The organism is Paenibacillus sp. CF095 (assembly GCF_900101225.1).
GTDB lineage: Bacteria > Bacillota > Bacilli > Paenibacillales > Paenibacillaceae > Paenibacillus.
This window is the reverse complement of record NZ_FMZN01000001.1, coordinates 576,716-634,386: the sequence shown is the minus strand read 5'-3', so window position 1 is coordinate 634,386 and position 57,671 is coordinate 576,716. Positions and strand designations below refer to the sequence as shown.

The 57,671-nt window shown below is 46.0% G+C and carries 50 protein-coding genes and 1 other RNA gene (1 of these 51 cut by a window edge); 6 read left to right on the top strand and 45 right to left on the bottom strand.

The window, feature by feature from the left end; translation table 11 throughout:
• Positions 1–22: 22 nt before the first annotated feature.
• From ftsA to BLS69_RS02630, 24 genes are all read right to left on the bottom strand, one after another.
• Entirely contained in the window at positions 23–1,309 is a 1,287-nt protein-coding gene (ftsA, locus tag BLS69_RS02745; RefSeq protein WP_074095848.1) for a cell division protein FtsA, read from the bottom strand.
• 293 nt (positions 1,310–1,602) lie between these two features.
• Complete coding sequence (locus BLS69_RS02740) at positions 1,603–2,370, bottom strand: cell division protein FtsQ/DivIB (protein WP_091028483.1); 768 nt, start codon at positions 2,368–2,370, stop codon at positions 1,603–1,605.
• A 58-nt stretch (positions 2,371–2,428) separates the two neighbouring features.
• Entirely contained in the window at positions 2,429–3,712 is a 1,284-nt protein-coding gene (gene murA, locus BLS69_RS02735; protein ID WP_036614867.1) for a UDP-N-acetylglucosamine 1-carboxyvinyltransferase, read from the bottom strand.
• Between the two features lie 17 nt (positions 3,713–3,729).
• Positions 3,730–4,635 (bottom strand): UDP-N-acetylmuramate dehydrogenase, encoded by a 906-nt coding sequence (gene murB / locus BLS69_RS02730; RefSeq protein WP_091028481.1) that lies wholly within the window; start codon positions 4,633–4,635, stop codon positions 3,730–3,732.
• Between the two features lie 149 nt (positions 4,636–4,784).
• Entirely contained in the window at positions 4,785–5,894 is a 1,110-nt protein-coding gene (murG, locus tag BLS69_RS02725) for an undecaprenyldiphospho-muramoylpentapeptide beta-N-acetylglucosaminyltransferase (RefSeq protein WP_091028479.1), read from the bottom strand.
• 7 nt (positions 5,895–5,901) lie between these two features.
• Positions 5,902–6,999, bottom strand: a complete 1,098-nt coding sequence (gene spoVE / locus BLS69_RS02720) for a stage V sporulation protein E (RefSeq protein WP_091028478.1) — start codon at positions 6,997–6,999, stop codon at positions 5,902–5,904.
• A gap of 48 nt (positions 7,000–7,047) precedes the next feature.
• Positions 7,048–8,469, bottom strand: coding sequence for a UDP-N-acetylmuramoyl-L-alanine--D-glutamate ligase (gene murD, locus BLS69_RS02715; protein ID WP_091028476.1), 1,422 nt, complete (start codon positions 8,467–8,469; stop codon positions 7,048–7,050).
• 3 nt (positions 8,470–8,472) lie between these two features.
• Positions 8,473–9,441 (bottom strand): phospho-N-acetylmuramoyl-pentapeptide-transferase, encoded by a 969-nt coding sequence (mraY, locus tag BLS69_RS02710; RefSeq protein WP_047843751.1) that lies wholly within the window; start codon positions 9,439–9,441, stop codon positions 8,473–8,475.
• Between the two features lie 12 nt (positions 9,442–9,453).
• Positions 9,454–10,866, bottom strand: coding sequence for a UDP-N-acetylmuramoyl-tripeptide--D-alanyl-D-alanine ligase (gene murF / locus BLS69_RS02705; protein ID WP_091034804.1), 1,413 nt, complete (start codon positions 10,864–10,866; stop codon positions 9,454–9,456).
• Entirely contained in the window at positions 10,866–12,353 is a 1,488-nt protein-coding gene (locus tag BLS69_RS02700; RefSeq protein WP_091034802.1) for a UDP-N-acetylmuramoyl-L-alanyl-D-glutamate--2,6-diaminopimelate ligase, read from the bottom strand. The genes murF and BLS69_RS02700 overlap by 1 nt, the downstream gene beginning before the upstream one ends.
• A 140-nt stretch (positions 12,354–12,493) precedes the next feature.
• The gene (locus BLS69_RS02695; RefSeq protein ID WP_076211545.1) at positions 12,494–14,446 is read right to left on the bottom strand and encodes a stage V sporulation protein D; all 1,953 of its coding nucleotides are present in this window, start codon (positions 14,444–14,446) and stop codon (positions 12,494–12,496) included.
• A 94-nt stretch (positions 14,447–14,540) separates the two neighbouring features.
• Positions 14,541–16,910 carry a penicillin-binding transpeptidase domain-containing protein gene (locus BLS69_RS02690; protein ID WP_091028475.1) on the bottom strand — a complete coding sequence of 790 codons (2,370 nt, stop codon included), beginning with the start codon at positions 16,908–16,910 and terminating at the stop codon, positions 14,541–14,543.
• Between the two features lie 12 nt (positions 16,911–16,922).
• A complete protein-coding gene (locus BLS69_RS02685; RefSeq protein ID WP_076211549.1) occupies positions 16,923–17,351 on the bottom strand; it encodes a hypothetical protein in 429 nt (142 codons plus the stop codon).
• A 27-nt stretch (positions 17,352–17,378) separates the two neighbouring features.
• Positions 17,379–18,329 carry a 16S rRNA (cytosine(1402)-N(4))-methyltransferase RsmH gene (gene rsmH / locus BLS69_RS02680; RefSeq protein WP_091028473.1) on the bottom strand — a complete coding sequence of 317 codons (951 nt, stop codon included), beginning with the start codon at positions 18,327–18,329 and terminating at the stop codon, positions 17,379–17,381.
• Positions 18,330–18,347: 18 nt separating this feature from the next.
• Positions 18,348–18,785 carry a division/cell wall cluster transcriptional repressor MraZ gene (mraZ, locus tag BLS69_RS02675; RefSeq protein WP_017687291.1) on the bottom strand — a complete coding sequence of 146 codons (438 nt, stop codon included), beginning with the start codon at positions 18,783–18,785 and terminating at the stop codon, positions 18,348–18,350.
• Between the two features lie 273 nt (positions 18,786–19,058).
• Positions 19,059–20,324, bottom strand: a complete 1,266-nt coding sequence (locus BLS69_RS02670) for an adenosylhomocysteinase (RefSeq protein WP_047843755.1) — start codon at positions 20,322–20,324, stop codon at positions 19,059–19,061.
• A 45-nt stretch (positions 20,325–20,369) separates the two neighbouring features.
• The gene (bshC, locus tag BLS69_RS02665) at positions 20,370–22,001 is read right to left on the bottom strand and encodes a bacillithiol biosynthesis cysteine-adding enzyme BshC (RefSeq protein ID WP_091028471.1); all 1,632 of its coding nucleotides are present in this window, start codon (positions 21,999–22,001) and stop codon (positions 20,370–20,372) included.
• Between the two features lie 156 nt (positions 22,002–22,157).
• Complete coding sequence (locus tag BLS69_RS32840) at positions 22,158–23,927, bottom strand: ABC transporter ATP-binding protein (RefSeq protein ID WP_091028470.1); 1,770 nt, start codon at positions 23,925–23,927, stop codon at positions 22,158–22,160.
• Positions 23,928–23,944: 17 nt separating this feature from the next.
• Entirely contained in the window at positions 23,945–24,826 is an 882-nt protein-coding gene (locus tag BLS69_RS02655; RefSeq protein ID WP_371129057.1) for an ABC transporter permease, read from the bottom strand.
• 47 nt (positions 24,827–24,873) lie between these two features.
• Positions 24,874–25,806: an ABC transporter permease gene (locus tag BLS69_RS02650; protein ID WP_091028468.1), complete on the bottom strand. Its 933-nt coding sequence runs from the start codon at positions 25,804–25,806 to the stop codon at positions 24,874–24,876.
• 189 nt (positions 25,807–25,995) lie between these two features.
• On the bottom strand, positions 25,996–27,693 hold the full coding sequence (locus BLS69_RS02645) for a peptide ABC transporter substrate-binding protein (RefSeq protein WP_091028467.1): 1,698 nt from the start codon (positions 27,691–27,693) through the stop codon (positions 25,996–25,998).
• Between the two features lie 153 nt (positions 27,694–27,846).
• Entirely contained in the window at positions 27,847–28,221 is a 375-nt protein-coding gene (locus BLS69_RS02640) for a DUF3397 domain-containing protein (RefSeq protein WP_091028465.1), read from the bottom strand.
• Positions 28,221–29,180 (bottom strand): ketopantoate reductase family protein, encoded by a 960-nt coding sequence (locus tag BLS69_RS02635; protein ID WP_091028464.1) that lies wholly within the window; start codon positions 29,178–29,180, stop codon positions 28,221–28,223. The genes BLS69_RS02640 and BLS69_RS02635 overlap by 1 nt, the downstream gene beginning before the upstream one ends.
• A 150-nt stretch (positions 29,181–29,330) precedes the next feature.
• The gene (locus tag BLS69_RS02630; protein ID WP_076211575.1) at positions 29,331–29,981 is read right to left on the bottom strand and encodes an RsfA family transcriptional regulator; all 651 of its coding nucleotides are present in this window, start codon (positions 29,979–29,981) and stop codon (positions 29,331–29,333) included.
• Positions 29,982–30,295: 314 nt separating this feature from the next.
• Here BLS69_RS02630 and BLS69_RS02625 point away from each other — a divergent pair, with 314 nt between their 5' ends.
• Together BLS69_RS02625 and BLS69_RS02620 are read left to right on the top strand one after the other, a co-directional pair.
• Complete coding sequence (locus BLS69_RS02625) at positions 30,296–30,532, top strand: DUF2626 domain-containing protein (RefSeq protein WP_017687281.1); 237 nt, start codon at positions 30,296–30,298, stop codon at positions 30,530–30,532.
• Between the two features lie 184 nt (positions 30,533–30,716).
• Positions 30,717–31,796, top strand: coding sequence for a coiled-coil domain-containing protein (locus tag BLS69_RS02620; RefSeq protein ID WP_091028462.1), 1,080 nt, complete (start codon positions 30,717–30,719; stop codon positions 31,794–31,796).
• Between the two features lie 2 nt (positions 31,797–31,798).
• On the opposite strand, the gene BLS69_RS02615 is transcribed toward BLS69_RS02620, so the two are convergent.
• Complete coding sequence (locus tag BLS69_RS02615; RefSeq protein WP_091028460.1) at positions 31,799–33,070, bottom strand: ABC transporter substrate-binding protein; 1,272 nt, start codon at positions 33,068–33,070, stop codon at positions 31,799–31,801.
• A gap of 221 nt (positions 33,071–33,291) precedes the next feature.
• Positions 33,292–34,626 carry a PhoH family protein gene (locus BLS69_RS02610; RefSeq protein ID WP_024628438.1) on the bottom strand — a complete coding sequence of 445 codons (1,335 nt, stop codon included), beginning with the start codon at positions 34,624–34,626 and terminating at the stop codon, positions 33,292–33,294.
• A 152-nt stretch (positions 34,627–34,778) separates the two neighbouring features.
• On the opposite strand from BLS69_RS02610, the gene BLS69_RS02605 reads away from it, so the two are divergent.
• Positions 34,779–35,474: a YhcN/YlaJ family sporulation lipoprotein gene (locus BLS69_RS02605; protein ID WP_091028458.1), complete on the top strand. Its 696-nt coding sequence runs from the start codon at positions 34,779–34,781 to the stop codon at positions 35,472–35,474.
• A gap of 7 nt (positions 35,475–35,481) precedes the next feature.
• Here BLS69_RS02605 and BLS69_RS02600 read toward each other — a convergent pair whose 3' ends face one another.
• The 6 genes from BLS69_RS02600 to BLS69_RS02575 form a co-directional block, all read right to left on the bottom strand.
• Positions 35,482–35,934, bottom strand: a complete 453-nt coding sequence (locus BLS69_RS02600; protein ID WP_091028455.1) for a pyridoxamine 5'-phosphate oxidase family protein — start codon at positions 35,932–35,934, stop codon at positions 35,482–35,484.
• A gap of 98 nt (positions 35,935–36,032) precedes the next feature.
• Positions 36,033–37,094 (bottom strand): LCP family protein, encoded by a 1,062-nt coding sequence (locus BLS69_RS02595; protein ID WP_091028452.1) that lies wholly within the window; start codon positions 37,092–37,094, stop codon positions 36,033–36,035.
• Between the two features lie 90 nt (positions 37,095–37,184).
• A complete protein-coding gene (locus BLS69_RS02590; protein WP_036614990.1) occupies positions 37,185–37,481 on the bottom strand; it encodes a YlaH-like family protein in 297 nt (98 codons plus the stop codon).
• Between the two features lie 299 nt (positions 37,482–37,780).
• Positions 37,781–39,625, bottom strand: a complete 1,845-nt coding sequence (gene typA / locus BLS69_RS02585; RefSeq protein ID WP_091028450.1) for a translational GTPase TypA — start codon at positions 39,623–39,625, stop codon at positions 37,781–37,783.
• A 176-nt stretch (positions 39,626–39,801) separates the two neighbouring features.
• Positions 39,802–40,296 carry a hypothetical protein gene (locus tag BLS69_RS02580; protein ID WP_091028448.1) on the bottom strand — a complete coding sequence of 165 codons (495 nt, stop codon included), beginning with the start codon at positions 40,294–40,296 and terminating at the stop codon, positions 39,802–39,804.
• A gap of 296 nt (positions 40,297–40,592) precedes the next feature.
• Positions 40,593–41,252 (bottom strand): TerC family protein, encoded by a 660-nt coding sequence (locus tag BLS69_RS02575; protein ID WP_091028445.1) that lies wholly within the window; start codon positions 41,250–41,252, stop codon positions 40,593–40,595.
• An 87-nt stretch (positions 41,253–41,339) separates the two neighbouring features.
• On the opposite strand from BLS69_RS02575, the gene BLS69_RS02570 reads away from it, so the two are divergent.
• Positions 41,340–42,050: a TerC family protein gene (locus BLS69_RS02570; protein WP_047843768.1), complete on the top strand. Its 711-nt coding sequence runs from the start codon at positions 41,340–41,342 to the stop codon at positions 42,048–42,050.
• A gap of 124 nt (positions 42,051–42,174) precedes the next feature.
• Here the strand turns inward: BLS69_RS02570 and thiI are convergent, their stop codons facing one another.
• The 6 genes from thiI to BLS69_RS02540 all read right to left on the bottom strand — a co-directional run bounded on the left by thiI (position 42,175) and on the right by BLS69_RS02540 (position 47,024).
• Positions 42,175–43,416 (bottom strand): tRNA uracil 4-sulfurtransferase ThiI, encoded by a 1,242-nt coding sequence (thiI, locus tag BLS69_RS02565; RefSeq protein ID WP_091034800.1) that lies wholly within the window; start codon positions 43,414–43,416, stop codon positions 42,175–42,177.
• Between the two features lie 5 nt (positions 43,417–43,421).
• Positions 43,422–44,570 (bottom strand): cysteine desulfurase family protein, encoded by a 1,149-nt coding sequence (locus BLS69_RS02560; RefSeq protein ID WP_091028441.1) that lies wholly within the window; start codon positions 44,568–44,570, stop codon positions 43,422–43,424.
• Between the two features lie 171 nt (positions 44,571–44,741).
• On the bottom strand, positions 44,742–45,494 hold the full coding sequence (locus BLS69_RS02555; protein ID WP_091028436.1) for a lytic transglycosylase domain-containing protein: 753 nt from the start codon (positions 45,492–45,494) through the stop codon (positions 44,742–44,744).
• A 190-nt stretch (positions 45,495–45,684) separates the two neighbouring features.
• The gene (locus BLS69_RS02550) at positions 45,685–46,098 is read right to left on the bottom strand and encodes an MFS transporter (protein WP_091028434.1); all 414 of its coding nucleotides are present in this window, start codon (positions 46,096–46,098) and stop codon (positions 45,685–45,687) included.
• Positions 46,099–46,133: 35 nt separating this feature from the next.
• Positions 46,134–46,352, bottom strand: a complete 219-nt coding sequence (locus BLS69_RS02545; protein ID WP_074095869.1) for a DUF1540 domain-containing protein — start codon at positions 46,350–46,352, stop codon at positions 46,134–46,136.
• A 165-nt stretch (positions 46,353–46,517) separates the two neighbouring features.
• The gene (locus BLS69_RS02540; protein ID WP_062835484.1) at positions 46,518–47,024 is read right to left on the bottom strand and encodes a YpuI family protein; all 507 of its coding nucleotides are present in this window, start codon (positions 47,022–47,024) and stop codon (positions 46,518–46,520) included.
• A 283-nt stretch (positions 47,025–47,307) separates the two neighbouring features.
• On the opposite strand from BLS69_RS02540, the gene BLS69_RS02535 reads away from it, so the two are divergent.
• Positions 47,308–49,182: a S8 family peptidase gene (locus BLS69_RS02535; protein WP_091028431.1), complete on the top strand. Its 1,875-nt coding sequence runs from the start codon at positions 47,308–47,310 to the stop codon at positions 49,180–49,182.
• Positions 49,183–49,283: 101 nt separating this feature from the next.
• On the opposite strand, the gene BLS69_RS02530 is transcribed toward BLS69_RS02535, so the two are convergent.
• Positions 49,284–49,541 carry a hypothetical protein gene (locus BLS69_RS02530; protein WP_076211601.1) on the bottom strand — a complete coding sequence of 86 codons (258 nt, stop codon included), beginning with the start codon at positions 49,539–49,541 and terminating at the stop codon, positions 49,284–49,286.
• A gap of 86 nt (positions 49,542–49,627) precedes the next feature.
• Positions 49,628–51,148, bottom strand: a complete 1,521-nt coding sequence (locus BLS69_RS02525) for a MocR-like pyridoxine biosynthesis transcription factor PdxR (RefSeq protein ID WP_091028428.1) — start codon at positions 51,146–51,148, stop codon at positions 49,628–49,630.
• A gap of 107 nt (positions 51,149–51,255) precedes the next feature.
• On the opposite strand from BLS69_RS02525, the gene BLS69_RS02520 reads away from it, so the two are divergent.
• On the top strand, positions 51,256–52,485 hold the full coding sequence (locus tag BLS69_RS02520; RefSeq protein ID WP_091028426.1) for an aminotransferase-like domain-containing protein: 1,230 nt from the start codon (positions 51,256–51,258) through the stop codon (positions 52,483–52,485).
• 258 nt (positions 52,486–52,743) lie between these two features.
• Here BLS69_RS02520 and rnpB read toward each other — a convergent pair.
• The 5 genes from rnpB to dnaG form a co-directional block, all read right to left on the bottom strand.
• An RNA gene (gene rnpB, locus BLS69_RS02515) (RNase P RNA component class A) lies at positions 52,744–53,152 on the bottom strand.
• An 82-nt stretch (positions 53,153–53,234) separates the two neighbouring features.
• Positions 53,235–54,350: a Nif3-like dinuclear metal center hexameric protein gene (locus BLS69_RS02510; RefSeq protein ID WP_036674810.1), complete on the bottom strand. Its 1,116-nt coding sequence runs from the start codon at positions 54,348–54,350 to the stop codon at positions 53,235–53,237.
• Complete coding sequence (locus BLS69_RS02505; protein ID WP_091028424.1) at positions 54,326–55,084, bottom strand: tRNA (adenine(22)-N(1))-methyltransferase; 759 nt, start codon at positions 55,082–55,084, stop codon at positions 54,326–54,328. Before BLS69_RS02505 ends, BLS69_RS02510 begins: the two co-directional genes overlap by 25 nt.
• Before the next feature lie 184 nt (positions 55,085–55,268).
• Positions 55,269–56,408 (bottom strand): RNA polymerase sigma factor RpoD, encoded by a 1,140-nt coding sequence (gene rpoD / locus BLS69_RS02500; protein WP_062835490.1) that lies wholly within the window; start codon positions 56,406–56,408, stop codon positions 55,269–55,271.
• A gap of 43 nt (positions 56,409–56,451) precedes the next feature.
• Positions 56,452–57,671 carry the 3' portion of a DNA primase gene (gene dnaG / locus BLS69_RS02495; protein ID WP_091028421.1) on the bottom strand. 601 nt of this gene lie beyond the right edge of the window, so only the last 1,220 of its 1,821 coding nucleotides appear in the window; its start codon lies off the right edge, out of view; it ends in the stop codon at positions 56,452–56,454.

The window sequence follows — 57,671 nt, the reverse complement described above, 5'->3', positions numbered from 1 at the left end:
TGTATGAAATGGATCCAACCTGTTATATAAATTCGCTGAACATATTCTTCAGCCGTTCGAACAGACCGGGTTTTTGCTCCGATTCCTGTGCCGTATTTGGCTTCGGACGGTTGGTCGGTTTCTTGTTGTTATTATTGTTGTTGTTGTTATTTCCACCGCCGTTATTGATCGAGGGACGAATGCGCAAACTGCGAATTACACTGTGCAATATGCCGACTCCGCTTGTAAACCCAGGGTCACGCACACCAATATAATCCGGAACTGCAACTCGTACCGAAGCAGCAAGCTCATGCTGAGCGACCTGCAGAACCCCCGGCATAGAGACCGTACCTCCCGTTAGTATATAACCTCCAGGAAGCTCGTTGTAACCAAGACGCTTCACTTCTTGGGATATCATCTGGAATATTTCCTGAACCCTAGGTTCAATAATAGCCGCCAGATCCTCTTGTGAAAACTCCTTGTCTACATTACTGCCAATTCGGGTGACTTTGAACATCACATCCGCAGCAGCATCATCCAACCAGGCACAACCATATTTCAGTTTCACCTTCTCCGCCTGATCCGTTAACGTGCGTAAGCCATAGGCGATATCATTTGTTACGAATTCCCCACCTATAGGCAACGTTGATGTTGCAACAAGACTGTCTTCTTCAAAAATGGCGATGGTGGTTGCACCTGCTCCAATATCAACAAGCACTGAACCCATCGTTTTTTCATCTTTGGACAAAGCCAGTTGACCCGCTCCAAGCGACATGAGAACCAGATCGCTTACTTTCAGACCCGCTTTTTCCACGCAGCGCAAAAGATTATGTATCGCGGTTTTTGCACCCGTTATGATCGTTGCTTCAACTTCCAAACGAACACCAATCATACCACGGGGGTCCTGTATGCCCTCCAAGCCATCTACAACATATTGCTTGGCGACAACATCAATAATTTCCCGTTCCGGCGGAACTGCAATGACTTCGGCTGCTTTCAACACCCGTTCCATGTCTTCTTCTCCGATTTCACGATCCTCGTTAGACACAGCCACGACGCCGTGACTGCTCATCAGTCCGATATGATTTCCCGAGATTCCAACATACACTTCGGATATTTGAATACCTACCATACGTTCTGCATGATCCACTGCGTTGCGAATCGACTGCACCGTCTGATCGATATCTACGATTACACCTTTGCGAATTCCCTCCGAGTCGGCAGATCCAACTCCTATAATATTAAAGGTTCCATTATTCATTTCCCCAATAATAGCGCGAATTTTGGATGTACCGATGTCCAAACTAACAATGATGTCATTGTTGCTCAAGTCTGTGGCACCTCCTGACTCCAATAGTAAATTAAGTTCGAATTTAAACACTCTTAAAACATATTCAACACACTTCAGGCTTTCCCTCTTTTTTCTACAATGTTTTTGGGTGTCAAAATCTGGTTGCCAGACATAAAACATTGAAGAAAAAAGAAGGAGGCAACTCATGTGCCATAAGTTCAAGTGTATCATTTTTTCTTCATCTCAGAAAGAACAAGTTTCATTGCTCTGACGGGGCCAAACCCCGACCTGCCTAGGCTTTCATATTCAGTCCAGCCTCATAATGGCAAAGATCAGGGGGTTCCTCCTAGTTCAGCATCATCTTCCGGGTCATCCGGGATGAAAGGGACATAGGTATCTGCCTCAAGCATGGTGATTTTCCCAGGCCGTTCGGTCTCAATCACCTGATTCAGATACTCCACTTTATCCGATAAAAGAGAGACGGTTGTAATCACTTCAAACTGTGATTTGGTATACATCCGAATCTGATCCGGAAATGAAGGTGTTGGATTCGGAATAATTTCCGAAATATCCGTCGTCAATTCATTCGGAATTTTAGCCAGTGTCTGGCTCAGTTTGGCTTTGAGTGGATCATCAGCCTTCCATTGGGTCAATATGGGCTTCTCCACAGCAACACCAATTGTTGCCGGAACCGTCAAGCTTGTCCCACTGGCTAATATCGCTTTTAACGTACCGTCAGAACCAAGCTCATAAGCAACCGTGGCATATTCCTGAACCTTGATATGGATAATACCCGGAAATTGCTTGTCCACGGTAACGGTGGAAATCGCCTTGATGGTCTTGAGACGCTCAATAACCTCGGCAGTACTTGTCCCAAAAAATTGTTCGCCTTCTTTCAGCCCGCTTTTCTCCAGCAGTTCTGAAGTTGCTGTATATACATTACCCGTAATTTCAATTGCCGAAATCCGACTCATGGAAGAACGAAAGAATAATACAGCGAGCAATACAATAAATAATAATAAGAGAATAATTACAATTTTGCGGCTTGTGTTTCCTTTTGGCCGATTCTTCTTCAGAACCGGAATTTGACTTTTAGGCATAAGTAGCGCTCCACAAAGCCTCAGGTCCCCTCCCTTCAAGAAGGGGACGCCAAGGACGTTAATTGGCAAAATCCAACTGTTTCGAAACGGGCGACTGTCGCTCAACCGATGCTCCAAGACTTTGGAATAACTTCTCGATCTGATCGTAGCCCCGGTCAATATGATGCACTTGCTCCACAACCGTTTTGCCTTGAGCAGCCAGACCAGCAATTACCAGAGCTGCACCTGCACGAAGATCGGTTGCTTCTACTGTAGCCCCGTACAGACGGGGAACACCACGGATAAATGCTGCGTTCAGATCGACTGAAATATCAGCCCCCATCACATTCAGTTCATCCACATGTTTGAACCGGCCCTCGAATACCGTTTCCTTCATCACACTGAATCCGTCTGCCAAACTGAGCAGCACCATGATTTGCGATTGCAAATCTGTCGGAAACGAAGGATACGGAGAAGTCACAATACGGTCTACTGATTTGGGACGGCTCATACAGCTCACCGTCATTATATCATTGCAGACTGTGATTTGAACACCAGTGCGCTTCAATACATGTATAAGTGAAGTAAGATGAGCAGGATTGCAGTGTGTAAGCGTAACATTGCCTCGTGTTGCTGCTGCTGCAATCATTACGGTTCCGGCAACGATTCGATCCGGTATAATCTCATAGGAACAAGGCTTCAGTTTCTCAACGCCATTGATCGTGATTGTATCCGTTCCTGCACCAATAATACTTGCACCCATAGCATTCAAAAAGTGTTGCAGGTCCTGTATTTCAGGTTCTCTTGCCGCGTTGCAAATGGTTGTTGTGCCTTTAGCCATAACGGCTGCCATCATGATATTCTCGGTGGCTCCCACACTCGGGAAATCCAAATGAATATCTGTACCCACCAGATTGTGCCCATGACATATAATCTGTTGGTCCTGCTCTTCAATCAAAGCTCCGAGCGCTTCCAGGCCCCGGAGGTGAAGATCAATTTTGCGTTCTCCAATGGCACAACCGCCTGGCTGATACACTGACACTTGCCCAAACTTAGCCAGCAATGGTCCCATCAAAAAAATGGAAGAGCGCATCTGCTTCATTAGATCTTCTGGCACATCATATGACCGGATAGACGAGGTATTAATCGTCACTGTTCCCTGTTCATGCCGACACGTGCATCCAAGCCGTTCCAGGATATACAGCATCACTTCAATGTCCAGCAAGTGTGGAACGTTATGCAGTGTAACTTCTCCATCTGCCAACAAACTTGCGGCCATAATCGGTAAAGCGGCATTTTTTGCTCCATGGATGCGTATGGATCCTGAGAGGGGTTTCCCGCCTTCAATCACCAATTTGTCCAATGTATCACCTCCGGGGTTTACCGCTCACCCACTACGAAGACTTCCGGTACCAGGTTAATACCGTTTTGAGATGATATAGTGCTCTGTATCTGCTGCATTAGGGTGATAACGTCCTCTGCTGTTGCTTGGCCTGTATTAACAATGAAATTGGCATGCATGGTGGATACCTGTGCGCCTCCCTGGGTCATTCCTTTCAGCCCTGCTGCTTCAATCAGGCGGGCTGCATGATCACCCGGTGGATTTCGAAATACACTACCTGCACATGCCATCTGCAGTGGCTGTGTGCAACGCCGGCGATCTTTGTAAGCCGCCATGGTTTCCGAAATGACTTTGCGTTCTCCATGCTGTAGTTCAAATGTAGCTTCCAGCACGATGCCTCTCCGATCATGTAGAACAGAGTGGCGGTAGGCAAAATCCATGTCCTCCTTGCTGTAACGTACCAATTCCCCTGTCTCCAGTACAATCTCAGCGAATTTGAATATCCGTGACACATCCGATCCATGAGCACCTGCATTCATGTATACGGCTCCACCGACAGTGCCGGGGATACCGCTGCCGAATTCCAGACCGGTCCATTCCTTTTTGGCAGCAACCACACTGAGTTTAACAAAAGAATGCGCTGCTCCGGCGGTTACACCACCTTCGTGAAATTCGGCATAATCAAAACCATCGCCTGGTTTCACCACAACACCACGTATTCCTTTGTCTGACACCAGCATGTTTGAGCCCCGTCCAAGTTGCATCCACGGAATCTGAACCTTGTGAAGCAATTGAACGAGATTCATCATCTGCTCTTTATTCTCGGGAATGACCAGTGCATCCGCAGGACCGCCGATCTTCCATGTGGTGTATTTGGCTAGCGGTTCGTTTTCAAGAACTCTGCCAACATTATTCTGGGATAGTAACGATATCCACTGATGCATGTTTGCTTCCTCCTTTGCTTCAAGACCGATGAGCACGGTATGTTCTGTTGATACAGACCGTGTTCTGGCGCCATGGAACGATGGTCACGATTTATACGGTATCTTATGTCAGCCATGTCTTGTGTGTGACAATCGCCCACAATCACACTTTATCGGCGTGCAGCAAGACGCTGAATTTCATGAACAAGCACTTCAGCTGCATCGGGTTTCCCCAGTTTCCGGGAGGCTTCAGCCATTCGTTTGCGTCCCGATTCATCATTCATAATCTTGGCGATGGCTTCATACATGACTTTGCCTGTAAGATCCTTCTCCAGCATCGTGAGTGACGCACCTCCACCTTCAAGCGTGCGTGCATTGGCTTCCTGATGATTATTAGTCACGTTAGGTGAAGGAATCAGGATCGAAGGAATACCCAGTGATGTGATCTCCGCAAGGAATGATGCACCTGCGCGGTTTACAATCAAGGATGTGCAGGCAAGCACCTCAGGCATATTGTGCACGTAAGGCAGGACATGCAGGTGGTTTGGCATCGTACCCAATGAGCTGCGAATGGCTTCACGCGTTTCATCAAAATAGGTATCCCCTGTCACGTAAACTACGTGTACATCGTCCAGTTGTTCCAGCAATGGAGCCATGTCCACCATGGCCTGATTGATTGCTTTTGCCCCGCGACTGCCACCAACCACAAGAACAACACGGCTGTTCATCGGTACACCTAACGTGGCAAAACCACGATCACGGCTAGCCTGTGCTACCGTAGTCGCTCGCGGATTACCAGTGTAGATCACCTTTTTTGCGCCGGAAAACGATTTTTCAGAACCTTCAAAGCTAACGGCAACCGTGTCCACATAACGCATCAAAAATTTGTTCGTCAGACCAGGAATGGCGTTCTGTTCATGAATTATACTCGGAATTCCCAGTTTTGTTGCTGCATATACCACAGGTCCACACACATATCCACCTGTACCAATCACAACATCCGGTTTGAATTCCTTCAGCATTTTTTTGGACTTGCGTACACCTTGAATGAAACGCATGACCGTTTTCAGGTTGTCGATGGACAATTTCCGCCGAAAGCCCGTAATATCAATGGATTTAAAAGGAATATTTTCTTGGGGTACCAGCTTGCTTTCCAGCCCTCTGGTTCCTCCGATGTATAGAAATGTCGAGTCCGGGTTCTCCGCCTCGCATTGTCTTGCTATGGCAACGGCCGGATAGATATGTCCACCCGTACCGCCACCGCTTAGAACGACTCGCATCGCATAGTCACCTCGCATAACGGGATAAATTCACTAAAATGCCCAGTGCTGTGAGCATGAGGGTCAATGATGATCCACCGTAACTGATCAGAGGCAATGTAATGCCCGTAACAGGCATCATGCCAATGACAACACCAATGTTAATAATGACCTGTACGGCGACCATACCTACGATACCAACACCAAGCAGACTGCCAAAGGCATCCGGAACGGTCATGGCTACACGCATCCCTCTCCACACCAGCACAAGAAACAACAATAATACAATCATTCCACCTATAAAGCCGAGTTCTTCGGCCAAAATACTAAAAATAAAGTCCGTTTGCGGTTCAGGTACATAACTGTACTTCTGCCGGCTCATACCCAGTCCCAATCCCGCCAGTCCACCAGGACCAATCGCGTATAAGGATTGAATGATCTGATATCCGGCACCCAGCGGATCGGACCACGGGTCCAAAAACGCTGTGATACGCTGCAACCGATAGGGAGCTGCTGCAATCAAAGCTGCAAACCCCGCTACGCCGCCAAGAGCAAGCAGGCTTAGATGTTTCATTCGCGCTCCGGCTGTAAAAATAATAAGCATCGATGCGCCCATCATCACGGTGCCAGTCCCCAAATCAGGTTGCAGCATAATAATCCCAAAAGCCAAACCGATCAATCCCAGCGGTGGAAGAAGCCCCTTTGTGAAGGTTTTGATTTTGCCCGGTTCCTTGCTCAGCCAGTGAGCGAGAAACAGAATCATGCCCAGCTTCATAAATTCTGAGGGCTGAATACCGAACGAACCAATGCCCAGCCAACTTCGTGCACCACCGCGAACCACACCGATTCCAGGAATGAGCACCGCAATGAGCATAATAAAACAGGCAATCAATATAGGCTTGGCATATTTCCTCCACACCCGGTAGTCTACGTTAGCAGTTACGAACATGGCCACAAGCCCAAGCACCGCAAACAGGGCCTGTCTTTTTACAAAATAAAATGAATCGCCATAGTCATGAAAGGCAAGCACCGAGCCCGCACTATATACCATAATAATGCCGATGGCAAGCAATGCCAAAATACAAATCAGCAACCAGATATCTGGTGCCGGTCGCGTCTGTTTCATCAGGAGGCCACCCCTTGCATGGAAGTAGGGGCTTTTCCACCCCCCTACTTACAAGTTATGCGCCGCCTCTTTAAAAATGCGTCCCCGCTCTTCATAGGAAGCAAACATGTCCCAACTTGCACATGCCGGGGATAACAAAACGACATCACCGGCACTGGCAAGCTTCGATGCTTCCTGCACAGCAACGGTTAACGTCCGGGCAGCGTCCTCCTCATTATCGACGACCTTAATTTGCTTTAATCCGGCAAGTTCCGCGACCTTGGCAATTTTTGTCCGTGTCTCTCCAATTGCAACGACAGCTTTTACCCGTTCCTGGAACAAGGGTAACAACTCCATCATGTCTGACCCACGATCCAACCCTCCAGCAATTAATACGACCGGTTCCTTGAACGAATTCAGGGCCATAACCGTAGCTTTCGAATTGGTCGCTTTGGAGTTGTTGTAGTACGCAGAGCCATTATGCTCTAGAACGTATTCAAGTCGGTGTTCAACCGCCTTGAAATCTGCAAGCGGAGCAGCCAGCACTGCTGGATCAGCTCCTGCCGCTACGGCAATGGCCACAGCGGCCATTGCATTTTCCACATTGAATCGTCCAGCGATGCCAATGTTCTCGATGTCAATAATGGTGTGGTGATTTCCCTTTTCATCCGCGTAGATCATCTGACGCTTCACATCATCCTCTTCTCCATCCACATAAGGAGGATCTGCATATACACCTACGTCCAACTTCTCAATCATTGAGAAGGGAAGCAATCTGCCTTTGATGTAAGGAACTAGACCACGACATACCGCATCATCCCAATTCAGAATGGCCACGTCGTCAGGTTGCTGATTTGCGAACAGTTTGGCTTTGGAAGCCACATAATCATCCAGATCCCCGTGATAGTCTAGATGCGTCTCTGCAACGTTAAGCAAGCTGGCAATCCGGGGACGGAAATCAACCGTTCCTTTGAGTTGGAAACTGCTAAGCTCAACAACCATCCAGTTATCTGGAGAAGCTTGTTCTGCCGCTTCACAGAGAGGTGTTCCGATATTACCGGCAACGATCGGGTTGAGGCCGGCATGTTCCAACATTTCCCCCACCCAAGTGGTGGTTGTTGTTTTACCGTTGGAGCCCGTAATCCCGATCATGGGTGCAGCACATAGATGATAAGCAACCTCTACTTCGGTCACCACTTCAATGCCCAATGCCAGAGCTTGCTGCACAGGAGCTGCATGGTATGGGATACCCGGGTTTTTGACAACCAGCTTCACACCGCTGTGAATCAGATCATCCGGATGTCCTCCGCATACAACAGAAATTCCCAAAGCCTCCAATTCGGAAGCTTCGGGACATTGATCTCTCTCTTTTTTATCATTTACTGTAACCTTCGCTCCGGCGCGATCCAGCACTTTGGCGACCTGTACGCCGCTTTTGGCCAATCCGAGCACGACTACTTGTTGTCCGCGATATGATTCAGGATGATTCATGATCTACAACCCCTTGTTGAGATAAAGTCCAAGAGCGGCCAGAATTGCGCCTACCGCCCAAAAGGTAATAACAACCCGCCATTCTGACCAACCACTTAATTCAAAGTGATGGTGAATGGGGCTCATTTTGAATACACGCTTGCCGCGAGTCTTGAAAGATACCACTTGAATGATGACAGACAAGATCTCGATAACAAAAATACCACCAATGATGACAAAAAGAAGCTCTGTTTTGGTTACAATGGCTACCGCACCAATCGCACCGCCAATACCCAGAGAACCGGTGTCTCCCATAAACACTTTGGCCGGATGTGCATTGTATACCAGAAAACCGAGTACGGCTCCGATCATCGCTGCTGCACACACGGCTGCCGGCATCGACGTGGCTTGCATCGCCACAATGGCAAACGCGCCAAAGGCAATAGCACTTACCCCTGACAGCAAACCATCCAGACCGTCGGTAAAGTTAACCGCATTGGTAATGGCAAGCATCATGAATACAACAAACGGATAATAGAACCATCCGGTCCAGTCAAACGAGAATGACGTACCCGGAATAGAGATGGCTGTGCTGTGTCCATTCTGGATCAGCAAGAAACACATCACTGCACTGAAGAACAATTGGCCCAGCATTTTTTGTCTGGCCGTCAGTCCCAGCGAACGTTTGAACACAATTTTGATGTAATCATCAAGGAAACCTATAAGCCCGAATCCCAGCGTAGCCACAAGCAAGACATAAAAGTCTGTATTTTTGACTGCCGAAAATTTCAAAAAGGCCAATGTGAACGCAACTAAAATGACGACTCCACCCATTGTAGGTGTTCCGCTTTTTTTCAAATGGCTCTGAGGCCCATCTTCCCTAACCTGCTGTCCGAATTTCATTCGACGTAACAGCGGAATCAGGAGCGGTGCGGCAATCACCGCCAGAATAAATGAAACACCGATTGTTAACAGTAATACCTGAAAATCCATGGGTTCACCCCTCTAGTCTACTCGATTCTGTAATGGTGCTATCTGTAATGCTTCGACCACGTCCTCCAGCTTCATGCCTCTTGAGGCTTTGAACAAGATAACGTCTCTGGGATGTAGTTTCTCCAGTAGATAACGGGTCATTTCTTCTTTATCTATAAAAGCATGCACAGCCTCTGCCGGCATATGCTTTCTTGCTCCTTCAGCAATATGTGCTGATAGCGGGCCATATACGAGCACCATGTCCATTTTGGCAGATGTAATATACTCACCAATTCCAAGATGCAGATCCTGCTCCTGAGGACCGAGTTCAAGCATATCACCAAGCACAGCCACTTTCATGCGATATCCTTTCAGACCTTCTAGTACATCGATTGCGGCCTTCATGGAGGTTGGACTTGCATTGTATGCATCATTCAGCAGGGTTAGACCACTAACGCCTTGAGTAACCTCAATACGCATGCCTGTCAGTTTCAAGCGAGACAATCCCGCGGCAATCTGCTCAGTCGTCACTTTGAAATGACGGGCTACAGCCAAAGCAGCCAGACAGTTAACAACATTATGCGTTCCCAGCAGAGGTAGCGTAAATGCATGTTCTCCAAACTGTTTGGTGGTGAAAACTACGCCGTTCTGCGCATTCATAAGTCCAGTAGGATAGTCATCATTATCGGTTTGCAGACCAAATGTAAACCGCTGCAATCCATCGGGTTGTTTCGTTGCGGGCTCTTCAAGGACTTGTGCAATTAAAGGCTCGTCTCCGTTGTAGATCAGTAACCCGCCAGGCTTCAATCCCGCGGCAATCTCGGCTTTGGCTCTGGCAATCTCCAATCTGGACCCCAGCTGAAGCAGATGAGATTCACCAATATTGGTTATAATCGCTACATCTGGCTGAGCAATAACTGACAAATCGTTAATTTCCCCGCGACCACTCATACCCATCTCCAAAATGATAATCTCGGTATCCGGGTCCATGCTTAGTACAGTCAGCGGTAAACCAATGTGATTATTGAAGTTGCCTTGCGTCTTATGCACTTTAAAAGTCGTTGAGAGAATGGCATCAACGATGTCCTTTGTTGTTGTCTTGCCGTTGCTGCCTGTAATGCCGACTACAGCCGCTTTATTCTCCGTGAGATAAGCAGATGCGAGTGCTTGCAGTGCGACAAGTGTGTCGTCAACAACAATGACAGCTCCTTGTGGCGGAATACCATGATCCTTTTGCCAGATCGCGCCTGCTGCCCTCTTCTCTAGACAGGCTTGCACGAATTCGTGTCCGTCAAACCTTTCACCCACTAGCGGGATAAACAAACTGCCTTCCAGAGGTTTACGCGAATCGGTAAACACCCCTTCAACCATTACATTGCCATGAGCGGCAACGTCACTTAATGTTCCTCCACACATCTCGGCCAATTGTGCCAATGTTCTTTTTATCAATTGGATTTGCCCCTTATCGCTTCTTTGGCTATGATTCGGTCATCAAAATCGGTTTTGGTTGTGCCGATAATCTGATAGGTCTCGTGACCCTTGCCCGCAATCAATACTACATCGGCTGGGCTTGCCATTTCAATAGCTTCATGAATCGCCTGGCGTCGATCCACAATCATCGTATAACGTTCAGCAGGAACGGATTCTTCAATCAGGCCCTGTTCAATGTCTTTGAGAATCAGATCCGGATCTTCTGTCCGTGGATTATCGGAAGTAACCAGTACAAAATCACTATAATTCGCAGCAATTTTCCCCATGAGAGGGCGTTTGGTACGGTCCCTGTCACCACCACAGCCAAACACGCAAATTACACGTCCTTCGGCAAATTCTTTCACCGTCCGCAGCACATTCTCCAGTCCATCCGGTGTATGGGCATAATCGACAATAACAGCAAATGGCTGTCCTTCGTCCACTCCTTCAACACGTCCATCCACGCCCGGAACCGTCTCCAGACTGCGCTTGATCTCTTCCAGCGGAATACCTTCCACCAGCGCTGCAGAGATTGCTGCCATTGCATTGTACACATTGAATTTGCCTACCATGCGCAATCGAATATCCACGCTGCCTGCAAATGTATCCACGTGGAAAGAAGTTCCCTGAGACGTGATTGAGATTTGGGATGCGCGTACATCCGCCTTTTCACCCATGCCATATGTAATCACTTCAGCCGCCGTCACAGAGATGAAATAAGCCGCAGCCGGATCATCTGCATTGATGACAGCGAATTTACGCTGTGAAACATCTTCTGTATAACCGTTACCCAGACGTGCAAAGAACAATCCTTTGGCCCCGCGATATTCCTCCATGGAATGGTGGTAGTCCAGATGATCTTGCGTCAGGTTAGTAAATACCGCAGTACGGAAATTTGTTCCCTTTACTCGCCCTTGTTCCAATGCGTGAGAAGAAACTTCCATAACACAACAGTCCGTACCCTTCTGAACCATATCATGCAGACTACGCTGCAGATCAAGCGCCTCTGGTGTCGTTCCTGACATCGGGTAGGTGCGACCGTCATACCGCATTTGAATAGTACCGATCAATCCCGTCTTGCGTCCGTAATCACTCATGATTTTTTCAATCAAATAGGTGGTCGTTGTTTTTCCGTTCGTTCCCGTTACACCAATCATATTCATCTTCTGGCTTGGCGAGTCAAAAAAGAAATCTGCCAGAACAGCCATCGCAAATCGGCTATCCTTCACCAGCAATTGTGGCACAGGAAGATCCAGCTGCCGTTCAACCACCAATGCAACTGCACCAGCATTTACAGCTTTTTCTGCATAATCATGACCATCTACCGTATGTCCCGGAAGACAGATAAACAGATCACCCGGTTTTACCTGCCGGGAATCTGTCTGAAGGTTTTGGCATTCTGTATTTGATTCGCCCACGAGGCGGGCGGTGGTCAGCATCGATGCAAATTGTTTTAAAAGCACATGAATAACCTCACTTTTCCAAATATACTTCTGTTTTAACATATGTCTGTATTTATTAATATCGTCAATACAACCCAATAATGAAACGCACTTGGATGAATTTTGTTGCGCTAGAAGCCTCAAACTACCCCTAAGCCCTGTTATTCATCCTTTGTGTGATCATGTGCATCATTCAGTACATCCCCCATATAAATGCGGATGGTTGATCCCTGATCTACCCTCGCCCCAGGTTTGGGTGCCTGATTAATCACGTATTTACCACTGCCAGACTTCGCCAGCATAAAATTCATGTTCAGGTCTTCGTACAGATCTTCAACAGTAGCTCCTGTCAGGTCTGGAACTGTCACGATTTTGGTTTCACCATACTTGTATTCTTTGGCGACCTGATCCTTCCGAACAGGTACATTCATATAATGCAAAGCATCTTCAAGGATGTTCTGCACAATCGGGGCGGCAACCACACCTCCGAACTGAATTCCTTTGGGATTATCAACAGCGGTATAGACCACAATCTGTGGGTCATCTGCCGGTGCAAATCCGATAAAGGATACGATATGCTCTGTTGAGGAATAACGTCCATTGATAACCTTCTGGGCTGTACCTGTTTTGCCACCGACCCGGTATCCATCAATGAATGCCGGACGCCCGGTACCTTTTGCGACAACACTCTCGAGGGCTTCACGTACTTGTTTGGATGTATTCTCCGAGATCACCTGACGAACCAGTTCCGGTTTGGCTTCTTCCATGACTTCTCCGGTGACCGGATGGACCCACGCCTTCGTAACATAAGGCTTGTAAAGTTTACCCCCATTGATGGCGGCTGACACAGCTGCTACTTGCTGAATGGGTGTTACGGATACACCTTGACCAAAAGCAGTCGTTGCAAGCTCGACAGGCCCCACTCTGGACAGTTTGAACAGAATCCCACTGGCTTCTCCACTGAGGTCGATCCCTGTTTTGGTACCGAAGCCAAAGTCTTTAATATAGGAGAAGAGCGATTCTTTGCCCAGCCTCTGCCCCAAAGCCACAAAGCCCGGGTTACATGAGTTCTCCACAACTTGTAAGAAGGTCTGACTTCCGTGGCCGCCCTTTTTCCAGCAACGCAGACGAGCTCCACCAACCTCAACATATCCGGGATCAAAAAATTGATCCTGTTGCAGATTGACCTTTTTCTCTTCAAGCGCTGCTGCCAAGGTAATAATCTTAAATGTGGAGCCCGGCTCGTAGGTCATCCAGATCGGTAAATTCCGATTGTATATCTCCGCGGGATATTGCTGATAATCGGCAGGTTCGTATCCCGGCCTGCTGGACATCCCCAAAATTTCACCCGTTTTGGGATTCATCGCTATGGCCAATGCTGAGTTCGCCTGGAACTTCACCATGGCCTGATCCAGTTCTCTCTCCATGATAGACTGAATGGATTTATCAATGGTCAGCTTGAGGTTAAGGCCGTCCTTCGGTTCCACATACTTCTCGGATGAGCCCGGCATTAGCCTTCCGGCCGCATCGGACAAGTAGGACACACTGCCATTCAAACCATTCAGCTTATCATCATACTTCTTCTCGACACCCGTTAAGCCCTGATTATCAATGCCCGTAAAACCAAGAATATGGGCAGCCAAATCATCATAAGGATAAAAACGTTTATTGTCCTCAGCAACAACGATACCCGGAAGCTTCAAATCACGGATGCGCTGAGCTTTCTCCATCGTAATTTTGCGGCCGCCGGGTTGTAGTCTTACAATGAGTTCTCGTTTCTTGATGGTTGCAAGCACTTTTTCTTCCGTCATCCCAAGCAATGGGGCCAACGCTTTAGCTGTCGTTTCAGCTTCTTTAACCTGAGCCGGAATGGCCATAATGGTCGGTGTTGTCACATTATAGGCCAGAGAGGTTCCATTTCGATCCAGGATCTCCCCCCGCTTGGCGGAGTAAGGAATATTACGCCGCCAGGATTCTTCTGCTTTTGCTGACAATTCAGGGCCTTCCCCGAGCTGTACATAAGCAAGCCTGATCATCAGGGCCGAAAATAACAAAACTAAAATCATTAAACTCCATAGCAACCTGCGCCGCAGATTTACGCTTGATCCCTTCACGAAAAGATCCCCCCACTCGTCCCAAAATCATGACATTCGTTCCATTCATGAATATTCAGGACAACCGGGGGTTAGAACAAGCTGTCAGAGCTCCCTAAGGAAGCGAAGCTCCGTTTGTGGCTGGATCATCAGAAGATTCGGATTCATTGGCAGAAGCCTTGTTGTTATCTGTTTCATCTGTTTCATCTGTTTCATCTGTTTCATCTGTTTCGTCTGTTCCGTCGGTTTTACCTTCTCCGCCCGAAGGCTCTTGTTCCTTCACTTCAGCTTCTGACGACGGATCAGATGAGATTGGAGCCTCATCTGCTATACCTGTCACTGCAGCTTTGGCAGTTTGCAAGTTCAACTGTACAGTTCTCTGCTCACCTGCGACCTGCTCGGTTTGCTTCACGACATAACCCTCACCCTTGACCGTAACCCCCACCTTCATGAGAGAAAGTACTTCAAGGGCATCACGGAGAGATTCACCTGTTAGATCGGGAATCTTCATCTTGCTGCTTTCTTCCGTTAGCAGATAGATTCGTTGGCCTGGATTCATAGAGGCGCCAGCAACCGGATACTGCCGAATTACATTATCACCTTGACCAAGTGTCACATAAGCAATACCCGCGCTTAGAAGCTGGCTTCTGGCCTGTTTGGCTGTCTTGCCACTCAAGTCAGGCGCCTTGGCTTGCACGACAGAGACTTCTTTTGACTTTTTGTCAGGAGTTTTGGCTGTATCTTTGGGTATTCCCATGTATTGAAGAGTCTGGCTGACAATCTTTTTGAACACCGGGGCAGCTGCGGTTCCTCCCCCAATGTTGGTTCCATCCGGTTGGTCAATGACAACAAGTATAGCAATCTTCGGATTATTCACGGGCGCGAATCCAATAAACGATACAACGTCTTTCGACTTGCTGTATGCTCCGTTAACAACCTTTCTTGCCGTACCTGTCTTACCAGCTACACGGTAACCTTCAATATAGGCGTTACGACCGGTACCAATCGTTTGGTCTGCAACTACTTGTTCCAGATAACCGCTCACCAGTTTGGAAGATTCCTTGGAAATCACCTGACGAACAACTTTAGGTTTGATCACTTCCGTTGTCCCATCATTCGGGTTCTTGATCTCCTTCACCAGATGTGGCTCCAGCAATTTGCCGCCGTTGGCAATCGCAGAGATGGCTGCGACCTGTTGAATTGGTGTTACCTGTACAAGACCATGACCATAGGCTGCCGTGGCAATCTCGGATTTGTAAACCAGTGGCTTGATCGGGGACGCTGCCTCATTTGGCAAATCAATACCCGTCTTTTTGCCGAAACCGAATTCGTCTATGTAATGACGCAGACGTTCACCGCCAAGCATGTTGTAACCCAAGTTAACAAAAGCAATGTTACTTGACCGTTTGACACCTTCGAGATACGAGATCCAACCATAGGCATGACCATTATCACTAATTGGGAAACCACCAATATACATGCGTTTGGATTCAAAACTTGCATTGGGATCAAAGAGTTTTTCTTCTACAGCCCCTGCTAGCGTAACTATTTTAAATGTACTACCTGGCTCATAGATAGATTGAGTAGCATGGTTGATAAAATTCTTTTGATCAGGTGTACTTCCATACGTATTCGGGTTAAAGGTTGGCCAGTTCGCCATCCCCAGAATCTCCATTGTGTTTGGGTCCGCTGCAATGACCGTCATGCTCAGTGGATTATACTTGGCAACCGCTTCTTTCATTGCATCCTCAATGTAGAACTGGATCGTATCATCGATGGTCAGCGTTAGGTTCTTACCGTTCTGAGGTGGCAGATAGTTATCCTGTGAATCCGGAAGTTTAATGCCTTTGGCATCCTTCTGATAATTCAGATATCCATCTGTACCTGTCAGTGCTTCATCATATGAGACTTCAAGTCCATTTACAGCTTTCCCATCACGGCTCATATATCCCAAGAGATGAGAAGCAAGTGTTTCTTCAGGGTAAAAACGCTTCGACTCTTGAGCCATGACAATTGCATTACGAGCCTTGTATTCTTCTTGTAATTCCTCACGCAGTTCGTTGACTTTTTCCGCAAGCTCAGGACTTATCTTATATCCTTCACTGCGTACTTCACGTTGCTGATAGAACTTGCCATCTTCCTTTTTGGCTGTGACCAGAGCACGCATTTCACTCTCATTTTTTCCAAGAAGGGAAGAGAGCTTCTCCGTAACAACATCCTGAATTCCGAGTTCATTAATTAATAACGGATTAACAGAAACCGTATACGCAGGGGAATCGGTAGCCAAAATGTTACCATTTCGATCCGTAATCGTTCCACGTGCAGCCTTAATCGTCTGTTCCCGCTCTACCAAACCGGCCGCCCGTTCCTGCCATACACCGCCATTCACAACTTGAATGAAAAAGATTCGGGTTACGAGTACAAGAAAAAAGAGGGTAATACATCCCCCTATAAGCAACGTGCGCATCTTTATTCTTTTTATCATCGGAACACCTCTTTACTTACTGCTTGCTGTATTGGAGGACGACTCAGTACCAGTTGATTTCGTACTTGTTGAACGAGGTACATAAATGACATCTTTACCGGAAGCTTCAACGTAACCAAGTTGTTTTGCATTTTCGATGACCTGGTTGTTCAATGTTTCTTTTTCCACCTGCAGGTCTGCAATCGTCTTTTCATACCCCTTGATATCCGAAATAGTAGACTGTGCCTGTTTGTTCAGATCATAGATATGAGCATAACGAGACATTAAGGCTCCACCAACAAGGATAACTGCAACCACGGTAATCAGATACAAAATCTTCTCGCGTGCCGGAAGACCCGTACGACGGGTCACCACTTTGGTGGTTTCTTTGTATCGTTGCTGGGTCACACGTTCCTGGGACGCTTTTTCTTTTACAGCGAGATTACCACGTGTATATGCCATACTCCGATTCTCTCCTCCACTCTTGATCTACAATTTCTCGGCTACGCGCAGCTTGGCTGAACGAGCACGTGAATTTTCGGTCAATTCCGTTTCCGTTGGAATCAACGGTTTTCTGTTAACTAAACGCAGGGCCCCCTTGCCGCCGCATACACACAACGGAAAATCGGGTGGACATGTACATTTTTCCAGATAACTGCTGAAAATCTGTTTACATATCCGATCCTCAAGGGAGTGGAAGGTAATAACAGATACACGTCCTCCTGGTGCCAGACAACGAACAGCCTGATGCAAGCCTTCTTCAAACGCGCCCAACTCATCGTTGACGGCAATGCGTAGTGCCTGGAAGCTGCGTTTGGCAGGATGTCCACCAGTACGTCGAGCTGCCGCCGGGATGCCTTCCTTGATCAGTTCCACGAGTTCACCTGTCGTCTCAATGGTAGACTGCGCTCGTTTTCCGACGATAACACGGGCAATTCTTCTCGAAAACTTCTCTTCACCATAGCGATACAAAATTCGAGCAATCTCTTCTTCTGGCCACTCATTCACAATCTCTTTGGCCGTCAGCATTGCATCCTGGTCCATTCGCATATCGAGCGGAGCATCGTGATTGTAACTGAATCCACGTTCTCCTTCATCAAATTGCGGAGATGACACACCCAAGTCGTACAAAATACCGTCGACCTGTGGTGCACCATCCTTCATTGGTACATCCAGATCCTTGAGTACCTGTTCCAGATCTCGAAAATTGGTTTTCACCAATGTTACACGTTCTCCATAAGCAGCGAGCTTCTCGCGAGCATTATCCAAAGCCCAATCATCCTGATCAAGTGCGATCAGACGTCCCCCTGGACCGAGCTTGGAAGCAATCACGGAGCTATGTCCGCCACCGCCTAAAGTGCAGTCCACGTATATACCGTCCTGCTTGATGTTTAATCCCTCTGTTGCCTCTTCTTTGAGTACGGTTATGTGGTGAAACAACCTGCACCCCTCCTGACTTTATAAATCAAAATTAAAATCGACCAGCTTTTCGGCAATGTCGTTGAATGCTTCTTCGGATTGATTGAAATAACTCTCCCATATGCCTTTGCTCCAAATCTCCACCCGGTTCGACACGCCAAGAACAACACAATCCTTGTCCAGCTTGGCATACTCTCTTAAATTGCCCGGCAGATTTACCCTGCCCTGTTTGTCCAGTTCACATTCGGTTGCACCCGAGAAAAAAAACCGGGTAAACGCACGTGCATCAGATTTCATCAATGGCAGTGCTTTGAGCTTCTGTTCCATGACCCCCCACTCCTCCATGGGGTATACGAAAAGACACTGGTCCAAACCCCGTGTGACAACGAAAGACGGTCCCAGAGATTCGCGGAATTTAGCCGGAATGATAACCCGACCCTTATCATCAATGCTATGTTGGAACTCCCCCATAAACATTGGCCCACTCACTCCTCACCCGTTTCTCCCACTTTGCCCCACTTTCCACCACCTAAGCATAATAGATTCGCACAAAAAAATCAAAACCCTTCTTGCATGACTTGATTTTTTAATTTTTCAGCATAAAAAAACGTCCTTGATCCTGTCACTCAGGATCAAAGACGCTTCCCTTAAACGGGCAATCGTATGTCTACCCGCACATGAGCCATATCATCAATAAACCATTCTATACCTATTGAATCATTTCATCAGCTTGTAATTATTGGATAGTGCTTAAAATTTCCAGCTATCTAGGTATTTCTCTTGCTCAGCTGACAAGGAGTCGATGCCAATATTCAGACTTTCAAGTTTATAGCTGGCAACCTGCTGGTCAATATCATAAGGTACATTAACAACGTTTTTACCCAAGTTTTCATAATTCTCACTTACATAACGCAGACCAAGCGCCTGTAGAGCAAATGTCGTATCCATGATTTCGGCAGGGTGACCATCTGCTGCACCCAGGTTCACAAGACGACCTTCTGCAAGAAGGTACATTTTACGACCATCTTTGAAACGATATTCCTCAATGTTGCGACGAACTGTACGAATCGATTCCGAACGTTTGGCCAGTTCAGGTTTATTCACTTCAACATCAAAGTGACCTGCATTACTCAGGATCGCTCCGTCCTTCATTACATCGTAATGCTCACCCGTGATAACATCCTTATTGCCTGTAACTGCGATAAAGAAATCGCCCAATTTGGCGGCTTCCACCATCGTCATGACCCGGAATCCGTCCATGTGTGCTTCTACCGCTTTGATTGGATCGATCTCGGTTACGATCACATTCGCACCAAGACCTTTGGCGCGCATTGCTACCCCTTTACCACACCAGCCATAACCTGCTACCACTACGTTTTTACCAGCGATAACCAAGTTAGTTGTACGAATAATCCCGTCGAATGCAGATTGTCCAGTGCCGTAGCGATTGTCAAACAGATACTTGCAGTATGCGTCATTAACCGCAACCATCGGAAACTTCAATTGGCCTTCTTTCGCCAATGCTTTCAAACGAATAATACCCGTTGTCGTTTCTTCTGCTCCTCCGCGAATTGTTGCTGCTAGGTCCGGGCGCTCTGATGCAATAATGGTTGCAAAGTCTCCACCATCATCAATAATGAGATCAGGCTTCACCTCAAGCGCACGCAGTTGCAGTGATTTGAATTCCGCAGGTTCCGGATTGTACTTCGCATACACCGTAACGCCGTCTTCCACCAATGCTGCGCAAACATCATCTTGTGTAGACAATGGATTGCTATGCGTAATTGTTACTTCTGCACCACCCGCTTGGATCACTTTTGCCAAATAAGCTGTTTTCGCCTCCAGATGAAGACAAATGGCAACCTTCAAACCTTTGAAGGGCAGATCCTGTTCGAACTGGCGACGAATGCGGTTCAGTACCGGCATATGCGCTTCTACCCAATCAATTTTCAGGTGACCCTCTGAAGCGAGTCCCATATCTTTAACAATACTGTTTTGCAATGCAGGTGTAGTCATTTCATAATCCTCCTCGTTTATGTGTTTCTTCTATTATAAAGGGCTCTACAGTGCAATGACCTTGTGCTCTCCAAGGAATTCACTTGAGGCCTTAATCAGTTCATCGATCCACTCGGTGCCATAACGATTCAGGTAAAAGAGTGCATTATGTACTCGTTCCTGTGGTTTGCCCGTTGGGAATAAGGAGTTCTGAATGCCGTTCCAGTGCCTTAGACTCACATTATGTTTATCTTCGATAGCTTTGTGAGTCTGCTGTTTCAGATACTGCATTTGCTCGTTGATTTTACTCAAATTGGTATCGCCAATTCGTTCCAGTCCCGGATGAATCTCCGCGATCTCATCTAGCAAAGGTCCGTACAGATGAAGAAACGCTTCCTGAACCTTGTCAAACTGTTCATCTACCTGGAACGTCTCCTGTTGTGCGAGCCACTGCTCCTTCTTTTCTTCCATATGATATTGAACATCCTGAAAAGAAAGTCCATATTGTTTCATATGTTTGTGATGAATATCTTCCATAATGGTGAAAGACAACCGCGGCAACAAAATGGGCATTTGCAGTCCGAACTGACGGAATGCTTCCCGAGTCAAACCCCAATATGCAATTTCACCTTGCCCCAAAATAACAGCGGCTACAGGCAGCACGGAATCTTGCATTAATGGTCGTGTCAATACATTGTTACTGAAGCGCTCCGGATGTTCTCCCAGTTCCTGTAGCAAACGTTCCTCTGTGAAAGAAACCAAACCTTTGCGATCACTATATAAGCCGTCCTTCAACAACAAGAGCAAACGCGTACCTTCATGAATGTAGAACAGATTGGCTCCATCCTCCGCTACTTCGGCAGGCATAGCATAACCAGCTTGTTGTACCAGCGCAGCACCTTGTGTGTATGCGTTGCGCAGCACTTCATTTTTGCGTATCAACCGCTCAAACACGGGCTGTTCCAACCTGCGTAAATCTGGATCCGATGCATCCATTAGAACAAGTCCACTGCTGGCAAACAAGGCAGATATCATGCGGGCAAATGCATCACTCAGATTTGAACTGGATTGATGGATCTCTGTGATGCATTTCATCAGTCCTGGTTTATGTATCGTATCAGGTAACAGATGTTCCACCTGTTCGAGTACATTCACCCACTGCTGTGTATCCACATGAACATTACTCACAGAATCCCTTCCTGCGAATCGTCCTTGTAACTTGACCTTCTTCATGTCTCCCTGATGATCAGGTAGATATGTGTGGTTAACCTCATCCCAGTCATGGTCTTCACCAGCAATCCAAAATACTGGGACTACCGGGCGTTGAAGTCTTTCTTCCGCTTCACGCGCAGCTGCCACTACACTGGCGGCTTTGTATATGACGAACAGTGGTCCGGTGAGCAGACCGCTCTGCTGTCCTCCTGTAACCACTAGTGCATCTTGTTCTGCAAGACGTGTGATGGACGCATGAACCTCTCCATGGTCGTTCACCCGCTTATTATATATACGTAAATACTCTGCCAGATCACGACGATCAATACGTGTGTTTTCCGATTGGTCCAGCCACTCGGCACGCGCCTGAAGTCCTGATTCCCAGCGAATGTCATACTCGTAAAGGCCACGCGCAGCATCTCTTGAACAGATATAATCTTCTGCAAGTCTTGATCCGCTGCGGAGTGCCTCGGTAATACCGTTCATGAGGTCTGCCTCCTATTCTGCTTCAAAGAGCCTTTCTTGATTGTACCGAATTCAAGGCCGCTTCGTCAAAAGAAAGTGATTAAAATACAAAAAAACCGCCGAACGAGTCGGCGGCTCTTAATACATCAATAATAGCATATCGCTTTAATATTCCTATTATACGTAAGGTTCTGCAACCCAGTGACCTTTGGAAACCTCAATCAATTGAGCATTTTCCAGGTTGTACGGGTCATTTGCAGGACCACCAGATCCATTCTGAATCGGGCTCATATGCTCTTCCGGCAGCAAGATGCGACGTTTGTTTGCTTCCACTTCCGGATCAGGTACAGGGATTGCTGAGAGCAATGTTTTGGTATAAGGGTGGATAGGGTTCGCATACAGTTCTTCACTTTCTGCGAGCTCAACCACTTTACCCATGTACATTACAGCGACACGGTCACTGATATGTTTAACCATCGACAAGTCATGCGCGATAAACAGGTATGTCAAGCCGAGACGTTGCTGAAGTTCTTCAAGCAATTTAACGACCTGCGCCTGAATGGATACATCCAGTGCAGACAATGGCTCATCACAGATGATGAATTTAGGGTCTACAGCAAGTGCACGTGCAATCCCGATCCGTTGTCTTTGACCACCGGAGAATTCATGCGGATAACGAAGAGCATGACTTGGATTCAAACCTACCAGATCAAGCAGTTCCTCCACTCGTCTCTTACGCTCTTTAGAGCTGGAAGCCAGACCATGAATATCGAGGGACTCCCCGATAATATCCATAACATTGAAACGCGGGTTAAGAGATGCATATGGATCTTGGAAGATCATCTGCATATCTTTACGCATTTCTTTCATTTTACGCGGGGACAACTTGTAGATATCCGTTCCGTTAAAGTTAACATTTCCGCCAGTTGGCTCATACAGACGCAGAATGGTACGACCTGTTGTGGATTTACCACAGCCAGACTCGCCTACAACGCCAAGTGTTTCACCTTCAAAGATATCAAAGCTTACGTCATTGACCGCTTTGAGAATGTTACCTTTACCCAAATTAAAGTACTGTTTCAAGTTTTTCACTTGTACCAGAGGCTTATTGCTGCCTTTGATAATACCAGCAGGAGCTGGTTTTTCCTTTTTGGGCTCGTCCAGACGAGGCAAAGCATTCAGCAATTTAATGGTGTATGGATGTTGAGGGTTACTAAAGATTTCAGCAGTTGTTCCTGTTTCAACAACTTCGCCTTCCTTCATAACAACAACACGGTCACACATACCCGCTACGACACCAAGGTCATGCGTAATCAGCATGATCGATGTTCCCAGCTTTTGCTGCATGTCTTTCATGACATCCAGAATTTGAGCCTGAATTGTAACGTCAAGTGCAGTTGTCGGCTCATCCGCAATCAGAAGGGATGGACGACATGCAAGCGCGATCGCAATCATGGCACGCTGACGCATACCACCAGAGAATTGGTGAGGATAATGATTCATGCGAATAGCCGCATTTTTAATACCTACAAGTTCCAGCATCTCCAAAGCCGCTTTATTCGCCGCTTGTTTGGACATGTTCTGATGCTTGCGCAATACTTCGGTAATTTGTTTACCAATTTTAATGGTAGGATTCAAAGAAGTCATTGGATCTTGGAAGATCATACCGATATCTTTACCACGAATCGCTTCCATTTGTTTGTCTGTCTTATTCAGCAGGTCTTGTCCGTGAAAAGTAATTTCTCCGCTTTTGACCTTCGAAGGCGGGGAGGGAATCAATTTCATGATGGTTTGGGCGGTAACACTCTTACCACTACCCGATTCACCTACGATCCCCAGCGTCTCTCCTTTGCCAAGTTCAAAACTCACATGTTTAACGGCATCAAATTCACCAGAACGTGTTGAGAACGACACACTCAGGTCTTTGACAGTTAAAATCGGCTCCATAATCCCACCTCCTGTTTCTATTTACGTAATTTCGGATCGAGTGCGTCACGCAGACCGTCTCCGAGCAAGTTAAATGCAAGCATTGTAAGAACCATTAGACCTGCTGGGAACCACATCCGCCACGGGAATAGCGTCCAGCCTGTAAGTGCATCATTGATCATAGAACCAAGTGAAGATCTTGGTGCTGATACACCCAATCCAAGGAAGCTCAGGAACGCTTCAGCAAAGATTGCATTTGGAATAGACAATGTCAATGTTACAAGAATCGGTCCTATTGCATTGGGCAGCAAATGACGGAACAATTGACGCCCTGTGCTTGCTCCCATGGACCTTGCAGCAAGAATAAAGTCTCTGTTTTTGAGTTGCATAATCTCACCACGCACAATCCATGACATGCTGATCCAGCCTGTGATGGTGAGGGCAATGATAATCGTTGTCAGACTTGGTTCCAGTACAACCAGCAACAAAATTACAACAAGCATGTACGGCAAGGAGTAGAGGATTTCGGAAAACTTGTTCATAATTCCATCTACACGTCCACCGTAGAAACCCATGATCGCTCCATAAATAACCCCGATAACAAGGTCAATCAAGGCTGCGGCCAAACCTACAGTAAGGGATACACGTGCTCCTACCCAAGTTCTTACCCACACGTCACGACCAAGCTCGTCCGTACCGAACCAGTGCTCCGCACTCGGCGCTGCATTGGCATTCAACAAATCATTGGAATAATAATTATAACTTGTAAACAAAGAAGTTGGACCAATCAAAGAGAAAATCACGACAAGAACCAATACACCCAGACTTATCATAGCAGCCTTATTGGTTGCAAGTCTGTACATGGCATCTTTAAAAAGGGATACACTTTCTTGCGGTTTTACCGCTGCCTGACTAGTCAGGTTCGTGTTCGCCGTTTCATTCTTTTTATTATTCGTGCCAGACAACGTTATGCCCCCTTCCGGCTTTCCAGCTTAATTCTAGGATCAATCAGCACGTAAGCGATATCCGTAAAGAAACGAGCCAACATCAGGAGGATACCATAGAAAATTGTAATCCCCATGATCATAGTGTAATCACGGTTTGTGATACTCTCTACGAATACTTTACCAATTCCCCCGATGTTAAAGATCTGTTCAATTACAACGGAACCTGTGATGATATTCGCTGTCATTGGACCAACATAAGTTACTACTGGTAGAATACCGTTTCTTACAACGTGTTTAAACATAATTGCAGGCCATTTCAGACCTTTGGCTTTAGCTGTTTTGATATAATCTGCATGTAAGACTTCAAGCATGCTCGAACGCGTCAAACGAGCGATAAAAGCAATCGGAGATGCAGATAGCGCTGCAACCGGAAGAACGTAATCCAATGGACCATCAAAGCCCATAACGTTAAACCAGCCTAATTTAGTAGCAAAGAGATACTGCAATAGTGACGCAAGCAAGAAGCTCGGAACAGCTATACCTATAACAGCGAGGATCATCGTGATATCATCAATGAGTTTACGATGGTAAACTGCAGCAATAAGCCCCAGCAAAACACCCACGATAATGGAGATAACAATTGCAAACACTCCAAGCTTCAGCGAAGCGGTGAATGTTTCGCCGATCATTCCGGCTACATCTCGATTGAGATATTTCATTGAGACTCCGAAATCTCCCTTAAGGATTCCACCCATATACTTCAGGTATTGTTCATACATCGGTTTGTCCAATCCATACTTCTGTTCCAGCAAAATCCGAATTTCAGGCGATACTTTTTTCTCGGATGTAAAAGGGTCACCCGGAATAGCCTTCATCAGGAAGAAGGTTGCAGATGCGAGTATGAAAAGCGATAGCAGCATAAATAATAGTTTTTTCAACACATACTTAACCAACCCTTGCACACCTCCACAAACAATATTTTGTATACAAATCGATTGTAGAATTAGACAGAAATAAAGTCCAATCCATTTATCGGAAATTTCAAGAATTATAAGGAAAATCGGTGCACATACAAAAAATCGGGATATATATGGAATTCCACATATATATCCCGAAGTATTCATATTAGACTTCAGAACAACTTATTTCTCTTCCAGATATGCACGCGTGAAGTCAATAGCTCCACTGAAATCAAGTTGTACGCCTTTCAGGTAAGGCTTGGTCAAAGATACGTTAGTGTAGTAATAGATTGGCATAACGCCCATTTCATCTTGAATCAGGATTTTCTCAGCGTCAGCAAATGCAGCCATACGTGCAGCTGGATCAGCAGATTTTACAGTGTCTTTAACATCTTTGTCATACTGTTCGTTGCTGAATTTGGAATCATTGTTTGTGTTTCCAGTAGTCCACATTTCCAAGAAGTTGTATGGATCGTTGTAGTCAGCAGACCAACCTGCACGAGCTACTTGGAAGTTTTGGTTTTGACGGTTCTCAAGGAATACGCCCCACTCTTGGTTTTCTGTTTTCACATCAACACCAAGATTTTGTTTCCACATGTCAGCAACCGCCAAAGCGATTTTCGCGTGACCATCACTAGTGTTGTAGATCAACGTAACAGCTGGCAATGTTGTGTAACCTTCTTCTTTCATACCTTCAGCAAGCAATGCTTTAGCTTCTTCCACATTTTCTGTGAAGTAATCGTCTTTGTGCTCATCACGGAATTCGCCGTTTTCACCACGGATACCTGGAGGTACAAAGCCGAATGCTGGAATTTGTCCACCTTGTGTAACTTTGTCAACAATCAGCTGACGTTGAATTGCCATTGCAAATGCTTTACGGATTTTAACGTTGTTAAATGGTGCTTCGTTTACGTTGAACTGATAGTAGTACGTACTTGCAATACCAGTAGCTTTGAACTCGTCCGGCAATTCCGCTTTTACAGAAGGAATTTGGTCGGATGGAATTTCACCGTTAGGTGCACCAGTGTAGTCCAATTGTCCTGATTTGTAAGCTTGCAGTTCGGAAGCACTGCTGTTCGTCAGAGACATATCGATTTCAGCCAATTTAATATCGGCAGCTGCATGGTAACCATCGTTTTTCTTCACAACAATTTTTTGACCTTTGGAGTATTGATCCATTACAAATGGTCCGTTAACGATCATGTTTTTGTAGTCTGTGAAGAATTTGTCATTTGTGTCAGCAGATGCATGTACTGGGTAGTACGTGTAGAATGCTGTCAGACCCAAGAAGTAAGGTGTTGGGTTTTCCAACGTTACTTCCAATGTGTGCTCATCAGTAGCTTTAACGCCTACTTGTGAGAAATCTGTGACTTTAGTACCTTTGTATGTTTCATCTTTGCTGAGGTTGTAACCTTCAGCGCCTTTAATATAGTACAATTGGTATGCATATGGAGAAGCTGTTTCCGGTTTCAAAGCACGTTCCCAAGAACGAACAAAGTCTTCGGCAGTGATTGCATCACCGTTGCTCCATTTAGCATCCGGGTTCAGGTTGAAAACATATTTCAAACCATCTTCGGAGATTGTCCAGTCTTTAGCTACGCCCGCTTGTTCTTTACCATCAGCATCGATGCGTACAAGACCTTCATACAAGAATTTCAAAACTGTGTTGGTTTGGCTGTCTTTTGCTTGAGCCGGGTCCAACGTAGGAGGTTCAGCTGACAGGTTGATTTTCAGAATTTGATCTTTAGCAAGACCATTTCCTTCGCTTGCAGAACCAGTATCGGTGTTACCTGTGCCTTCGTTTTTCGATCCGCACGCTGCAAGTACGGTACCGAACGCCAAAATCAGCGTCAAAAGGACTAATAGACTTTTCCTTTTCATCTAACACGTTCCCCCTAAATTGATATGGTTTATATGTTTATAGATTATACAACCACCGGTCAAAAAAATCTACATTACTTTTTCAGAAAGTAATGTTTTTTTCAGTTTTCGACAAAATCGACACATTTTTTAGCCCTTTTGCGTTATGTAACCTCACATCTGTTGCATGAAGTATCTAATTAATCCAAATAAAGTAAACAAAACATACCCGAAACTCATAATGATGAAGGCCATGCGCCATACGGCCCGGAACATTCTCCCCCCATCGACCTTCCCCTTTAGTCGATTTTGCGCACCTCCGATGAATCCAAGTGCTAGTAGTATGAGTAATAGTGTCAGATAAAAACCAAAATTCGAATCAAATGTTAAGTTGAATAACGCCGATACTGAAAAAACAAGAAAAAAAGTGGTTACATCCATTGCCATCCGCATGGCGTTCCGTTTGTCTTTTTTCCATACGTACATTCCCCAATAAACAAGAAAGAACGGAAAAAAGGGCAATATGCTCAACACAATAAAAAGTCCCATTAATTCACTCCTTCCGGTTGCATTCCTTCAATCAGATGAAGCAGTATTTCATGTGTAGGTGCAACAAGGTCCAACTTCTGTGCCATTCTTACAATATGACCGTTAATTGACCTCACTTCTGTACCACGTCCAGCGAGAACATCTGCAAGCATGGAGGAAGTATTCGTGGCAGTAGAACGACAGACCGATATAAGTTGATCCCACATATCCTGACCCAAACATATTCCACTTGCAGAGTAGATTAACAATACTTCATCATATAACTGGCGCATTAGCCTCTTTCGTTCTTCCTTGACGATCAGTTCTCCATTAGGGATTCGCCATAGTGCCGTAAGCGGGTTAATGACTGAATTAATCAATAGTTTCCTGTATATCAGCTTATCGATTTCATTCGACACTGTACAGTCAAATCCTGCCTGCTGCAACGATCCCGACAGAGTAAATGTTCTCTCCTTCTCTATAGAGGTAGAAGCTACTATATGTATGTTGTACCTCCCCAGCCTGGTTTCACCTGTACCTGCACGAGTTACCTGACTTTGTGTGCGCTTCGCACCTTCTGTTGTAACCGCACTACACAGAAGCGACTTTGGCAAAGCTGCTTGAAGTTTTGCCAGATGGCCCATCCCATTTTGGAAACAAGCGATATTCAGCACATGATCTTGTAATGGACTAATCTCATGAATGAAATCATCAATGCTTGTCTGCTTAATCATGAGCAGCAACCATTCTCCTGGTGTGTTCTTCCATGTGTCAGCCAGCTCACTTATAGGTTTCGCCTGTATTTGATCCGGTAGAATATGTATCTCCTCGCCACGTTCCACAATGGTTACTCCATTATGGCTGAGGAGGTCAGCCTGAGCTGTTGTTCTCGTCCAAAATCTGACCTGGTTACCTGACGCCAGCAGTTTCCCGCCATACAAAAGACCCAGTGCCCCCGCTCCTACGATGTCAATGATCATATGATGCACTCCTCTCCGCTTCAGTAGTTGCTCTTCTATTATCTATAATAGAACAAAAACACCAAACTAAAAACCCGTCATACCTGCCGTTGTGTAACGGAGGTGTGGCGGGTTCATACCTGACTTTCACAAATCAAATGTCTGAACTTGTTATTCAATTCGTTCCAGATTCCCGTTGGCATCCATCTTGAAACGTGTCTTAAGTTCCTCTTCTTCTTCGGACAAAAATGCGAGTCTGCGAGCCCGATCCATAATCTGAATCAAAGCTTTGTAGTCGTCATTCACCACACGGTAATCCGTCTGTACTTCATTCACTTCCTTGGAGAGACGGTCATTCTCAAGACGTAGTTCAAGCAATTCATCTTCTTTCTCGCGAAGCTCCTTCTCCAGCATCTTGAGTTGACGATTACTCTCCTGCACTGTTCCCTTCCATTGCCGCAGGAAGCGGATTACTGCATCCATCGATAATGAATCGTCTGAGATCCCATCTGATTTGTACAGATGTTCTTCAGTGTCCAGTGTAGACAATGCTGCAACCTGCGGTCCGAGCATAGCTGGCTGCTTTCTGAGATAACTTCGTTTTTGTCGTTGCGCCTTGGCGTTACTGATGGCAGAATCATACTTTTTACGTACACAACTGTTCCAGCGAAAACCGCATGCGGCAGATGTTCTGCCTATTTTTTCGCCCACCTCTTCAAAAGCGGCCAATTGTGTACTGCCTTCCCGAATATGACGCAAAGTAACCTCAGCCAATATCAAATCGTCCTCTGTACTCCAAGCATCCTGTCTCACTGCAGTCATGCTATAATACCCTCCTAACAACATCCTAAAATAACCGTCCGCATTACCGGAAGCCCGGTATGTGAATTAGGTATAAAAGCTGCTTCATTCATTCTTATGCCTCTCATAGAGTTCATAGAATTGATTTCATACTAAAATGTATTTCCACATTCAGGCTTGCTCATACGTGACATACGTAAAACATATCCCTCTATACTTACATTGAGCAAAAAAAGAATTCGCTTTCATATCCAAATTTGTTTACACGTTTTTCCTTTCCCGGTATAATGTTGTGTAGACAATCTATGAACGTACTTAGGAGAGGAGGATTTACCGTGGCACGCATGTTTCGGGTACTCGGGTTCTTCACGCTTGCAATTGGCCTGATGGCTTTTGCGGGAGATCTGGTCGAAATGGCTTTGCTTTTTTTCCTGCAGACTGCGTTTTTTGTCATTTTGGGATACTTGAAATTTACCGAGCGAACGTACATATTGCTCTTCTGGGGTTATATGATCGTAACATTCACGGGGTTCAGCTACTGGACCGTATTCGAAATGGGGTTGCCGCTCTAATCCACCTGCAGCATCAAAGTGATCCGATATCTGTCGGGTTGCTTTTTTGTTGTGTTCAGACTAAATGATTGTTCGTGGTGTTATGTAACCACTAAGGATATTTCACGTATTTGTTTCATATATTGTCTGGAAGACAACAAGCCTGTACGATTGTCATTTAAGAAGTGGAAAGGAGAATGGATAGGTGAATCGTCAATACGGCATTGCCGCCTTTATATTATGCATCATTTTATTCCTCCAGCTACCTTTAGCCCATGCCTATGGAGAGTCTTCCCCTGAGGATACACGTGAGATATTGCAAAAAAGTCTATCTATTGTTGAAATCGATCACGAAATCGAACGCATCGCCGAAAGGCAGAAGCAGCTGGCTCAACAATACGAGACATTATCCGTCCAGCTTCAGGAACAGGAAGAACAGATACATATTCAGCAAGATAGGGCCGGAGCTGTAGTAAGGTCCTACTACACAGGAGAACGAGACAGCCTCCTCATGACCGTCCTGGGAGCCAGGTCATTCAAAGATTTGTTCGTACTGTATGATTATTACCAGATTATTATCGGACGGGATCAGGCTGTGCTGGACAAGTATCAGGACCGTTATCGCAACCTGCAACAGACTTCCACTCAGATTCGTCAGACTACAACAGAATTAACCGAAATGAAGACTAATCTTCAAAACCAGCGGGAACGTGTAGTCACCTTGCAAAAAGAAATGGATGCCCAAATAGCCACCAGCGGAGATGCGGCAGCGATTCAGAAACTGATGGATGAACTGACCCTTTATTGGGAGAATATCGGCATCTATGAGGTGAAACGATATTTCAAAGCATTGGCATCTGCCATGCAGAACCTGCCCGATTTTATCCAAAAACAAAACGGAGGTATATCCACGACTGGAACAACGTATACGATCCGAATTGGGCAGGATGAGCTTAATGCATTTCTACGTTCCCAAAATCCAATCTTTGAAGACTTTGCCTTTCAGTTTAACCAGGATAAGATTATAGCTTCCGGTCAGCGGGATCAATTGCAATTAAGCATTGAAGGACATTATACGGTAGAAAATGAACCTCAAAACTCCATTCGTTTTCATGTGGACAAACTTGTATTCAACCAGCTTGAACTACCAGATACCACTCGCCGAATGCTGGAAAGAGAATTTGACCTTGGGTTCTATCCACAGAAAATCATGTCGTTTGTTAAAGCAACCGATGTTTCAACAAGTGAAGGCGTACTGGAAGTAAAACTAGCTATATCCTTTTAAAGTTAGTTCGTCGTTCTAATACTGTCTACGTATTGATTCGCTGTAATTTCTCCCTTTAGGAATTGTTGTACTTTTTTATGAAAACGAGTTATTAGAGCATGACTTTTGGTCGTTGCAGCGGGGACATCTTGGGTGGTTGAGAACCATGATTGTCCCTTTGTCATGTCATAAGGTCCAACGAGTTTCTCAGACTCCAAATCCAGCTCCTGTTGCTTTGCGGGCAACCGGTTGACCTGTTGGTACCATTTCAGCTGTGTCGTAGCAGAGGTCATTCCTTCAATCCATCTACTGGCCTCCTCAGCCTCAACCGAACCCGCAGTAATGACAAGGCTTCTGGAGTTTACAGTTTCCAAGGTTTCCAAAGAAATCTGCTCCAAAGAATCTTTATCAACTGTACTCGCTTGATCCGCATTCAATAATTGAGATAACAATGATACAACCATCGGTGTGTCGTTTTGGTCAGCAGTTGGAAAGAAACCTGGATTGGTAGACTTAAGCCTAATAAGGGGCTGAATCTGATTCATCAACTGAATCCCCTGCTGAAGATCCCCCGTTTGCGAATCTATTTGTGTTCGTTTAACTTGATCTGGTGCCATTCTCGGTTCCAAATGATTCAGCCACGCATTCGTCCCGTACATATCATTGATGTTCATTGTAATTAAAGGGATGCCTTCCGCAATGGCTTGTTGAGTAAGTTTGACCCACTGATCTTTATTTCGAGGTAATGACTCCAGACCAGCTCTCTTCAGAAATGAAGATTGTGCAGCCAGAATGTACGGATCAAAATCAAAAGGCATTCCCCACTGATAACCATTCCACTCTGTCATTCCCCGTAACCCAACTACCGTATCTCCTAGCGACTTCGATAAAGTTGTTCCGTTTAACGGATACAGGTACCCTTTTTGGGCATAGTATTGCACTTCCTCACTATCAAGTAGAACAACATCACCGTTCTCCCCCAGTGAAAATTCAAGATCCAAAACATGCTTATATGTATCCGGCTTCTCATTCCGAAGATTAATTTCTACCAGCTGGGAAGCAGCAACTTCTTTGGCTATTTTTTGAAAGGCTTGAAACTCTTCATCCGACATGGCCACTACAACCTCCAGCGGAGCTTGAGCATCTTCATTACGGGACGAAGACCCAGGAAAAGCATCCTTTTCCTGATCGCGTTCCTGATTGAGCTGCGAACCTCTAAAGTCAAAACTTGGTGACAAGATCGTTAACGAAAGCAGCAATACCGCGAATAAAACAACCTGATGTCTACGCTTCATTAACTTCCCTCCCTGTTCACCTAGTTTTTTCCTGCAGCAATTATTGTAACAAATAAGTAGTACTCTTGTCCTACCCTGCCGAAAAACACTTTTTAGGATTTTTGCATAATACGAGCATATCGAGTTCTGTGTAATAACGCTTACTTATTTTTTCAGCAAAAAGCCGGCTCCAGGAGCCGGCTTTAATAACAACATTTTCCGGGAAATAAATCCCCTAAATATTACAATAAATCAGCTGCAAGCTGTGCCAGCTTGGACCGTTCTCCTTTTTCGAGCATGATGTGTCCGCTAATTCCCTCTTGTTTGAATCGTTCCACGATATACGTCAGGCCGTTACTGGCAGAATCAAGATACGGATGGTCTATCTGTTCGGGGTCTCCCATCAAAATAATCTTACTGCCTTCACCGACCCTTGATACAATGGTCTTCACTTCATGGCGGGAGAGGTTCTGAGCTTCATCAATAATAATAAACTGTCCAGGTATCGATCTTCCACGTATATACGTTAAGGCCTCCACCTGGATACTGCCAAGCCCCATTAGAATTTTATCGATATCTCCGGCTTTTTTGGTGTCAAACAAAAACTCCAGATTATCATAAATCGGCTGCATCCATGGACGAAGTTTTTCTTCTTTCTCACCAGGCAAGTAACCGATATCTTTCCCCATGGGAACGACAGGACGAGCGATCAACAGTTTTTTGTATTTATGATCATCCTCTACCTTTAGTAGACCTGCTGCAAGTGCCAGCAAGGTTTTCCCTGTTCCAGCTTTACCTGTGATGGTAACAAGCGGGATGTCATCATTTAAAAGCAGTTCCAATGCCATGCGTTGTTGTGCGTTACGTGCGCTAATACCCCAGACATTATCATTACTGAGGAAAAGCGGCTCCAGCTTTGTTCCCTCTGTATTGACTTTAAGCAAAGCCGATTTATTGGTTCCCATCTCATCCTTGAGAATGACAAATTCATTCGGATACAACGAATAAGACAACTGTAACGGTTTGATCGGTAAAAAACGATATGTGTAAAACTCATCAATCACTGACGGATGAACTTTAAGGGCCGTATAACCTGGATATAACTCACTGAGTCCTGCCGTCCGATCTGATAAGTAATCCTGTGTGAACAGACCAAGTACATCCGCTTTGATACGCACAAGTACATCTTTACTGACAAGCACGACCTGACGTTCGACTACTTCCTTTTCATTCTCCTCAATCTGATAATTCAGTGCGACAGCCAAAATGCGATTATCGTTGGACACTTCACCAAACATTTCCTGAACTTTCACGAAACTCCGATGATTTAGCTCTACTTTCAGGTTACCTCCATTAGCCAAAGGTACCCCACTGTGCAAGTGACCCAGCTCACGTAATCCGTCTAACAGTCTGGATACATTACGGGCATTACGCCCAATTTCATCGGCATTTCTTTTTTTGGAGTCGATCTCCTCCAGTACAACCGCGGGAATGATTACCTCATGTTCCTCAAAGGCAAATATGGCATTGGGGTCATGCAGAAGCACGTTGGTATCCAATACAAAAATCTTTTTCATTCAATCCCCTCCAAAGCGGCGTCGTTAAAGGCATGGATAGTGTGATCTTTCAGCAGCGGCATGGACAATCATGATCCCATACATAAATGTATTCGACTAGGGCAAAATAATTGTCAACCATTCTGAAAAACTCCGAGAAAGGATGAACATTTATGAAAATATGGGTTTGCACGCTGCTTCTGATCTTTATACTTACAGGTTGCAACAGTTCCACACGCAGCGCTTCGCCGAATCAAGGGTCACATGCGAAAGGTTACGGAGGAAATGTAACAACTCAGCAAGATCAAGGGAAAGGATCTCACATGCTCAATGCACAGGAAGATCGGATGAATCCTTCACGTTTGGACCGCCTCAATGAGAATACAGGTGAAGTCCATGATACCAACATTGCGGATGATGCACAGAGTGGCCGGATGCCCAATGAAAAACGAATCAATCACCTTAAAGCCCTTGCCAAGCAAGTGGAAGGTGTTGAAGATGCGAACTGCGTCATACTCGGTAATACAGCCGTAGTTGGCATCGATGTTGATGGTGAACTGGAACGTGCTCGGGTTGGTACCATTAAGTACGCTGTTGCCGAGGCACTTCGCAAAGACCCCGAAGGTGTAGATTCCATCGTTACTGCTGATGCAGATGTCACTGAACGAATTAAAGAAATCGGTGAACATATTCGTCAAGGGCACCCCATCTCCGGTTTTGCTTCAGAACTTGCTGACATGGTGGGACGAATTATCCCTCAACTCCCGAAAGACGTCAAAGTCCGTCAAAATCCGGATGAAAACGTGAATCAAAAACAACAAATGCAGCAGCTGCATTCATCTGACAAAAGACAACAAAAAGCCCAGTGATCTATCACTAGGCTTTTTTCATGGCAGCAAAAACCTGCTCATCTAATTTCTCAGCGGCACGCTGATCATATATTTTGACGTATTGAGGCACAGAGGACAATTGAGCGCCGTAAAACAGAGCATTCCTCACCGCTTCAATTGTAATGTCGAAACAGCACATATTAAATGGAACGTCCTGCAGCGGATCTTGTCGTACCACAGCACGTCCGTTCACTGCGTACACCGTCTCTTCTCCAAAGACAGTCACCGTAATGAGCGGATTAGTAATCAAGTTATTCACTAAACGTGAACGATGATCGATCGCTAAACGAAAAGTAGAAGCATTCTCCGCATAAATCCAGGAGATGGCTGTTGAAGTCGGACCTCTGGATTCTACATCCACTGTGCTCAGAAGCACAAAGGTCTCATTCTTGAATTGCTGTAAAAGAGATTCAGTTAATTGTGTGACGGCTTCGGACATTCAACCAGCCCCCTAACCTTCTTTATGCAATTCTTGTACTTGGTTTATGTTATTATAGCATACCGATTAACGTGCTTCCAATCCCAAAAGAATGAAGGTTATTCGCCTGAAGGTGAAGCCGTTACTTTACCTGAAAGAGTATCTTGTAAAGCCTGCTTGGCATTGGCGAGTTCCGTCTCATTAATATACACATATGGACTTCTCCACTCTCCGGTAACCGGAGTATAATGTACATCCGAGGTGGAAATGTTCCAATACGTCGAGATAAAGTTTTTCATTTGTTCCGATTCCACATCTGTCGTCATATTCTTGTCAACTGCACCAATCACTTTGCTGATCTTTGTAATGCCCCCAAGAGATTTCATCTGATCCAGCATGGAGTTCAGCACTTGGTTTTGACGTTTGTTACGATCAAAGTCATTGGATTCATCAGTCTTTGGATTACAATTGGATTTGCGGTAACGAACAAAATCTAGTGCTGCTTTACCATCGAGATGTTGTGCGCCTGCGACCAGATTGATATCTGTACCATCGGCTGTATCTCTATAACACATATTTTTATCCACAGTCACATCCACGCCACCCACTGCATTGACAGCATCACGGAATGCCTGGAAATTCAGGACGGTTGTATAATTAATATCTACATCCAAATACTTGCCCATCATTTCTTTCATCTGATCCTCTGCATTTTTGCCAGTGGTTTTTTCCTGTGCTTTGAATCTTGGATAATAGGAATTCAGCTTGTTGGATTTGTACCCATCCAATTGAATACGCGTGTCTCGAGGCAATGATACAATGGTTGCCGTCTTGGTCTCCGGATTCAACGAAGCCACCATAACAACATCCGAGAGATATGTGCCAGTTTCAGGACGGTTATCTGTGCCTAATAACAGCATCGTGATCGGTTTGGTTGTGGCTGACATCCCGGGAGGTACCGGTTTATCGATGCCTGTATCCACGACTTGATTGTATACCCAGTACGCATATCCACCGCCTACCACAATGGCAATAACCAATAGACTTAAAAGGATTCTGCCAAAAGCATTCATTCTCTTTTTCTTCTTAGGCTGCTTGCCCTTGCCATTCTTCGATCCAGAAGCACCGGATTGCGTTGGTGCCGGTCTCCGTGGAGGCAGTCCGTTCGAATTTGAGTTCATATCTTCAACACCTTTATCACATCTGTTTTTGTCTAAATAAAAGACAACCGCTTTCCCTAAGGAAAACGGATGGTCTGTACAAGACAGGATTTATGAGTTTCGAGCGGCAGCTTCCGCTTTTTTCTTTTGACGACCTTCAATAAAATAACGCACTCTCACTAACAACATCAAACCAACCGCGACCAACAAACATTGAATGATGGGCAGCTTGTCGATCTGAAAAATAAGAAGCATGAATGTGCCCATCGCCATCAAAATATAGAGAACGATTTCCTTACCAAGTGGCAATTTCTGACGTACCCGAAACACCTTGTTATATACGTAAGTAATCAATACAAAGATGACGATGTAGGCTACGATCGGGTGTGATGCGAACCATGCTTGCATGCACAGCCAGCTCCTTTCGTGTTCATGCTAGGATATAAGTTAACTATTGTGAAACCCTTTCGATAACTCTGAATAAAACACACATCGGAGGTGACCGTTCCGGTATCGGATCGTTCTTTTGATCGCTGTTATCCCCAGATTTTTTTGATCCATTTTTCAATGGGTAAAATCCGGGGATAAAGGCGAACGCTTCGCTTCTGTAGAATCGATTCCGATCCCTTCACTACTTCCACTGTGCGCAACATCGTTAACTTCTGTGTTCCATCAAATGCTAACTTATATATATTATTTTGTTGTTATTAGGCTTTAGAAGCCATTTTGCGTTGTTTTTCTGCACGTTCACGCTCGGATTTATTCAGGATCTTCTTACGAAGACGAATAGATTTTGGTGTAATCTCACAATATTCATCTTCATTCAGATATTCAAGCGCCTGTTCCAACGAGAAGATAATCGGAGTTTTAATTTTAACCGTATCATCTTTACCGGAAGAACGAACGTTAGTCAGTTGTTTTTCTTTGCAGATGTTAACAACGATATCATTGTCACGTGTATGTTCACCAACAATCATACCTTCGTAGATTTCAGTACCTGGCTCCAAGAAGAGCGTACCGCGATCCTCAACGCCCATCATTCCGTAGAACGTAGATGTACCCGTTTCAGTGGAAATCAGTACACCTTGGTGACGTCCACCCACTTGACCGGATACTACTGGAGCGTAGCTGTCAAATGCATGGTTCATTACACCGTAACCACGAGTCAATGTCAGGAAGTTGGTGCTATATCCGATCAAACCACGTGCTGGAATCAGGAACTCCAGACGAACTTGACCACTACCTGTGTTGACCATGTTAACCATCTCTGCTTTACGTGCGCCCAGGCTCTCCATTACGGAACCCATGCTCTCTTCAGGGATATCAATCAACAAGCGCTCGAGAGGTTCCATTTTCTTACCGTCAACTTCTTTAACGATAACTTCTGGTTTGGATACTTGCAATTCATATCCTTCACGACGCATATTCTCAATCAGGATACCCAAGTGAAGCTCACCACGTCCGGAAACGACAAATGCATCCGGGCTATCCGTTTCGTCAACACGAAGGGAAACGTCTGTTTCCAATTCTTTTAACAAACGCTCACGAAGTTTACGGGAAGTTACCCATTTACCTTCACGACCTGCGAATGGACTGTTGTTCACGAGGAACGTCATTTGCAGTGTAGGCTCATCAATTTTCAAAACTGGAAGTGCTTCTGGATTGTTTGGATCAGCGATGGTTTCACCAATGTTGATGTCCTTGATTCCTGCAATGGCAACGATGTCGCCTGCTCCTGCTTCTTCCGTCTCAATACGTTTGAGACCTTGGAAACCGAACAGTTTCTCGATACGTGCAGTTTTGCTCTTACCATCACGCATAATAACCGTTACCGATTGTCCTTGACGGATCACACCGCGGTTAACACGACCAATGGCAATACGGCCAAGGTATTCATTGTAGTCCATCAAAGTAACGAGGAATTGAAGTGGTTCTTCAACATTTTCGGTAGGGTGTGGGATATGACTAACGATGGTATTGTAAATCGCCATCATGTTGTCATCCTGTTTTGCAGGATCATTATCCATGCTGGATGTTCCGTTCAATGCGGAAGCATATACAACAGGGAATTCAAGTTGTTGATCGTTGGCACCCAGTTCAATGAACAGGTCCAATACTTCATCAATAACCTCAGTCGGGCGAGCCGCTGGACGGTCAATTTTGTTAACAACAACGATTGGTGTCAGGTTGTGCTCCAGAGCTTTACGAAGTACAAACTTCGTTTGTGGCATACAGCCTTCATATGCATCAACAACGAGCAATACGCCGTCAACCATTTTCATGATACGTTCCACTTCACCACCGAAGTCGGCGTGTCCTGGTGTATCCACAATGTTGATCAGATAATCTTTATAAGTTATAGCCGTGTTTTTGGCCAAAATCGTAATACCGCGTTCACGCTCCAAATCGTTGGAGTCCATTGCGCGCTCCTGTACCGTTTCGTGATCACGGAAAGTACCGGATTGCTGGAGCAACTTGTCGACGAGCGTAGTTTTCCCGTGGTCGACGTGGGCAATAATCGCAATATTGCGAATGTGTTCTCTTGAATGCATGGTTTGTATCCATATCCTTTCCAATTTCAATTCTTATCTACTAAACTTCCCGCAATTTCGCAGGTTACTCACAAAATAAGCGTCGGTGATATCCCGACGCATGTCTATATCCCTTATATTATAGTTTATTATAGGTAAAAATCAAGATATTTCGCACGAAAAGACCACTGGGAATGTTACCAGCCTCTCCCTTGACGTCCTCGCCCAAGCAATAACCAGACTCCGGCCAAGATCAAAAGAACAGCAAGTACATAGATTATTCCCGTTTGCAGCAAGGTAAATCCGAATAATATGATGGACACTGCACCAAGGATCAAAGCTGCAGGTAACACATATTCCGGTCTTCGCCGTTCAGCCATTCCATATTCGAGTAACCCTATGGCGAACCCAAGCAAGAATGCTGGCCACAGCCTGCTCATAAGTCCAGCGCCCCATGTATTCGTTATACTGAATAAAACACCATACACCGTTAGTATGCCGGCAGGAACAAGGCACCACGATGGTGAAATGCGCGCATAATATAACGCATGAAGGGCGATGCCTGGCAGCAGGATCAGCAAAGGCCAGAAATTGCGACCGATAAATCCAAACACGCCAAACTTGCCAAGCAGAATAATAATTCCCGCAGCTGCAATAAATAGTCCAATCGCTTTTTCATTTCTCATCCTCATCTGCAATCACCTCTTATACTATGGCTATGTACTTTATTTCTTCATAAACGATACGCATTTCATGCTGACTGTTGATTTTAAACCTGTAATCCTGCTTTTAGTGTATCCGATGTTTCGGCAAAAAACTATACTTTATGTCGCACTTTGCGTGCGTCCTTTACCTTTATTACCCTAAATTGTGCAACTTATGACTAGCCCAATGGTTGTTGTATTCACAAGCGTATTCTCTCAACACAAAACCGCCTAAACCGGACGGTTCAGACGGTCATATGTTCAAGCTTTTATCCAAAATTAAACTATGCGTTCTTCCGCACAAATTTATGTGCGCCTCCAATCGCAACCACAAGACAAGCCATTGCTGCGGGTAACAGCGTATGCACCTCTGATGCCATACCTCCCAGCCATTCTCCTAACTTGGGGTCTTTCATCACCATCTCACCTGCTGTGAAGGCTAGGATGCCTGAGCCAGCGAATACAAGAATCGGAAATCGCTTCAACAAACCAACAATTAACCCGCTCCCCCATACAACAATGGGGATACTGATTGCAATACCGATGACAATCAAAGCCAAATCTCCATCTGCCAAAGCCGCTATGGCCAAAACGTTATCCAGACTCATTACAAAATCCGCAATCAGAATGGTTTGAATAGCTTTCCAGGTCGTAGAAGCTTCTCGAATATGTACCTCATCCTCATTTTGAAGCAGCAGCTTTACTGCAATCCAGAGTAACAACAGCCCACCTGCCGCTTGGATAAAGGGAATTCCCAGCAATAATACCGCTACAAAGGTTAATACACAACGCAGCAGCACCGCACCAAAAGCTCCCCACCATACCGCTTTTTTGCGTTGTACTGGTGGCAGATCCTTGCTGGCAAGCGCAATAACAACCGCATTATCTCCACTCAATACCAGATTGATCATTAAAATTTCAGTTAACAGCCATAGTGTATCCATGTCCTCATCCCCCCACATTAACTTGTATGTCAGAGTTGTCCATGCTATTCTTAATGATTGAACCGTATATAAGGAGTGACATATCTCATGGAGCTATTTAGTCCCACATTCTGGCTGGCTTTGCTGAACGTTGTCTTTATTGATCTAATTCTGGCTGGGGATAATGCCATCGTCATTGGTCTCGCAGCTCGAAATTTGCACCCTTCCGTGCAGAAAAAGGCGATTCTATATGGAACTGGCGGCGCACTTTTGATTCGAATTTTAGCAACAGTTGTTGTTTTATGGTTGCTTAAAGTTCCGTGGCTTTTGCTTGTGGGAGGCATACTTCTGATCTGGATTGCCTATAAATTATTGGCGGATCAGGGAGATGAACACAATGATGTCCAGGCGGGAACTTCCTTGTGGACCGCTATTCGTACCATCGTGATCGCGGATGCAGCCATGGGACTCGATAACGTGATTGCAGTTGCTGGAGCAGCGCAGCAGCATCTCGTGCTTGTCATCCTTGGACTCCTGATTAGTGTACCGATTATCGTCTGGGGCAGTACCCTGTTTATCAAGCTAATTAATCACTTTCCTTGGATCATCTATGTCGGAGCCATCGTTCTCGGGTATACGGCTTCCAATATGATCACTGAGGAACAGCGACTCTTGCCTTACTTTACTGAACATCCGGCATTGCGAATTCTCTTCATCGTTGTGGTTATTGCAGGCGTAGTCTTTGCAGGTTATCGCAAACGCTCCAGCAGTTCCAGCCACAAGGGATCTGGCGGGGAACAGCAGCGTTCCTATTCGTAGGCTAATTTAAACTAAAATTTTATCTGAATACAGCAAAGGACTGAACGATATTTCATCGGACAGTCCTTTTTTTTTGCAGTTAACATAGCCCTTATTATGTCAGCCATGCTAATTTTTATTGATTTTAGAACCAGTCATCCTTCATGCCATTATCTTCTGTCTGACTCGTTACCACAGAAGTTTCACCGGCGTGCAGTGTGATCGTTTCAGTTTGTTCCACCGCTTGATCCACCCATTCTGGCAGATGGCTCATGGTTGATTCAATTTTATCCACAATTCGAAGATTTGGATTGGTTGAAGGTGACTTTGGCACAAAGAGAGTACAGCAATCCTCATATGGCAAAATAGATATGTCATACGTTCCGATCTGTTTGGACAGGGTTATGATCTCCTGTTTATCCATCATAACCAGTGGTCGCAAAAGTGGCAGATCTGTCGCACGACCAATGACATTCATACTCGGAAGAGTCTGACTCGCTACTTGGCCCAGGCTATCCCCGGTGATCAGTGCTAGTGCCCGCTCACGCTCGGCAAGTTTGGAGGCAATTCGCAGCATTGAACGTCTCATCAGGGTAATAATCAGGTTGTCCTGACCCAGCTGGGTAAATGCCGTTTGAATCTCCGTAAATGGAACCAGATGCAGCTTGATTGTTCCTGCATGATCAGCAAGGGCACGCGCCAAATCAATGACTTTCTCTTTGGCACGTTGGCTTGTGAACGGGTAACTGTAAAAATGTACACATTCCACTTCCAGTCCACGGCGCATGGAAGACCAGGCTGCCACCGGGCTGTCTATCCCACCTGATAGCAGTACCATCGCTTTGCCATTTGTACCCAGCGGAAACCCACCTACTGCCGGAATGGTTTCGTTGAAAATATAGGTGCCCTGATCCCGAATTTCCACTCTCAGCTCAATATCAGGTTGGCGAACATCAACACTCAATTGCTGGAACTTCCGAAGGATCGGGGAACCGACCAAATGGTTCATTTCATGGGAAGAGTTCGGGAACTCCTTCCATACCCGCCTTACATTTACCTTAAATGCTGTGCCTTCTTTGAATTCGTCTTCCCTTTCGTCCATAAACGCGACTGCTGTTTTCACAATCTCATCAAGCTCTGATGGTGTAACTTTAACTGGACTAATTGACATCACACCGAATACCCGCTTCAGCACCTTAATCAGTTCAGTATGTGATTCACCGCCAAGATCCACATAGACACGGCCATATTCTTTGCGAAGGCTCGCTCCTGGATAAGGTTTAAGCAAAGCTTTCACCTGTGTAATGATCGTTTTTTCAAATCGGGCACGATTTTTCCCTTTTAACATAAACTCTCCGAAACGGAGAAGCAGCATATCATATTTCATATCCATTACATCCGCCTTTCGAGGGGCCGCAACTGCGCCACCATCTGATGTAAAGCCTGTTCAAGCAAGGCTACATCTTCTTCTGTATGTTCATCTCCAAGACTAATACGCAATCCGCCACCAGCACAAGCTGCATCTCTGCCCATCGCAAGTAGAGCCCGACTCGGTTCAGCCGAGCGCGAAGAACAGGCAGATTGGGTCGAGATGGTTACACCAAGTTGCTCCAAGGTGTGCAGCGCCACTTCTGCCTTCATCCCGGGATAGGAGAAGTGCACAATATGAGGTGCCCCCTCTGTGCGACTGTTCAATTCAAATTCAGGAATGGCACGTATCGTTTCCATCAGTCGATCACGGAGCACCGTTGTACGTCGGGCAAAATCAACCTGCCCTTCTGCTGCCATCCGCATGGCCTTTGCCATGCCTACCAGCAAGGCCACGTTTTCTGTGCCTGCTCTTAGGCCCTGCTCCTGTGATCCTCCTGACAATAGTGGCGTAAGCTCCACTCCACTTCGCACATACAGGAGACCTGCTCCCTTCGGTCCACGAATCTTGTGAGCAGATAGACTGTATAGATCTGCCCCCCAAGCGGCAGGTGTAGCCTTCATTTTTCCAAAGCCTTGAACACCATCCACATGGAAAAGCACCCGTGGTGCTTTCTTTTTGAGCTGTTTGCCGATTTCTGCAATCGGATGGATGGCTCCTGTTTCATTATTTACATGCATCAGACTCACAAGCACCGTGTCGGGCCTGATCGCGTCTACAACCTGCTGAGCGTTGACCACTCCATCGGAATTCACAGGTACTAATGTCACTTCCCATCCCCACTGCTGCAATTGCATAAAACTTTCATACACCGAGGCATGCTCGGTAGCCGTAGTGATGATGTGTTTGCCTCGTGACTGATAACGTAATGCCACACCTTTTATCGCGAGATTATTGCTCTCGGTCGCACCGGAAGTAAATACAATCTCCTCAGGCTTAACTCCTATAGCCGCAGCACAGCCGGATCGTGCACGACGCAGCAACTGATGGGCACGCTCTCCATACCCATGGATGGAGGACGGATTACCGAATTGTGTTTCCATAATCTCGGCCATCGTACGAATCACATCAGGATGGGGAGGTGTGGTTGCAGCATAATCAAAATATTTCAAATGAGGTTAGACCTCCCTTATCTCTTCGTTCATGAACCTACAGTGAGCATTGTAACACGATACCCATACAACACAAAAAGACCAACCGGGAACAGGCGTTTCAAGCGCTACTGCTCCCACATTTGATCTTGTCCTGCCTATCATTGTTATCGCAAATGTCTTTCTGTGAATTTAGATCACATACTTCGACTGTGCCTTCTCCACCTTGGAGATATAATTCTGTGTTTCGGAAGGCAAACGGTTAAGTACACTCATCAGTTCGCTATCACTCGACACACCCAGACGTGAAACACGGCCTGGTCCTGCATTATATGCAGCAAGCGCCATCTTCACTTCTCCACCGAAACGCTGGAGCTGAAGGGAAAGATACTTCGTACCCGCATCAATGTTCTGGGCAGGATCAAATGAATTACTCACACCTAGCCCTGCAGCCGTGCCATCCATTAATTGCATGAGCCCCTTGGCTCCGGCAGAGGACACAACATTTGGGTTAAAATTGGACTCTGTGTCAATTACGGCCTTAATCAATGATTCAGGAACACCGTATTTGGCACTTGCCTCGGCAATCAAAGATTCATAATCCGTAGGTACAGATGCCCCGGAATTCACGATTCCTGTATTGGATGAAGATAATAAAGACTCAACGATGTTATTGGGGACAGCGGACGATCCTGCCGTATTTAAATCCGGATTGTACGTGCTTCCGAGTTGCAGCCACAACAAACCATCACTGGATCTTTTGGAGACCGTAGCGGTGGAATCTGTATTGCTCGTCGAATTGGCACCCGTGCCTAACAGCCCGTCCATCACATTGGCGAAATCCACTGTTGAACCAGCATCCGATTGTGATCCACTGGTTTGGTTATTCACATTGGACAATTGCAGTTCCAACAACTGCCGCGATCCGCTTGGATCAATCTGCATGAGTTATACCCACTCCCGTATAATTAAGCGTATTATGACCTTATTCTACATCGTTTTACAGCAAGGTTCCATTGTTTTCAAAAAAATATATGAATCTTCCCACCTAACCTGCGCATATACGAAAAAAACCTTCTGTAATTCACCACATTTGGGTGAGAACAGAAGGCTTTTGAATGAACCATTTTACACGTTAGCGAGCAAATGGAATCATGAAAAAATAACTCAGCGTGGCTACAATACCCAGTCCAATGGACCAAGCTCCCGCTGTCTTACGACCATTCACATATGCATAGTAACCCAGTACGGCTGCGGCCGGTCCAAGTACGATTGACCACATGAACAAAGACGCGATCCCGAAGGCAAGTCCCATGTAACCCGCGACCTTGCCTGTTGATTCCATGACCCGGTCTGCCTCATGTTTCTCAGGTACAGGCTCTGCCCGTTCGGTACCTCCAGTTCTTACAACAGTCGGAGGAGCGACCTCTGCCCCATATTCTTCCCGATGTGCTTTTCTGGGATAATCGACGCGCATACGCTGTTTTTCACCGTCACCCTTGGTTTCAGGGCGATCTTCAATATTAAACTTATTATCATCATTTTTCATTGGAAAGCACCTCCGTTATGAATAGGGATGACTGCTCACTTGGGTTTGAACGTGTGACAGCATGTTGCAGAGGATGTGCGTGCGTGATCATGGTGATCGGAGTCAAATGTCTCACCGGCAAATTCCTCATGCAGACGACGGGTGGCATGTTGGTCAATGTCAATCATGATGGCATCAGCGTGGCAGAAGTTGTTTTCTCCCCAAAAGTTGCAGTTGGAGACGCTGCATTTGACAATTGGTTTGTCTTGGCTCATTTTTTATCACCTCGACTACTATTGTCTCCCCGCCACAAACCTGATATTCCCCGTCAAAATGCCAGATGATGACATGATCACACCTCGTCTGATTCTCACTAAAAACACAAAAAAACCGCCACAAGGGCGGTTTCGTCCAATTTCATATTAAGGTTTAAACGTTAATTAGGCGTGATTCCGTTGATTTTGCATACGGCGCTGAGTCAGGTAATCACTTTCATAATATGCCAGATCATCGCGCAATTCTTCGTACGTTTTGGAAACCTCAAGAATGACATCCCGTACTGCACGGATTGGCTTGTCACGGAAACGAATGGCATCTTGTCCTGTGTAAGCGTATCTTCCGTCTTCGGAATAACATTCATTTTTGGGATAGAAAAAGCTGTTTACGCATTGATGATACGTATTATAAAGAGCCTTTTCGGCAAAATCGACATCAAAGTTGGCACGACGCAGCACAACGCCAAGTTTTTCGTAAGAAACTTCAGAAAAAACGAGCAAATGACGGAGATCTGAAAGAAATCCTTTGTAGAAGGCTGTTGATTCTTCCGTCTGATTCTGATCCAGTTCAGGCAAAGCATTCTCATTCAAAAATTTTTCAATCCGATCGATAGCCGGTTTTAACTTTTCCCTAGTTGACTCACATGTTTTCTGTACATTGGCTGCTGACATAAAGGTAGCTCCCCCTTAAATAAGTCCTTACATATAGGTCGGCCAACGGTGGTTTTCCCCTGACCTTTGAATTCTCAGCTATAATCCTACCATAAAAAGATGACGAGCGGTATCCCTTAATCATGCTTTCCGCTTCTGCCGTTAAACATGCCTATTATCCGCAGTTAGACTCGAACTCGCCTGCATAAAAATATCCGCTTTTTCTAACGATAGATATAACCAGTGACAACGACGAAGCACTGTTAATGATTGTCCAAAATGAACGAAGGAGGTTCCATCCACCATGTCCAGACCGAAATGGATTAACTGGGCCCTTGCAGCTGGTGCGGGAGCACTCGCACTGACGCTCTTGCTTCCAACATCCAATCGTCCCGAACCTAAGCCAAGTGCCCTGTCCGACTCTGCTCATGAAGAGCACACGAGTAAGCAGCGTCTGAAAGTGCAGGATGTCAAAGCAACCGATCTTCTGACCCGTATGGATGCCAAGCAACATCTCAGTATCATGCTGGAGAAAACCGCCACAATGAATGCTGCGCAGGTTAGCCGATATGTGAATGATCTCCTACGTTCACATGAACATATCAGATCCATTCATCTCATGAATACCAATGGCTCTTTTAATAAGCCCTTTGATCAGGCCTCCACACAAGGAAGCAAGTTGGAACAACAGAAGCTTCAACATTCGTTCAATCTTGCCAAAAAAGCGGTAAACAAACGTCAAAGTTTTGAATCCTCTTCTTTTCCTTTGGGAAAGGAAAAATATTTTGTTATGGGGCAACCCTCCAAAGATGGCAAAAGAGCTGTAATTGCCTTGTTCAGCCAGAACGTATTAAATGCTGTTGAACAACATCAGCGCAAAAATCTGCGCATGATCCCTTATCCGCGTGAGGGTAAATTCAAAATTGAGTCTGTCCACCCGGATACGCTTAACGAAATCACAGTGAAGACCGGACATGATAATGCAAATGCCAGTCATTTTTACGAAAATGAAATCGTCATCCGTTTTCGCCAGGATCCCGGTGAACGGGATATGCGTATCATTAAATCCGATCTGAGAGCACAATCTGCGCGCAAGCTGGGATACACGTATGTTTTTCGGTCAGAACACATGAGTTACAAACAATTGCATAGTTATTTCGAAAGCAAATGGAATCCACTCTATATGGAACCCCACTATATGTATTTAACCAATGATACTGTAACTGAACAAACAGATGTAACGATACCCAATGACATTTTGTTCTCCGATTATCAGTGGAACCTGCCTGCGATTGAGACAAACAGAGGTTGGAATATTACCAAGGGAAACAAAGATGTCATCGTTGCGGTGGTCGACACGGGGGTTGATATGAATCATCCTGACCTGAAGGGCAAGCTCCTTGAGGGTTATAATGTGGTTGAGCCGGGAAGCCAACCGATGGATGATGTGGGACATGGGACACACGTCGCAGGCATTATCGGCGCTACTGTCAACAATAATGAAGGCGTGGCAGGCATGAGCTGGTATAACAAGGTACTACCGGTTAAAGTACTCGACAACTCAGGTTCTGGTACCACGTATGCCGTTGCCGAAGGCATCATCTGGGCAGCCGATCATGGAGCCAAAGTGATCAACATGAGTCTGGGCAATTATGCTGATGCGCAATTTCTTCATGATGCCATCAAATACGCTTTTGACCGGGATATCGTCCTGATTGCAGCCACGGGGAACGATAATACAGAGCGTCCAGGATACCCAGCTGCTTATCCTGAAGTATTTGCCGTATCTGCTACGGACCCGGATATGAGCAAAGCTTCCTATTCCAACTACGGGGACTATGTGGATGTGATGGCTCCGGGGTCCAGTATCGCCAGTACCTATCCAAACAATCAGTATGCGGCCTTATCTGGAACGTCCATGGCTAGCCCTCATGTAGCCGCACTTGCAGGTTTGATTCGTTCGTTGAACCCGGACTTGACCAACACGGAAGTGATGGATTTGATGCGCCAAAGTGTTATTGACCTCGGTGATCCTGGTCACGACAAGTATTTCGGCTATGGGCAAATCGATGTCTATAAGGCACTGCAAGCCGCATCAGGCAACAGCGCTCCTTTGCAATTCTGGCCGCAACATGTCAGACAACAAATGGATAATACGATGAAAAAGTATACCCAGTAATCGTAATGAGGATAATCTGTAAAAAATACAAAAGCAGCTGCGCCCCGGGGCGTACGCTGCTCTTTTGGTTTACATCCAATTCCCCGGGGCACCCGCCGCAATTAGCGCTTGCGAGAAGATGTGCGGGCTTTACTTGATTTTTTCACGGATTTTTTCTTCGGATTATGGCTAGATACATAACAAGGGTCTTCTTCTTTGACAACAACAGGATACATGTGGTGATGAATCGGAACACAGTGATGTTTTTTGATCACTTCAATCGGGTGGATTACAGGTACGATTTGTGGGATGTAATAATCCTCAACAACCTGGATCGGGTCACAGACAATCGGGCAAAGCGGTGGACAGTAATGGTTCATTTCAAAACCAACTCCCTTTCTGGTGATACTATAACCTATTGCAACAGATCGAAAGTGGATTGGATGTATGTCCATAGTCCGAAAAATTATATGAGCGGTAGCCTGTCCGCCACTGTCCCACCCTGCCCAGGTGTTACTCTGTCAATGACTTGGCACAGTACACGAAGTCCTTCACACAAAAGCTCAACATTTGTTACAGTGAAGCAGATACGCAGACTTGGTGTATCCATCTCCCCTACATAACAGGCGGAACCAGGGAGGAAAGAGACCCCAGCAGCAAGCGACTGATGATGCAACTCACGCATATCCAAGTTACTCGGAAGTTGGAGCCACAGATTGAGTCCTCCCTCTGGCAAGCGCCATTGCATGCCCATAGTAGCATGCTCTTCCAGCACTTTAGAAGCTGCGCACAAGCGAGAATACAATTCATCCCTCAATCGGGATACATAGGCACCGTACTGATTCTGAATAAAAGATTGCAGTGCCTTTTGTGTAAGCAGCGGACTCCCCAAATCCGCAGTAGATTTCGCGGCCACAAGCCGGGTCAATACGCTTCCGTCTGCGATGGCGCAGGCTATACGGCAACCGGGAGACAACACCTTGCTGAAGCTTTTGATATATACGACATGGCCTGTCCCATCCATCGATTTAATGGAAGCCGGGGGAGGGTCCCGAAAATAAAGATCTGCAAACGGATCATCCTCCAGAATGAGGCAGTGGTAGCTTTGCGCGAGATTCAGAAGTTGTGCTCGTCTTCTTGCACTCATCGTGATACCTGTTGGATTGTGATAGGTCGGGATCGTATAGATCAGCTTGGGTGGATAGGTATCACATAATCGGGTCAACAGATCAATACGCATGCCTTCGTCATCCATCGGGACCGTAATGATCTTCGCGCCTCTACTCGTAAATACATCAATGGCTCCGGTATAGCTTGGTGCCTCCATGTATACAACATCCCCAGGTCCGACAAAAGTCCGTGCCACAAGATCGATCCCCTGCTGTGCACCACTTGTAATTAACATGCGTTCAGGTGCAGCCTGTAGTCCACGCTCGGCAAAATGTTCGGCAAAGATCTGTCTAAGCTCCCGATCCCCCTGAAAAGATCCGTAAGCTGCCATACGCTCTGTGTGATCAGAGGAGAGTCGGTAGGCGCTGTCGATAATCTCGCGTGTAGGCAACAATTCCGGCTGAATCGCTGACATATGAAGTTCATACCGCACTTGAGGTGACGTATCAAAATGTCTCCAGAGCTGAGCTCGCGGTAAATAATCCACCAGTGCCATCTGCCAATTCCATGACGTACTGGATTCATTGTTGGCATTGTTTCGCTGCGTTCGGTCCATATCCTCCGTCTGATCCACGTTCAATGTACCTCTCACATAACAACCTTTCCCCTGGGAGCAGGTGATCAATTGAATCGCTTCAAGTTCAGCATACGCTTTGGATACAGTGACCAGGCTGACACCCAAATCCGTGGTCATTTTACGAACAGAAGGAAGCCGGGTTCCGGGTTCAATGAGTCCTGATCGGATGCGATCGGCAATCGTTAGCGCAATCTGCACGTACAATTTGGTACTGCTTCCCCGCTTTAATTCAATATGCATGTGTGCTCCCCCAACTGTTATGATCTTCATTTTACTGTTATAGTGTAGTCCGTCTATTATAGTTTATAATATCAGTATAACAGTGAATAACAGGAGATGAGAATAACATGAGTATCCCTTGGTCCAAAATGGCACAAAACACCCCGTCCTCTGTCGTTCGCGACATGCTCCAGGCCGCTCAAGCACCTGGAATGATCTCACTAGCCGGTGGATTACCAGCCCAGACTTCATTCCCGCTGGAAGCCATCCGCGTTGCATATGAAAAAGTATTTATGAGCGGAGCAGCCGCTCTTCAATATGCGGAGACTGAGGGTTACCGTCCTCTTCGCGCCAAAATCGCCGAACGTCTTGAATCCAAGGGCATTCCCGCTTCACCCGATCACATGCTTCTCACTACGGGTTCACAGCAATCCATTGACTTGGTTTGCCGCATCCTTCTTGACCCGGGTGACCGCGTATTGGTTGAATCACCAACCTACCTCGCTGCTCTGCAAGTCATTCATTCCTATCAGGCTGAATCTCACGGCGTAGCCTGTGATGATCACGGCATGTTGCCTGAATCTCTGGAGGAACAGCTCCAGTTGCATCGTCCAAAACTTGTCTACATTAATCCCACGTTCTCCAATCCTACGGGAAAAGTATGGTCCCGAGAAAGAAGACAGCAGGCTGTGGATCTGTGCCGCAAGTATGGTGTACTCATTCTGGAAGATGACCCCTATGGTGAAATTCGGTTCAATCCGGAGCAATTGGATGTCCCTGCTCTCGCAGAACTGGATGCAGCATCCTATGACGGCCCTTCCAATGTTATCTACACCAGTACATTCTCCAAAACGGTAGCACCTGGCCTTCGTACTGGCTGGATACTGGCTGCTCCCGATATTGTCAAAATGGCAGCACGAGCCAAACAAGGTGCCGACTTGCACTCCAGCAGCATTGACCAAAGAGCGCTTCATGCACTACTTGAATCTTTCGATCTGGATGCGCATATTCGCCATATTTCAGAGGATTACGAACAACGCATGAAAACACTGACGACTCTTATGGCAGCCAAAGCTTGGGAAGGCATCTCGTGGAATTCACCACAAGGTGGCATGTTCTTGTGGCTGCAATTGCCTCAAGGCATGCTTGCAAGCAATCTGTTTACTTACGGTATCCAGGAGAAAGTGTGCATTGTGCCAGGTGATTCCTTCTATGCAGGTACACCAGAGTTAAACCGCATGCGAATCAACTTTACTCATACGGACCCTGAGCTCCTTCCGGAAGCCGTGGAAAGAATGGATCGCGCCATCCAACGTTGGCATGCTTCCTTAACATCGGACAGTGTTGTTACACTGTAATGAACTGTCATAAACGCTTCGCTATTCCATTAGTGTATGAAGGTTAAATAACTTGATATGAGAAATAAAAATAAGGCGGCAGGCCCGAGAATCTCGGAACTGCCGCCTTATTTTTATAGAACCTGTTATCAACAGGAGTTATGTTTTTTTAGATGTTTATGGGTCCTTCTGATCAGTCAGGCCATCGGATGATTCATACGAGTTGTCCTCGACTGATAGGTGGACTACATTGTGTTGCTATGGTGTTGTTGTTGCAGTTAGGAAAGCTTACCGTAAGCCGGGTTCTGTGCTCTTCGTGGTTCATACGGGAACTACCCTCCCACCAGAAGCGACAATCATCTATCTAGGCCATGCATTGCTGCACAGCTCAAGCGACCAACCTAGACACACCTCGGGCTAAGGTTGCCTCCTCCGAAAAGGCGGCTGTGTCCCATTAGGTCTTGCTCCAGATGGGGTTTACCAGGAACGAAGTCACCAGCGTTCCTCGGGGTCTCTTACACCTCGGTTCCATCCTTGCCTGTGCCGGAAAATCCGGCCATCGGCGGTCCATTTCTGTGGCACTATCCTTCAACTCGCGCTGACTGGACGTTATCCAGCATCCTGCCCTGTGGAGCCCGGACTTTCCTCTCGTGGCAACAAGGCCACCAGCGATTGTCTGTCAAGCTTTCCGAACAACATTACATAGTATACAGGCATTTAGGTTCCCAGACAAGCTTAATATTACTGGAAACCACATAGCAACGGTCTTTTTAGATAAATTGGAATACTTCCGTATTTACCTCTGAAGCTGTGACTTGCGTATCATATCGTTTTTCTTCCAAACGGGAACGAAGCCAATCCGCTGTTTTTGGTTTCATAATCTTTTCGGAATTATGTCCCGGGTCAATGATACACATACCTGCCATTAAAGCATCATGAGCCGTGTGATAATCAATATCTCCGGTCACAATAACATCCGCACCTTTGAAGCGGGCAGTGAGCGCATAACGGCTGCCAGAGCCGCCAAGAACCGCTGCTTTTTTGATCTGCTTGTTCAGATCTCCTACTACGCGCACATGAGGCACATTGAATTGGGTCTTCACGACCTCCACAAGCTCACCTAATGTCTTAGGTTCCCTAAGGGGTCCCAAGCGTCCCAAACCAAGCGTACGGCCCTTTAAATCCATGGCATAGAGGTCATAGGCCACTTCCTCATACGGATGAGCCTTAAGCATCGCCTGAACGACCTTACTTCTCAGACTTTGGGGTACGATGGTCTCAATTCGCATTTCTTCCACACGTTCCATTTGCCCTTGGGTACCGATAAACGGTTGAGTCCCTTCACCAGGTACAAACGTTCCTGTACCTTCCGTGTTAAAGCTGCACTTGTTGTATTGGCCGATACTCCCCGCTCCGGCTTCCAGAATGGCTTGAAGAACCTGTTCATGATGGGTACGAGGTACAAACACAGCCAGCTTGTACAGATGATCTGTGTGTACATCTTCCAGCGATTCTTTACTCTCGATGCCAAGTGCCTCGGCCATCCAGTCATTCATACCACCCTCGGCCACATCCAGGTTCGTATGACTGATATAGACAGCGATATCATGCTTAATCAGCTTTTCATACAATTTACCCATAGGTGTATCTGTACTCAGTGACTTAACCGGACGGAAAATGATGGCATGATGAGCGATAATCAGGTTCGCACCAATACGAATCGCTTCGTCCACCACTTCATCCGTTACATCCAAAGCCACTAACACGTGACTGATTTCTTTTTGCAAACTGCCTAGCTGGAGACCTATGCGGTCATCCGGTACAGCCAGATGTTTGGGAGCGAGCTGCTCCATCAGTTGAATTACAGTTTGACCTTTGGCAAACATGCCAAAACCTCCTTCAAGTTTGCGATAAGACGCTCTACCTCAGCCGCCTTGTCCCGGGAAGAATCCTGATCGGATTTGGAGATCGAGTTTACAACCCCTTGCAGTTTGATGATCTCACTTTCCCATTTGGCAAAGAATACATCCGTTGGACGATCCACCAAATAAGGTCCCATCCGCAGCAGCAAATCTTCCGTTAATTCTGCCCCGCCTTGAAGCGGGCGTGCACGATACACCTCTACATTGGCTATCGGGCTTACAGATTGTGGCATCGCCGTTATAATCTCATAAATTTTTCCATCTTCTTCGAGCAACTGTTCTGCTACAACCACCCAGTGATGCTCCAACAACCAGCGTCTGAGGATATCCTCTCCCACATTTGGTTGCAAAATAAGTAACTGGACTCCTTCCAGTTTGGGTAAACCTCGGTCCAAAATAGAGGCAATCAGGGCACCACCCATGCCTGCAATGGTGATGACATCCACTTCTCCTGCAGAGATTACATCCAATCCGTCTCCACGGCGTACCGTTATTTTTTCTTTCAGGCCAGCATCACTGACTTGTTTGCATGCAGCATCATAAGGGCCAGGATTGACTTCCCCGGCTACTGCACTCGCAGCTTTCCCACTGCGGATAGCAGCTACTGGCAGCAACGCGTGGTCTGAACCGATATCAGCCATACGGCTGCCATCGGGAATTTGATCATGTATTCGCTGTAATCGATTCGAAAGTTTCATGAAGCACCTACACCATTCATTTAATTTATTGATTTGCATTGAACAAGGAAAAGCGATAAAATAAAATCCAATAAAACATTTCAAGGATGAATTTCCAAAACCAAGAAATCAAGACGTTTAAATTAAAAATAAAGGAGACCCCGCCGCCGCTAAAGCGTCTTGCGGAAAGTCTCCCATAGTTCGATTATTCGAGGAAATCCTTGAGTCGTTTACTACGACTCGGGTGGCGCAATTTACGAAGAGCCTTGGCTTCGATCTGACGAATACGCTCACGCGTAACACCAAATACCTTGCCAACTTCCTCCAGCGTTCTCGTCCGTCCATCGTCCAGACCAAAACGTAGACGAAGCACATTCTCTTCACGTTCAGTAAGTGTATCCAATACATCTTCGAGCTGTTCTTTCAGCAACTCATACGCAGCAGCATCCGCCGGAGCAAGTGCTTCCTGATCCTCAATGAAGTCACCCAGATGGGAATCATCTTCCTCACCAATTGGTGTTTCCAGAGAAACCGGTTCCTGTGCAATCTTCGTAATTTCACGAACTTTTTCTACACTCAGATCCATCTCAGCAGCGATTTCTTCTGGTGTCGGTTCACGCCCAAGTTCCTGCAACAGCTGACGGGATACCCGGATCAGCTTATTAATCGTCTCCACCATGTGTACAGGGATACGAATGGTACGCGCCTGGTCAGCAATAGCACGAGTGATCGCTTGGCGAATCCACCATGTAGCATACGTACTGAACTTGTATCCTTTTTTGTGGTCGAACTTCTCAACCGCTTTGATCAGACCCATATTACCTTCCTGAATCAAATCAAGGAACAACATTCCACGTCCAACGTAACGCTTGGCGATACTGACTACAAGTCGAAGGTTCGCTTCAGCCAGACGACGCTTGGCTTCTTCATCCCCGTTCTCAATCCGTTTAGCCAGTTGTACTTCATCATCTGCCGACAACAGTGGCACACGACCAATTTCCTTGAGGTACATACGGACAGGGTCATTGATTTTGATACCTGGCGGCAAGCTCAGGTCATCATCAAAGTGAAATTCGTCCTCTCCCTCTCTGGTGTTGTTCTCGGAATCTTCACTAGGACGAAGTGTAACCTCTTCATCATTTTCATTCACTACATCGATACCCAGATCGCTCAGTTGCTCATAGAACTCATCCATTTGCTCTGCATCCTGCTCAAAAGGAGAGAGTTTCTCTATAATTTCCTTGTAATTCAGCGAAGCTCTTTTCTTACCTGATTCAATCAATTGATCTTTAACCTGATCCAGTGTCAATTCTGTTTCTAGTTCAGTATGCTGATCATTCGCCATAACTCGACTCCCTCCTCCCTAGAAACATCTAATCATCAGACGTTCACTGTCTCTCTAGGGCAATCATTTCAATTGCAATCTGTGCCGCGCGTACAGAATCACCTGCCCGCTCTGCAGCAATCATTTCTTCTTTTTTCAAATCGTACTCTTTTTTACGCGGATACTTCAGCACTTCCCTGATGCAATCATCGAGCATTTGAATACTCCATTCACCTGGACCATCCATCATCGAGATTGAACTGACCGTTTTTTCCAAGCGATCGTCATGCAGTGAAGACATAAAACGGCTTGTATCCGACGGTTTGCCTTGCGCATAGTAGGCATATAGATAAGCAGCAATAGCTGCATGATCATCCAAGTTAAAAGCTTCACCAAGATGCTCATTCACGTACTGGGCAGCCTCATCATCCTGCAACATCCAGGCAATCAGTTTGCGTTCGGCAGCGTGATAAGCCGGCAACAGATTCGGTGTAGGCACCTGCCTATTTTGTTGCCTACCATTATTCCACCTTTTCGGGTTATTATCCCCGTACTGCAGGTTATTTTTCATTGCCTCCCGTTCTTCATTACACTCCTGCTTCAATGTTTCGAAGGATACGTCCACTTCTGCAGCCAGTTCACGAAGATACACTTCCCTTTCTGTTGGAGAAGGTAAGGGTGCAATCAATTTTACTGCTTCTTTCGAATAGGCGATTTGTCCGCCACCCTCTAGCAGTATATGGCTTTTTTTCAAGTTTATAAGTTTAAATTTTGTAGTTGTCACGGCACCATCCACAATCTGGTTTCGGAACCGATCACCACCATGCTTCCGGATAAAGTCATCCGGGTCAAGTCCCTCGGGTATGAGAGCCACTTTGACCTGCAATCCAGCTTCCTCAAGAATGGGGAAGTTTTTGAGTGCAGCAGCCTGTCCTGCTTTGTCGCCGTCATAACATATGATGACTTCGTCACACATCCCTTTGAGCATCAGTGCCTGATTCTCGGTTAGCGCAGTGCCCATTGCCGCTACACCATTCTGGATGTCCTGATCCCATGCGGAGATGACATCACCATATCCCTCGAACAAAATGGCTTGTCTTTGTTTGCGAATTGCATTTTTGGCATGATGCAGATTATAGAGAACACGGCTTTTGTTAAATAACCGGGTTTCCGGTGAATTTAGATACTTCGGTTGCCCATCTCCCAATATGCGTCCTGCAAATGCAATCGGCTTACCGCTCCTGCCATTAATCGGGAACATAATCCGGTCTCGGAATCGATCCA

Excerpts from the sequence above, each read along its gene's own strand:
- BLS69_RS02670 (WP_047843755.1), bottom strand. The coding sequence starts at position 20,324 with ATGACTACACCTGCATTGCAAAACAGTATTGTTAAAGATATGGGACTC.
- BLS69_RS02540 (WP_062835484.1), bottom strand. The coding sequence starts at position 47,024 with ATGTCAGCAGCCAATGTACAGAAAACATGTGAGTCAACTAGGGAAAAG.
- BLS69_RS02595 (WP_091028452.1), bottom strand. The coding sequence starts at position 37,094 with ATGAACTCAAATTCGAACGGACTGCCTCCACGGAGACCGGCACCAACG.
- BLS69_RS02575 (WP_091028445.1), bottom strand. The coding sequence starts at position 41,252 with ATGGATACACTATGGCTGTTAACTGAAATTTTAATGATCAATCTGGTA.
- BLS69_RS02550 (WP_091028434.1), bottom strand. The coding sequence starts at position 46,098 with ATGAAAAATGATGATAATAAGTTTAATATTGAAGATCGCCCTGAAACC.
- BLS69_RS02685 (WP_076211549.1), bottom strand. The coding sequence starts at position 17,351 with ATGGCATATACACGTGGTAATCTCGCTGTAAAAGAAAAAGCGTCCCAG.
- BLS69_RS02525 (WP_091028428.1), bottom strand. The coding sequence starts at position 51,148 with ATGCATATTGAATTAAAGCGGGGAAGCAGTACCAAATTGTACGTGCAG.
- murB (WP_091028481.1), bottom strand. The coding sequence starts at position 4,635 with ATGCATCAGTGGATATCGTTACTATCCCAGAATAATGTTGGCAGAGTT.
- BLS69_RS02570 (WP_047843768.1), top strand. The coding sequence starts at position 41,340 with ATGGAGCTATTTAGTCCCACATTCTGGCTGGCTTTGCTGAACGTTGTC.
- BLS69_RS02590 (WP_036614990.1), bottom strand. The coding sequence starts at position 37,481 with ATGCAAGCATGGTTCGCATCACACCCGATCGTAGCCTACATCGTCATC.
- spoVE (WP_091028478.1), bottom strand. The coding sequence starts at position 6,999 with ATGAAACAGACGCGACCGGCACCAGATATCTGGTTGCTGATTTGTATT.
- BLS69_RS02580 (WP_091028448.1), bottom strand. The coding sequence starts at position 40,296 with ATGAGGATGAGAAATGAAAAAGCGATTGGACTATTTATTGCAGCTGCG.
- BLS69_RS02645 (WP_091028467.1), bottom strand. The coding sequence starts at position 27,693 with ATGAAAAGGAAAAGTCTATTAGTCCTTTTGACGCTGATTTTGGCGTTC.
- BLS69_RS02640 (WP_091028465.1), bottom strand. The coding sequence starts at position 28,221 with ATGGGACTTTTTATTGTGTTGAGCATATTGCCCTTTTTTCCGTTCTTT.
- BLS69_RS02610 (WP_024628438.1), bottom strand. The coding sequence starts at position 34,626 with ATGAAAAAGATTTTTGTATTGGATACCAACGTGCTTCTGCATGACCCC.
- BLS69_RS02630 (WP_076211575.1), bottom strand. The coding sequence starts at position 29,981 with ATGACTGCAGTGAGACAGGATGCTTGGAGTACAGAGGACGATTTGATA.
- thiI (WP_091034800.1), bottom strand. The coding sequence starts at position 43,416 with ATGAAATATGATATGCTGCTTCTCCGTTTCGGAGAGTTTATGTTAAAA.
- mraY (WP_047843751.1), bottom strand. The coding sequence starts at position 9,441 with ATGGATTTTCAGGTATTACTGTTAACAATCGGTGTTTCATTTATTCTG.
- BLS69_RS02520 (WP_091028426.1), top strand. The coding sequence starts at position 51,256 with ATGAGTATCCCTTGGTCCAAAATGGCACAAAACACCCCGTCCTCTGTC.
- BLS69_RS02545 (WP_074095869.1), bottom strand. The coding sequence starts at position 46,352 with ATGAGCCAAGACAAACCAATTGTCAAATGCAGCGTCTCCAACTGCAAC.
- murG (WP_091028479.1), bottom strand. The coding sequence starts at position 5,894 with ATGCGAGTCGTTCTAAGCGGTGGCGGTACGGGTGGACATATCTATCCG.
- murD (WP_091028476.1), bottom strand. The coding sequence starts at position 8,469 with ATGAATCATCCTGAATCATATCGCGGACAACAAGTAGTCGTGCTCGGA.
- BLS69_RS02535 (WP_091028431.1), top strand. The coding sequence starts at position 47,308 with ATGTCCAGACCGAAATGGATTAACTGGGCCCTTGCAGCTGGTGCGGGA.
- BLS69_RS02605 (WP_091028458.1), top strand. The coding sequence starts at position 34,779 with ATGAAAATATGGGTTTGCACGCTGCTTCTGATCTTTATACTTACAGGT.
- bshC (WP_091028471.1), bottom strand. The coding sequence starts at position 22,001 with ATGAACGGTATTACCGAGGCACTCCGCAGCGGATCAAGACTTGCAGAA.
- BLS69_RS02510 (WP_036674810.1), bottom strand. The coding sequence starts at position 54,350 with ATGTTTGCCAAAGGTCAAACTGTAATTCAACTGATGGAGCAGCTCGCT.
- BLS69_RS02530 (WP_076211601.1), bottom strand. The coding sequence starts at position 49,541 with ATGAACCATTACTGTCCACCGCTTTGCCCGATTGTCTGTGACCCGATC.
- mraZ (WP_017687291.1), bottom strand. The coding sequence starts at position 18,785 with ATGTTTATGGGGGAGTTCCAACATAGCATTGATGATAAGGGTCGGGTT.
- BLS69_RS02600 (WP_091028455.1), bottom strand. The coding sequence starts at position 35,934 with ATGTCCGAAGCCGTCACACAATTAACTGAATCTCTTTTACAGCAATTC.
- BLS69_RS02555 (WP_091028436.1), bottom strand. The coding sequence starts at position 45,494 with ATGCAGATTGATCCAAGCGGATCGCGGCAGTTGTTGGAACTGCAATTG.
- rpoD (WP_062835490.1), bottom strand. The coding sequence starts at position 56,408 with ATGGCGAATGATCAGCATACTGAACTAGAAACAGAATTGACACTGGAT.
- BLS69_RS02740 (WP_091028483.1), bottom strand. The coding sequence starts at position 2,370 with ATGCCTAAAAGTCAAATTCCGGTTCTGAAGAAGAATCGGCCAAAAGGA.
- BLS69_RS02690 (WP_091028475.1), bottom strand. The coding sequence starts at position 16,910 with ATGATAAAAAGAATAAAGATGCGCACGTTGCTTATAGGGGGATGTATT.
- BLS69_RS02615 (WP_091028460.1), bottom strand. The coding sequence starts at position 33,070 with ATGAAGCGTAGACATCAGGTTGTTTTATTCGCGGTATTGCTGCTTTCG.
- BLS69_RS32840 (WP_091028470.1), bottom strand. The coding sequence starts at position 23,927 with ATGGAGCCGATTTTAACTGTCAAAGACCTGAGTGTGTCGTTCTCAACA.
- typA (WP_091028450.1), bottom strand. The coding sequence starts at position 39,625 with ATGCATTCAAGAGAACACATTCGCAATATTGCGATTATTGCCCACGTC.
- BLS69_RS02505 (WP_091028424.1), bottom strand. The coding sequence starts at position 55,084 with ATGAAACTTTCGAATCGATTACAGCGAATACATGATCAAATTCCCGAT.
- BLS69_RS02635 (WP_091028464.1), bottom strand. The coding sequence starts at position 29,180 with ATGATCATTGACATCGTAGGAGCGGGGGCACTGGGTCTTTTGTATGGC.